Source organism: Nostoc sp. (genome assembly GCF_036917415.1).
In the GTDB taxonomy this organism is placed as follows: domain Bacteria; phylum Cyanobacteriota; class Cyanobacteriia; order Cyanobacteriales; family Nostocaceae; genus Nostoc.
The window spans coordinates 1-57671 of record NZ_JBALDJ010000002.1 but is presented as its reverse complement, the minus strand read 5'-3'; the positions used below and the strand labels follow the sequence as shown (position 1 = coordinate 57671).

Annotated in this window: 53 protein-coding genes and 1 tRNA gene (1 of these 54 running past the window's edge); 27 read left to right on the top strand and 27 right to left on the bottom strand. The window is 40.4% G+C overall.

Annotation, left to right across the window (positions count from 1 at the left end):
* The 3 genes from V7K41_RS00370 to lysA form a co-directional block, all read right to left on the bottom strand.
* Nucleotides 1–432, bottom strand: the 5' portion of a protein-coding gene (locus V7K41_RS00370; RefSeq protein WP_334845191.1) for an isoprenyl transferase. The gene continues 318 nt to the left of window position 1, outside the view; only the first 432 of its 750 coding nucleotides appear in the window; the start codon lies at nucleotides 430–432; its stop codon lies beyond the left edge, outside the window.
* The gene (cdaA, locus tag V7K41_RS00365) at nucleotides 429–1352 is read right to left on the bottom strand and encodes a diadenylate cyclase CdaA (protein ID WP_334824919.1); all 924 of its coding nucleotides are present in this window, start codon (nucleotides 1350–1352) and stop codon (nucleotides 429–431) included. Before cdaA ends, V7K41_RS00370 begins: the two co-directional genes overlap by 4 nt.
* Before the next feature lie 95 nt (nucleotides 1353–1447).
* Nucleotides 1448–2845 (bottom strand): diaminopimelate decarboxylase, encoded by a 1398-nt coding sequence (lysA, locus tag V7K41_RS00360; protein WP_334845190.1) that lies wholly within the window; start codon nucleotides 2843–2845, stop codon nucleotides 1448–1450.
* A gap of 92 nt (nucleotides 2846–2937) precedes the next feature.
* Between lysA and rimI the strand changes: the two genes are divergently transcribed.
* The 8 genes from rimI to V7K41_RS00320 all read left to right on the top strand — a co-directional run bounded on the left by rimI (nucleotide 2938) and on the right by V7K41_RS00320 (nucleotide 12048).
* Nucleotides 2938–3489: a ribosomal protein S18-alanine N-acetyltransferase gene (rimI, locus tag V7K41_RS00355; protein ID WP_334845189.1), complete on the top strand. Its 552-nt coding sequence runs from the start codon at nucleotides 2938–2940 to the stop codon at nucleotides 3487–3489.
* Nucleotides 3490–4114: 625 nt separating this feature from the next.
* Nucleotides 4115–6583 (top strand): ATP-dependent Clp protease ATP-binding subunit, encoded by a 2469-nt coding sequence (locus tag V7K41_RS00350; RefSeq protein ID WP_334845188.1) that lies wholly within the window; start codon nucleotides 4115–4117, stop codon nucleotides 6581–6583.
* An 800-nt stretch (nucleotides 6584–7383) separates the two neighbouring features.
* Nucleotides 7384–7593, top strand: coding sequence for a hypothetical protein (locus V7K41_RS00345; protein ID WP_334845187.1), 210 nt, complete (start codon nucleotides 7384–7386; stop codon nucleotides 7591–7593).
* Nucleotides 7590–8825, top strand: coding sequence for a HesA/MoeB/ThiF family protein (locus V7K41_RS00340; protein ID WP_334845186.1), 1236 nt, complete (start codon nucleotides 7590–7592; stop codon nucleotides 8823–8825). Before V7K41_RS00345 ends, V7K41_RS00340 begins: the two co-directional genes overlap by 4 nt.
* Before the next feature lie 20 nt (nucleotides 8826–8845).
* The gene (locus V7K41_RS00335; protein WP_334845185.1) at nucleotides 8846–9103 is read left to right on the top strand and encodes a hypothetical protein; all 258 of its coding nucleotides are present in this window, start codon (nucleotides 8846–8848) and stop codon (nucleotides 9101–9103) included.
* A 10-nt stretch (nucleotides 9104–9113) separates the two neighbouring features.
* A complete protein-coding gene (locus tag V7K41_RS00330) occupies nucleotides 9114–9653 on the top strand; it encodes a ubiquitin-conjugating enzyme E2 (protein ID WP_334845184.1) in 540 nt (179 codons plus the stop codon).
* Between the two features lie 115 nt (nucleotides 9654–9768).
* A complete protein-coding gene (locus V7K41_RS00325) occupies nucleotides 9769–11094 on the top strand; it encodes a Mov34/MPN/PAD-1 family protein (protein WP_334845183.1) in 1326 nt (441 codons plus the stop codon).
* 6 nt (nucleotides 11095–11100) lie between these two features.
* On the top strand, nucleotides 11101–12048 hold the full coding sequence (locus V7K41_RS00320; RefSeq protein ID WP_334845182.1) for a hypothetical protein: 948 nt from the start codon (nucleotides 11101–11103) through the stop codon (nucleotides 12046–12048).
* Nucleotides 12049–12438: 390 nt separating this feature from the next.
* Here the strand turns inward: V7K41_RS00320 and V7K41_RS00315 are convergent, their stop codons facing one another.
* Nucleotides 12439–13338 (bottom strand): transposase family protein, encoded by a 900-nt coding sequence (locus tag V7K41_RS00315; RefSeq protein ID WP_334845181.1) that lies wholly within the window; start codon nucleotides 13336–13338, stop codon nucleotides 12439–12441.
* Nucleotides 13339–13614: 276 nt separating this feature from the next.
* Here V7K41_RS00315 and V7K41_RS32740 point away from each other — a divergent pair, with 276 nt between their 5' ends.
* A complete protein-coding gene (locus V7K41_RS32740; RefSeq protein WP_442943087.1) occupies nucleotides 13615–13743 on the top strand; it encodes a DUF6888 family protein in 129 nt (42 codons plus the stop codon).
* Nucleotides 13740–14291, top strand: a complete 552-nt coding sequence (locus V7K41_RS00310; protein ID WP_334845180.1) for a DUF6887 family protein — start codon at nucleotides 13740–13742, stop codon at nucleotides 14289–14291. The genes V7K41_RS32740 and V7K41_RS00310 overlap by 4 nt, the downstream gene beginning before the upstream one ends.
* 98 nt (nucleotides 14292–14389) lie before the next feature.
* On the opposite strand, the gene V7K41_RS00305 is transcribed toward V7K41_RS00310, so the two are convergent.
* Both V7K41_RS00305 and V7K41_RS00300 read right to left on the bottom strand, forming a co-directional pair.
* Nucleotides 14390–15367 carry a Bpu10I family restriction endonuclease gene (locus V7K41_RS00305; protein ID WP_334845179.1) on the bottom strand — a complete coding sequence of 326 codons (978 nt, stop codon included), beginning with the start codon at nucleotides 15365–15367 and terminating at the stop codon, nucleotides 14390–14392.
* Nucleotides 15340–16581, bottom strand: coding sequence for a DNA cytosine methyltransferase (locus tag V7K41_RS00300; RefSeq protein ID WP_334845178.1), 1242 nt, complete (start codon nucleotides 16579–16581; stop codon nucleotides 15340–15342). Before V7K41_RS00300 ends, V7K41_RS00305 begins: the two co-directional genes overlap by 28 nt.
* Before the next feature lie 240 nt (nucleotides 16582–16821).
* Here V7K41_RS00300 and V7K41_RS00295 point away from each other — a divergent pair, with 240 nt between their 5' ends.
* On the top strand, nucleotides 16822–17373 hold the full coding sequence (locus tag V7K41_RS00295) for a Uma2 family endonuclease (protein ID WP_334845177.1): 552 nt from the start codon (nucleotides 16822–16824) through the stop codon (nucleotides 17371–17373).
* 208 nt (nucleotides 17374–17581) lie between these two features.
* Here V7K41_RS00295 and V7K41_RS00290 read toward each other — a convergent pair whose 3' ends face one another.
* The 6 genes from V7K41_RS00290 to V7K41_RS00265 all read right to left on the bottom strand — a co-directional run bounded on the left by V7K41_RS00290 (nucleotide 17582) and on the right by V7K41_RS00265 (nucleotide 22504).
* The gene (locus V7K41_RS00290) at nucleotides 17582–18328 is read right to left on the bottom strand and encodes a creatininase family protein (RefSeq protein ID WP_334845176.1); all 747 of its coding nucleotides are present in this window, start codon (nucleotides 18326–18328) and stop codon (nucleotides 17582–17584) included.
* Between the two features lie 400 nt (nucleotides 18329–18728).
* Nucleotides 18729–19001: a cupin domain-containing protein gene (locus tag V7K41_RS00285; protein ID WP_334845175.1), complete on the bottom strand. Its 273-nt coding sequence runs from the start codon at nucleotides 18999–19001 to the stop codon at nucleotides 18729–18731.
* 22 nt (nucleotides 19002–19023) lie between these two features.
* On the bottom strand, nucleotides 19024–19383 hold the full coding sequence (locus V7K41_RS00280) for a Mo-dependent nitrogenase C-terminal domain-containing protein (protein ID WP_334845174.1): 360 nt from the start codon (nucleotides 19381–19383) through the stop codon (nucleotides 19024–19026).
* Between the two features lie 661 nt (nucleotides 19384–20044).
* Nucleotides 20045–21505, bottom strand: a complete 1461-nt coding sequence (locus V7K41_RS00275; protein WP_334845173.1) for a protein kinase domain-containing protein — start codon at nucleotides 21503–21505, stop codon at nucleotides 20045–20047.
* Between the two features lie 48 nt (nucleotides 21506–21553).
* Nucleotides 21554–22102, bottom strand: a complete 549-nt coding sequence (locus V7K41_RS00270) for a GIY-YIG nuclease family protein (protein WP_334845172.1) — start codon at nucleotides 22100–22102, stop codon at nucleotides 21554–21556.
* A 72-nt stretch (nucleotides 22103–22174) separates the two neighbouring features.
* The gene (locus V7K41_RS00265; RefSeq protein WP_334845171.1) at nucleotides 22175–22504 is read right to left on the bottom strand and encodes a hypothetical protein; all 330 of its coding nucleotides are present in this window, start codon (nucleotides 22502–22504) and stop codon (nucleotides 22175–22177) included.
* 1168 nt (nucleotides 22505–23672) lie between these two features.
* On the opposite strand from V7K41_RS00265, the gene rsmA reads away from it, so the two are divergent.
* The 5 genes from rsmA to V7K41_RS00240 all read left to right on the top strand — a co-directional run bounded on the left by rsmA (nucleotide 23673) and on the right by V7K41_RS00240 (nucleotide 27331).
* A complete protein-coding gene (gene rsmA, locus V7K41_RS00260) occupies nucleotides 23673–24497 on the top strand; it encodes a 16S rRNA (adenine(1518)-N(6)/adenine(1519)-N(6))-dimethyltransferase RsmA (protein ID WP_334845170.1) in 825 nt (274 codons plus the stop codon).
* A 105-nt stretch (nucleotides 24498–24602) separates the two neighbouring features.
* Entirely contained in the window at nucleotides 24603–25556 is a 954-nt protein-coding gene (gene ispE, locus V7K41_RS00255; protein WP_334845169.1) for a 4-(cytidine 5'-diphospho)-2-C-methyl-D-erythritol kinase, read from the top strand.
* A gap of 177 nt (nucleotides 25557–25733) precedes the next feature.
* Entirely contained in the window at nucleotides 25734–26063 is a 330-nt protein-coding gene (locus V7K41_RS00250; RefSeq protein ID WP_094353499.1) for a DUF3082 domain-containing protein, read from the top strand.
* A gap of 464 nt (nucleotides 26064–26527) precedes the next feature.
* The gene (locus tag V7K41_RS00245) at nucleotides 26528–27088 is read left to right on the top strand and encodes a sporulation/spore germination protein (RefSeq protein ID WP_334845168.1); all 561 of its coding nucleotides are present in this window, start codon (nucleotides 26528–26530) and stop codon (nucleotides 27086–27088) included.
* Nucleotides 27089–27259: 171 nt separating this feature from the next.
* Nucleotides 27260–27331, top strand: a tRNA-Gly gene (locus tag V7K41_RS00240).
* Between the two features lie 738 nt (nucleotides 27332–28069).
* Here the strand turns inward: V7K41_RS00240 and V7K41_RS00235 are convergent.
* Nucleotides 28070–29815 carry a hypothetical protein gene (locus tag V7K41_RS00235; RefSeq protein ID WP_334845167.1) on the bottom strand — a complete coding sequence of 582 codons (1746 nt, stop codon included), beginning with the start codon at nucleotides 29813–29815 and terminating at the stop codon, nucleotides 28070–28072.
* A gap of 53 nt (nucleotides 29816–29868) precedes the next feature.
* On the opposite strand from V7K41_RS00235, the gene V7K41_RS00230 reads away from it, so the two are divergent.
* The 3 genes from V7K41_RS00230 (at nucleotide 29869) to V7K41_RS00220 (ending at nucleotide 33107) form a co-directional block, all read left to right on the top strand.
* Nucleotides 29869–30021, top strand: coding sequence for a hypothetical protein (locus tag V7K41_RS00230; RefSeq protein WP_334845166.1), 153 nt, complete (start codon nucleotides 29869–29871; stop codon nucleotides 30019–30021).
* 442 nt (nucleotides 30022–30463) lie between these two features.
* Nucleotides 30464–31687, top strand: coding sequence for a succinate--CoA ligase subunit beta (locus V7K41_RS00225; protein WP_334845165.1), 1224 nt, complete (start codon nucleotides 30464–30466; stop codon nucleotides 31685–31687).
* A 538-nt stretch (nucleotides 31688–32225) separates the two neighbouring features.
* The gene (locus V7K41_RS00220; RefSeq protein WP_334845164.1) at nucleotides 32226–33107 is read left to right on the top strand and encodes a succinate--CoA ligase subunit alpha; all 882 of its coding nucleotides are present in this window, start codon (nucleotides 32226–32228) and stop codon (nucleotides 33105–33107) included.
* A 298-nt stretch (nucleotides 33108–33405) separates the two neighbouring features.
* Here the strand turns inward: V7K41_RS00220 and V7K41_RS00215 are convergent, their stop codons facing one another.
* The 4 genes from V7K41_RS00215 to cysK form a co-directional block, all read right to left on the bottom strand.
* Entirely contained in the window at nucleotides 33406–34494 is a 1089-nt protein-coding gene (locus V7K41_RS00215) for a sensor histidine kinase (protein ID WP_334845163.1), read from the bottom strand.
* 5 nt (nucleotides 34495–34499) lie between these two features.
* The gene (locus V7K41_RS00210) at nucleotides 34500–35210 is read right to left on the bottom strand and encodes a response regulator transcription factor (RefSeq protein WP_334822762.1); all 711 of its coding nucleotides are present in this window, start codon (nucleotides 35208–35210) and stop codon (nucleotides 34500–34502) included.
* 100 nt (nucleotides 35211–35310) lie between these two features.
* Nucleotides 35311–36006, bottom strand: coding sequence for a LabA-like NYN domain-containing protein (locus V7K41_RS00205; protein WP_334845162.1), 696 nt, complete (start codon nucleotides 36004–36006; stop codon nucleotides 35311–35313).
* A 681-nt stretch (nucleotides 36007–36687) separates the two neighbouring features.
* Nucleotides 36688–37647, bottom strand: coding sequence for a cysteine synthase A (gene cysK / locus V7K41_RS00200; protein ID WP_334845161.1), 960 nt, complete (start codon nucleotides 37645–37647; stop codon nucleotides 36688–36690).
* A gap of 1019 nt (nucleotides 37648–38666) precedes the next feature.
* Between cysK and V7K41_RS00195 the strand changes: the two genes are divergently transcribed.
* The 6 genes from V7K41_RS00195 (at nucleotide 38667) to V7K41_RS00170 (ending at nucleotide 41953) form a co-directional block, all read left to right on the top strand.
* Nucleotides 38667–39089: a hypothetical protein gene (locus V7K41_RS00195; protein WP_334845160.1), complete on the top strand. Its 423-nt coding sequence runs from the start codon at nucleotides 38667–38669 to the stop codon at nucleotides 39087–39089.
* 35 nt (nucleotides 39090–39124) lie between these two features.
* Nucleotides 39125–39406, top strand: coding sequence for a hypothetical protein (locus tag V7K41_RS00190; protein WP_334845159.1), 282 nt, complete (start codon nucleotides 39125–39127; stop codon nucleotides 39404–39406).
* 2 nt (nucleotides 39407–39408) lie between these two features.
* Nucleotides 39409–39720, top strand: coding sequence for a hypothetical protein (locus tag V7K41_RS00185; protein ID WP_334845158.1), 312 nt, complete (start codon nucleotides 39409–39411; stop codon nucleotides 39718–39720).
* A 350-nt stretch (nucleotides 39721–40070) separates the two neighbouring features.
* A complete protein-coding gene (locus V7K41_RS00180) occupies nucleotides 40071–40433 on the top strand; it encodes a hypothetical protein (protein WP_334845157.1) in 363 nt (120 codons plus the stop codon).
* 148 nt (nucleotides 40434–40581) lie between these two features.
* Nucleotides 40582–41589, top strand: a complete 1008-nt coding sequence (locus tag V7K41_RS00175; RefSeq protein ID WP_334845156.1) for an LLM class flavin-dependent oxidoreductase — start codon at nucleotides 40582–40584, stop codon at nucleotides 41587–41589.
* Nucleotides 41579–41953, top strand: a complete 375-nt coding sequence (locus tag V7K41_RS00170; protein WP_334845155.1) for a hypothetical protein — start codon at nucleotides 41579–41581, stop codon at nucleotides 41951–41953. Before V7K41_RS00175 ends, V7K41_RS00170 begins: the two co-directional genes overlap by 11 nt.
* Before the next feature lie 128 nt (nucleotides 41954–42081).
* Here V7K41_RS00170 and V7K41_RS00165 read toward each other — a convergent pair whose 3' ends face one another.
* The 3 genes from V7K41_RS00165 to V7K41_RS00155 all read right to left on the bottom strand — a co-directional run bounded on the left by V7K41_RS00165 (nucleotide 42082) and on the right by V7K41_RS00155 (nucleotide 44408).
* Nucleotides 42082–42396: an alpha-amylase family glycosyl hydrolase gene (locus V7K41_RS00165; protein WP_334845226.1), complete on the bottom strand. Its 315-nt coding sequence runs from the start codon at nucleotides 42394–42396 to the stop codon at nucleotides 42082–42084.
* Between the two features lie 158 nt (nucleotides 42397–42554).
* Entirely contained in the window at nucleotides 42555–43526 is a 972-nt protein-coding gene (locus V7K41_RS00160; protein ID WP_334845154.1) for an adenylate/guanylate cyclase domain-containing protein, read from the bottom strand.
* 135 nt (nucleotides 43527–43661) lie between these two features.
* Complete coding sequence (locus tag V7K41_RS00155) at nucleotides 43662–44408, bottom strand: Tll0287-like domain-containing protein (RefSeq protein ID WP_334845153.1); 747 nt, start codon at nucleotides 44406–44408, stop codon at nucleotides 43662–43664.
* Between the two features lie 118 nt (nucleotides 44409–44526).
* Between V7K41_RS00155 and V7K41_RS00150 the strand changes: the two genes are divergently transcribed.
* Both V7K41_RS00150 and V7K41_RS00145 read left to right on the top strand, forming a co-directional pair.
* Nucleotides 44527–48219, top strand: coding sequence for an NB-ARC domain-containing protein (locus V7K41_RS00150; RefSeq protein WP_334845152.1), 3693 nt, complete (start codon nucleotides 44527–44529; stop codon nucleotides 48217–48219).
* Nucleotides 48220–48721: 502 nt separating this feature from the next.
* Nucleotides 48722–49543 carry a calcium-binding protein gene (locus V7K41_RS00145; protein WP_334845151.1) on the top strand — a complete coding sequence of 274 codons (822 nt, stop codon included), beginning with the start codon at nucleotides 48722–48724 and terminating at the stop codon, nucleotides 49541–49543.
* Between the two features lie 139 nt (nucleotides 49544–49682).
* Here the strand turns inward: V7K41_RS00145 and hypB are convergent, their stop codons facing one another.
* The 7 genes from hypB to V7K41_RS00110 form a co-directional block, all read right to left on the bottom strand.
* A complete protein-coding gene (hypB, locus tag V7K41_RS00140; protein WP_334845150.1) occupies nucleotides 49683–50519 on the bottom strand; it encodes a hydrogenase nickel incorporation protein HypB in 837 nt (278 codons plus the stop codon).
* Nucleotides 50510–50851: a hydrogenase maturation nickel metallochaperone HypA/HybF gene (locus tag V7K41_RS00135; RefSeq protein ID WP_334845149.1), complete on the bottom strand. Its 342-nt coding sequence runs from the start codon at nucleotides 50849–50851 to the stop codon at nucleotides 50510–50512. Before V7K41_RS00135 ends, hypB begins: the two co-directional genes overlap by 10 nt.
* Nucleotides 50852–50870: 19 nt before the next feature.
* Nucleotides 50871–51974, bottom strand: coding sequence for a hydrogenase expression/formation protein HypE (gene hypE / locus V7K41_RS00130; protein WP_334845148.1), 1104 nt, complete (start codon nucleotides 51972–51974; stop codon nucleotides 50871–50873).
* Between the two features lie 58 nt (nucleotides 51975–52032).
* Complete coding sequence (gene hypD / locus V7K41_RS00125) at nucleotides 52033–53211, bottom strand: hydrogenase formation protein HypD (RefSeq protein WP_334845147.1); 1179 nt, start codon at nucleotides 53209–53211, stop codon at nucleotides 52033–52035.
* A gap of 184 nt (nucleotides 53212–53395) precedes the next feature.
* Entirely contained in the window at nucleotides 53396–53656 is a 261-nt protein-coding gene (locus V7K41_RS00120; protein WP_334845146.1) for a HypC/HybG/HupF family hydrogenase formation chaperone, read from the bottom strand.
* Nucleotides 53657–53736: 80 nt separating this feature from the next.
* Nucleotides 53737–56085 carry a carbamoyltransferase HypF gene (gene hypF / locus V7K41_RS00115; protein ID WP_334845145.1) on the bottom strand — a complete coding sequence of 783 codons (2349 nt, stop codon included), beginning with the start codon at nucleotides 56083–56085 and terminating at the stop codon, nucleotides 53737–53739.
* A 55-nt stretch (nucleotides 56086–56140) separates the two neighbouring features.
* Nucleotides 56141–57355 carry a hypothetical protein gene (locus V7K41_RS00110; protein WP_334845144.1) on the bottom strand — a complete coding sequence of 405 codons (1215 nt, stop codon included), beginning with the start codon at nucleotides 57353–57355 and terminating at the stop codon, nucleotides 56141–56143.
* Nucleotides 57356–57671: the final 316 nt, after the last annotated feature.

Sequence of the window (57671 nt, the reverse complement as noted above, 5' to 3'; positions counted from 1 at the left end):
CACCGAAAACCGGATACCACGATTATCCTTAGTTTCTTCCATTGAACGAGAAATTTCTTGTTGGAGCGATCGCGGCAAGTCTTGCAAATTTCCCACAAACTTAATTTGAACATTTTCTTCGACCATTTCCCGCAGTTCTTGCCGCAAAACTCTTTGAAACAGAGTCATCAAAAAATCCACTTCTTCCTGCGGTCTTTTCCAGTTCTCCGTTGAAAAAGCATAAGCTGTCAGCGCCTGAATTCCCCAATCCTGACAACAGCGAAGTAAATCCTTAAGAGCATCTACTCCTCGTTTATGACCCATAATTCGGGGTAGACCCTGACGTTTAGCCCATCGACCATTACCATCCATAATCACCGCAACGTGCTGCGGCAATAGTTCTCGTTTTAGATCAGTAGGTAAATCTTGCAGTTTCGTTTGTTGTGCTGTCATTTTTTATCTCGAGAAGCGGTCGATGGTAATCTGAGTAAACGTGAAACTAGTGCTAGTGTCTTCCCACCTATCCGACGAACAAAACTCAACAGACCAGGAGCAACTGCTTCCCTATCTACGGATGGAGACAAAACAGCCTCTAATGACTCTTTCAGTTTCCTAATCGTCAGCGGTCTATTTAGGGTTCCCCGTTCCGCTAAGGAAATAGAACCCGTTTCTTCAGAGACAACGACACAAATGCAATTTTCGACCCGCTCAGTAATTCCCATTGCTGCCCGGTGGCGTGTTCCCAACTGGCGCGAGGCTGTGCGTCCCGAAAGTGGTAAAATTATACCCGATGATATGATCCGTGAACCACGAATCAATGTCGCTCCATCGTGTAACAAAGTTTTCGGCTGAAAAATTGTCTGGATTAGTTCTTTAGAAACTTCCGCATTTAGCTTTACCCCTGGCACAGAAAAATCTCGCTCATCAATTGGCCCTGTGGTTTCCACAATTAGTAAAGCTCCAATGCGGTTTTTTGACAATTCTTTAACAGCCTCAACAATTTCATCAATTACACTATCAGATTTGGGAATTGCCAGACGGTCGGGTTGAAACAGCTGGCGAAATTCGCCACGCCCTAATTGCTCCAGAAAGCGCCGAAACTCAGACTGTAAAGCAACTGCCATCGCCACAGCACAACCAATCACCAACTTTTCTAGTACAAAACTTAGCAGAGGTAGTCCGAATCTGCCACTTAGTGCTGAGGCTAGCATTAAGATAATGAATCCCCGCACCATCCATAGTGTCCGGCGCTCACTAATAATAACTAGTATCATGTACGTCAGCGCCAGCACTAAGACAATATCCAGAGTCCCAAGTAGCAAGGACTGTGACCACCCCAGGTTTGTCAGCCATTGCTTCCACCAATCTCTCATGACATCTGGATTAAACTTTTGCCTCTAATTTACAGTTGGTCATTAGTCATTTGTCCTTAGTCATTTGCAAATGACTAATGACCAAAGACAAATGACTAAATTTTTAGTCTTTCTGGTAGGCGATCTGGTCGAATTAAATCTTCATAGGTTTCACGTTGCAAAATTAAATTTGCTTCGCCATTCGCCACTACGACTGCTGCCGGTCGGGGCAAGCGGTTGTAGTTAGATGCCATACTGTAATTGTACGCACCAGTTCCCATAACTACGAGAATATCCCCTGGTTCAGTCTTTGGAAGTAGAGCATTTTTAATCAGAATATCTCCTGATTCACAATGTTTACCAGCAATTGTGACTGTTTGGGTTAACAAAGAAGACATTTTATTGGCAATGACTGCCCGATAAACTGATTGGTAAGTAATGGGGCGGGGATTGTCAGACATTCCTCCATCAATTGCCACGTAGGTACGAATTTCTGGGATGACTTTGGATGAACCAACAGTATAAGCAGTAATGCAAGCTGTGGCAATTAGCGATCGCCCCGGTTCGCTCAGTAATTTCGGCAAAGGCAGATTTTCGGCTGCACAAGCTTCTTGAATTACTTCACAAATCGCCTTCACCCACTCTTCAATGCTAGGGGGATCGTCTGATTCTACATACTTAATCCCTAAACCGCCACCAACATTTAACTCTGTAATCTTTAAATCATACTTCGCGGCATCTCGCAGCCACTGCACCATAACGGCGGCCAAATCTTGATGCGGTTGGCGCTCAAAAATTTGGGAACCAATATGAGCGTGTACACCTACGCAATTCAGGGCAGGTTGTTGACTGACAAAGGTAAAGACTTCATCTAAATTGTTGGGATCAAAGCCAAATTTACTATCTAAGTGTCCCGTGCGAATATATTCGTGGGTATGACACTCGATACCGGGAGTTAGCCGTAGCATGATGCGAATTGGTTGAGCAGGTTGGGCGGTTTCGACAAGGGTATGTAATTCATACCAGTTATCCGCCACAATGGTGACACCAGACTCGATCGCTAAAATTAATTCTTCACGAGATTTATTATTTCCATGAAGGTAGATTTTCTGGGGACTAACACCCGCTTGCAAGGCGGTGTAAAGTTCGCCCCCAGAAACTACATCGATTCCCAGCCCTTCAGAAGCGGCGATCGCACAAACTGCTAAACAATTCCAAGCTTTTGAGGCGTACAATACTTGAGATTCACCCTTGTAGTATTGCTTGAAAGCATCTCGGTATTGCTGACAAGCCGAACGTAGGGTTTCTTCATCTAAAATATATAAAGGTGAACCAAACTGCTCAACTAGGGTCGTGACATCACACCCACCAATTTCCAAGAGGTCACGATCGTGAACTCTGGCAGTCAAGGGTAAAAGTTCTTGATTAGGCGATGGATTTGCGCTGGTGTCGTGCCTTTGAGGTAAATATTGACTTCCAGAATGTTGAACCCCAGTGGGGTGAGTCGATACCATAACTATAAAAGTTTTCCTTGTTCAAATTACGGGCTTTGAGTTCGTCTCCCGATTCCCAGTTTACAAAGGGTTTGTAACGTTATTCAATAAATGTGATTTCATTAGACTTAGAAATTAAATTACTCACCCCAGAACATTTGGGTGCATTGTTGGAACTAGATCGAGCCTGTTTTGGTGGTCTATGGACAATGGAGGGCTACCAACGAGAGTTGGACAGTCCTAACAGCGATTTGCTGGGTTTATTCTCTCCTGTCTATAATTCGAGACTGCTGGGGATGGGTTGCTTTTGGTCAATTTTAGAGGAAGCTCACATTACAATTTTGGCGGTTCATCCCGAATATCACCGTCAAGGTTTAGGACAGGCTTTATTATATTCACTCATTAAGACAGCTTGCGATCGCAAAATGGAGCGAGCTACCCTCGAAGTGCGAGCTTCTAACTTGGGGGCTATATCTTTATATCAAAAATTTGGCTTCAAAACAGCGGGGCGGCGGCGGCGTTACTACCAAGATAACGATGAAGACGCTTTAATCCTTTGGCTACCAGATTTACAACACCCCAAGTTTCAAGCAACTTTAGACCAATGGTATTCCATTGTCAGCGATCGCTTAGACAAATCCTCTTGGCACTTGCTTTTTAACTAATTGGGCATTATTAATTTTGAATTAGGAACTTCCAACAAATAAATTATCCAATCTTGTGGGGGTATTTTTTTATTTGTCAGTCCTTTAGGGACTTCCAGAGAATAAATTACCCAATTTATTCAGATGATATTTTTCTTTTCCCCCTGCTCCCTGCTCCCTGCTCCCTGCTCCCTGCTCCCTGCTCCCCTGCCTACACAGCGATTGATTATTTTTTTAATTGGAAGTCCCTTATTGGGGCTGGCGATCGGCCTCAGCAAAAAAATGCAACTTTGCTACGCCAATTTTTATTTAAATATTCTATCTAAAAATTGGGTTACATAAGTAAAGTATATATTAATGATTTTTGCTTGATATTAATAAATATATATGTTAAATATAAATGTTTGGGATTGAGTCCAGAAACCCTTAATTTAAACAATCAGCTATTTATAATAAATCCCAAAAACGCTGGTGAACTAAAGCTCCTCAGTACACTAGCCAGATAAGAGTAGTCAATAGTTAACAATTAGCCCATCAACCCAAGTCATAGGTTCAGGATGTCTATAATCTGTTATACAGGCATCCAAAAGCTTTGCCTGTGCTAAAATCAGCATACCGGCACGACCGCAGATGATGGGATAAAGCCATGTTTGAGCGCTTCACAGAAAAAGCCATTAAGGTAATCATGCTGGCCCAAGAAGAGGCCCGCCGTTTAGGTCACAACTTTGTTGGAACCGAGCAGATCCTCCTGGGTCTGATTGGCGAAGGCACTGGAGTGGCTGCCAAGGTGCTGAAATCAATGGGCGTCAATCTCAAAGATGCCCGAATTGAAGTTGAAAAAATTATAGGACGGGGATCGGGCTTTGTTGCCGTGGAAATTCCGTTTACGCCACGGGCGAAGAGAGTTTTAGAACTCTCCTTGGAAGAAGCACGCCAACTGGGGCATAACTACATTGGCACCGAGCATCTGCTGTTGGGCCTAATCCGCGAAGGGGAAGGCGTCGCAGCCAGAGTGCTAGAAAACCTCGGTGTGGATCTATCTAAGGTAAGAACCCAAGTCATCCGCATGTTGGGAGAAACTGCTGAAGTTTCACCAGGCGGTTCATCTGGACGCACAAAAACCCCGACTTTGGATGAATTTGGTTCAAACCTGACCCAGATGGCGATTGACAATAAGCTCGATCCAGTGGTAGGACGCGCCAAGGAAATTGAGCGGGTGATTCAGATATTGGGTCGCCGAACCAAAAATAACCCAGTGCTGATTGGGGAACCAGGGGTTGGTAAAACAGCGATCGCTGAAGGTTTAGCTTCACGCATTGCCACTAAAGATGTCCCTGACATCCTCGAAGATAAACGCGTTGTCACGCTGGATATTGGTTTGCTCGTAGCAGGAACCAAGTATCGGGGTGAATTTGAAGAACGCTTGAAAAAAATCATGGATGAAATCCGCTCGGCGGGTAATGTCATTCTCGTGATTGATGAGGTACACACCTTAATTGGTGCGGGTGCAGCAGAAGGTGCTATTGACGCAGCGAATATCCTCAAGCCAGCTTTGGCCAGGGGTGAGTTGCAGTGCATCGGCGCTACAACCCTAGATGAATACCGGAAGCACATCGAGCGAGATGCAGCGCTAGAGCGGCGTTTCCAACCAGTGATGGTTGGCGAACCTACAGTTGATGAAACAATTGAAATTTTATATGGTCTGCGCGAACGCTACGAGCAACACCATAAATTGAAAATCTCCGACGAAGCATTGGTAGCGGCGGCAAAGTTATCAGATCGTTACATTAGCGATCGCTACCTTCCAGATAAAGCCATCGACTTAGTTGATGAAGCTGGTTCTAGGGTGCGCTTGATTAACTCCCAGCTGCCACCCGCAGCCAAAGAGTTAGACAAAGAACTGCGTCAGATATTAAAAGAAAAAGATGACGCGGTGCGCTCTCAAGACTTTGACAAAGCTGGAGAACTGCGCGATCGCGAAATGGAAATCAAAGCTGAAATCCGGGCGATCGCTCAAAGCAAGACCAATGCAACTGGCACAGAACATGAAGAACCTGTAGTTACAGAAGAAGACATTGCCCACATTGTCGCTTCTTGGACTGGGGTACCGGTGAACAAACTCACCGAATCTGAATCTGAAAAGCTGCTGCACATGGAAGATACCTTGCATCAGCGTTTAATTGGTCAGGATGAAGCTGTGAGGGCAGTTTCACGGGCAATTCGTCGCGCTCGTGTCGGTTTGAAGAATCCCAACCGACCCATAGCTAGCTTTGTCTTCTCTGGGCCTACTGGTGTAGGTAAAACCGAGTTGGCGAAATCCTTAGCTGCTTACTTCTTCGGTTCCGAAGAAGCGATGATCCGCTTAGATATGTCCGAATACATGGAGCGTCACACCGTCAGCAAGCTGATTGGTTCGCCTCCAGGTTATGTTGGTTATAACGAAGGTGGTCAGCTAACTGAAGCCGTGCGGCGGCGACCTTACACCGTGGTGTTGTTCGACGAAATCGAAAAAGCACACCCGGATGTCTTCAATATGCTGCTGCAAATTTTGGAAGACGGTCGGTTAACTGATGCCAAAGGTCGCACGGTGGACTTCAAGAACACCTTGCTGATTTTAACTTCCAATATTGGTTCTAAGGTAATTGAAAAAGGCGGTAGTGGTATCGGCTTTGAATTCTCCGAAGATGCTAGCGAGTCAACTTACAACCGGATTCGCTCTTTGGTGAACGAAGAATTAAAGCAATACTTCCGTCCAGAGTTCCTCAACCGACTTGATGAAATTATCGTCTTCCGTCAGTTGAGCAAGCCAGAAGTGACTCAAATCGCCGAAATTATGCTCAAGGAAGTATTTGGTCGTCTCACTGAAAAGGGTATCACCTTAGAAGTTAGCGATCGCTTCAAAGATCGTTTGATCACTGAAGGTTACAGTCCCAGCTACGGCGCAAGGCCATTACGTCGGGCAATTATGCGCCTGTTAGAAGATAGCCTAGCAGAAGAAATTCTGTCTGGTCGCATTAAGGATGGCGATACAGCCCTTGTTGATGTAGATGAGAATGGCGTTGTGCAAGTTAGTTCTCAACAGCGTCGGGAATTATTACCCCAAGGTGTTGAGTAAGATGTAGGGTTTGGGATTTAAATCTCAAATAAAAATTAGAAACGGTAGAGTATTTATTGCTCTACCGTTTTTTTTTAATATCTGGAGTTAACATTCTTGATTTTTCCCCTAGTTATGGAGTTTAGAGTGAGCGATAAAAGCAATCTTTTTTTTGCTCAGAAGTCAATGTGTGTTCTTGCACATTCTTTGTAATCTGTCATTTGTAAATACAAAGGACGAACATCATCAATGATTGTGCAATTTAGATATGTTTTAAGTAAGTCGGCGTAAATAATTGTCGTTGGGATAAGGCATAATGCATAATGCATAAGGGTTTTAGCTTAAGTTCATTTTTCTTCACATAGTGTGATTTTATTGTGCCTACTTAGCTTATCAATGGTGGTGATGTAGCAATCATTGATAAGTAAATTTTTATGTTTCAATCTAGTATTATCTATAACCTGTGGTATTAATTATTAATACTGGCATATTTAGGGTTTTGGCTAATTAGTGGGCATAGTTGATAGGTTAAGATTACTGTTCATTTGAAAACAAGTAATCATACTGGAAATATTGCCTAAAATCGGGGCAAAAAACAAAATTTTTACACAAAAGACGATTACTAACTACCAAATTTTACTTAAAAATAAAAAACTATGACTTAATTTACACTAGTCCAAAAAGTTTAATAGAAATGTCAATAGACCTCAAAAACTTGCAACGAAATATGGTCAGAAAATTTCAGATTTTGTATCAGTGGGCAAGAAGTTTTTTTGTAACTACTGCGACCACTGCGACTAGGCAAACGGGGTCGAAAAAATTTGACATCCTTCAACAACGACAATCAAGCATCCCGCCAAGAAACAATCGCAGTAGAGATTCAGGTAAATTTACGACTGTTACAACAACTAGACCTCAAGTTTGTCCTATATGTCGAACTAGTGAAACTTCTCAACCAGGAAATATTTTTCGTCCAAACGATCAAAAGTGGGGATGTAAGGCTTGTGGACATACATGGAGGAGCTAGATGAGTGCAAAATTCTTCATTGATAAGGTAATTGAAGCTGAAGAAAGTCCTTTTGATAGACAAACTAGGATTTCTTGGTGGGATCAAGAGAAGCTCAGAAATGCAAAAGTTTTGGTTGTCGGTGCAGGTGCTATTGGGAACGAAACACTAAAAAATTTAGCTCTTCTTGGTATTGGCAATATTTATATTGTTGATTTTGACACAGTATCTACATCCAATTTGAGTCGTACTGTGTTGTTTCGCAAGACTGATAAAGGAAAACAAAAGGCTGAAGTGGCAGCGATTCGCACAAAAGAACTTGCTTTACAGGAAGATGCGTGTGTCCACTGGTTTCATGGTGATGCTGTTTGGGAACTGGGGACTGGAGTATTTCGTGAGATGGATGTAGTTCTGGGTTGCCTAGATAATGTAGAAACGCGCTTTTTCGTGAATAGGCAATGCTGGCTTGCGAATACACCTTGGATTGATGCTGGAATTTACGAACTTGGCGGCCATGTTACTGTTTTTACACCTCCAGAACCGCCATGCTATGAGTGCGGTGTCAGCAATGAGCAACGCGCAGCAGCAAGGAAGCGATATTCCTGTGATGATTTCAAACGCACTTTATTGGAAGAAGGCAAAATGCCAACCGTTCAGGTGACATCATCACTTGTATCGGCTATTCAGGTTCAAGAAACCCTAAAATTGTTATGCGGTCAAAGGGTTGAGAGTGGCAAAAAAATCTACTTTCAAGGGAAAGTAAACGATTTTGATATTCTGAATTTACCTAAAAATCATAACTGTTTTGGTCATGTCAGTTATCCAGAAATTATCTCTCTTCCACTAACTAATTCAATTAAATTGAGAGAATTTCTAGAGTTTGTATCGAAAGAGCAGCTATCAGGTTTAGGGGCGACTCTAGATTATCGTGGTGACAGAACATTTGTCGTGTCTGTGGTGTGTAAGTCATGTGGCAAAAGTATTAAGCTTAACAAGCCCAGTTTCCGCATTTTTGATGTAGAAACTATCTGTGCAAATTGTCAAGGAGGTGTGGTAAATAATTTAGTTCAAAGTGAACAAGTGTCTGTAAAACAGACAATAGCAGAATTTAATCTGGCTCAAACGAGCGATGAACTCCTAAACATAAGCCTCTGGCAATTGGGTATCCCCTACCGTCATGTTGTGGCAGTACACGACCAAGAGCAGAACTACAAATATTATGAGCTATCTCAAGATAATTCGTTCATTCAAGTTTGACTTTTCAGGAGAAAAAGAAAATGGCAGATGTAAAAGTTAATTTTTTACACCCTACGGATGGCAGAGTACTGACAGTTAATTTGGATGACAGCATCACTGGACAAGAAGCCCTAGCAGAGTTGATCGCTAACGACTTCATCACTCCAAATCCTCAAGGTTATGGTCTTGCAATTAAGGGTGGCAATATGATCGAGCCTGGACAGTCTTTCCGCAATGCAAGCGTAGAGGATAACGTAACAATTCGTGTACTACCTGCCACAGATGCAGGTATTAAATAGGGGAAAAGTCATGGTAACTCCGCAAGAAGCACGTAGGATTAGGTTGAAAAACGACCACGCTGAAATGGTCAATATTAAGGGTGATTTAATTCAATGGAAATCCGTTAAGGGAGAACCACCCTATATTGAAGCCTACGAATTGGTTGTCAAGATACGAACTATAACTGGATCGCAACCTAGCTATCGCAACGAACATACAATTCGTCTAGAACTTCCATCGGCTTATCCAAACAGCCCTCCAGAAATCTCTATGCGAACTAGCCCACCGCCTTTTCACCCGAATTGGTATAGCAGTGGTAAATGGTGTTACGGACATTGGGAGATTTCTGAAGGTCTAGGACACCATGTAATTAGGATGATTCGCACTTTACAGTTTGACCTCGAAATTACTAATCCTAACAGTCCTGCAAATGGGAGTGCCAATGATTGGTTCTTGGGGAAACAAGGCAAAAACTTATTCCCTTGCGATCGCACTGTTCTACCCGATCCAACTAAGTCCCGATTCCAAATTCAGCCCCAAATAAAACCAAAGTTTAATATTCAAAGCTGAAACTATCGCACCGATCGGTTGATTTGGATGAGGGGGTAGAATTGTGCGTTCATAAGGAGTCGCTTCACTCCCTCAACATAAAATTTTGCTCTTTAAGCATTAGGGAAAAATAAGAATGGAAAGAGATCCTCAGAAAGAAAATGAAATACAGGGATCTATGCCCAATGTCGAGGTTCCTGCTATCAAATTTATGCAGTGTAAGAACTTATTGTATGTGCAGATGAACATAAAAAGCTATGTCTTTACTCCACCAAATAAGCTCTTTCTGTATCAAGGATTTCTGTTTGTGGTTGACCCGAAAAGGATTTCCCTGCCCAATTTTGGACTCGAAAATGATTGGGAGACTTCCCTAAGCCGACTTTTGGAATTAGATATCCCTACTAGCAGCTTTCTACCTAAGATTCGACTAGTGGGTGACTTCCCAACACTTTTCCACCCTCACTTTCAATTTGATTCCATGTTGTTTGGATACGCCAAGGGAGAGTGGGTTGACTATAAGAGAGAAGATGACAAAGACTTGGAAAAAGATTTAGGTAGTTATATTTTACGAATTGCTCGATCTCTCAAGTATGAAGAAGGATATATCAACCCAAATGCTAACCGAATCGGGAATCAAAGAGCGCTTGATAGATATTTAAATGAGCGTCAATCTGGAAAATTCCCCACCGACAATGTTCAGTTACCTAGTGGCAAAACATTCAAAATAACGTCGGATGCTGATACTGAGGTTCAAGGCTCACATCCTACCTCTATTCCGCAGGAGCAGGGGTCACCTAAATTTCAACCTTTGGCAGTGCAACAGCAACCTCAGAGAAAACCAAAATTTGAGGTCAGAGAGTCGCAACCACCATACTCTCCTACATCCTCTCCTATTGAGAAAATCCAGCGAGATGTCAGATTAATTCCCCACCTTAACTCTGATGTCAGAGACAATGAAAGGTTTTCAGCTACTCATGAATTATATGTCACTAATGCTGCATTTGACACGATTTCGCACCACATTGGATGGAATAAACATACCAATGAAAATGTTGTTGAGCAAGGAGGTATTTTGCTGGGAGCTGCTTTTGTTGACCCCAAAACAGAAATCACCTATGCAATTACCTCGCAAGCAATTCCGGGAAAACTTGCGAAAGGTACATCTAGCTATCTAGAGGTAACACACGAGACTTGGAAAGAGATGCTTGATGATGTAGATAGACTAAATACTGGGTTGCAGGTGATTGGCTGGTATCATACACACCCCAACAATCTTGATGTTTTCATGTCTGGAACCGATCGCGCGACACAATCGAGGCTATTTGGTAATTCTTGGCAGTTTGCAATTGTATTGAATCCCCACAAACGTATTTGGCGAGCATTTTATGGCTCTAACTCCTACGAGTGCGGAGGCTATGTACTGTCCATGAATCCGCCACCTTCTGCTACTTATGAACAGTAATTGGAGGTGTTTCTCCTGAGTATCCATATTTATGAAGTAGATCAAACAAAACACAGCACATTCCTCAGTGAGGAGCGAAGAGATCCATTTACAAAAGAAAGAATTAAGCATGGCGATCGCATAGTCTTTTGTACTGGATGTAAGTCTGCTTTTATATATAGCAGTTGGCAGGCAATGGGAGGTAAACACTGTAACCAGTATGACACTCTATCTGAATTTGTGAGCCTTGAGGCAATGACAATTAGATTTGGCAATGTCCCAAAATTGCAAGGAAGAATCAAGCTACTGGCATCTGCTTGTATTTTATTCGTAGTAGCCATCTCAGGGCTTGGCTATTTTGCTTACGAGCAATATCAACATATCAAATCCCTGGAATCACAAAATCGCAACTCCAATAGTGATATTTTATCTCTTGAACAGGAACGCTCTGAATCTCAGGAGAAGCTCAGTTCATTACAGGATAAGCTGATAGAAGGGATAACTAATTCTAGTTGCAAAAGTCAAGTGTCAACGACAGAACTTAAAAAGATACTTGCTGTGGTTGAAAAAAATATAAACTGCGTGCTACAAGAGAGTAAAGACTACAAACAACAGCAAGATTTATACAAAGAAATTTTGGCTGGTTATCCATACTCTCTTGGTTCAAGACAAAGTATCGAGTATAGAGGATACTTGAATTCTAGTAATGGAAGTTCAAATCCTATTCTTTACAGGCTTTACGTCCCAGAAGGCAGTCGATTTAACTTTTCTCTCTCAAATATGACAGCAGATGGTGATTTTGAAATCAGAACATCCACTGGAAGCCTTGTTAAAGGATCGAAGCGAACCAGTGGAGGAACCCAATCTGAAGAACTGAAAGGTTTTTACCTTTATAGTGATGCTTATGATATTCGGATTTGGAATTACAATAGCGATCGGTCTACATCATTTACACTGAGTATTTTTAAGTACTAAGTTTATGGATGTGTTCAATACTATTTAAAATCCGGCACAGGCTTATAAAGTTGTATTTTCTAGTAATTATTATAATGCAGGCAAGTCATGGTTACTAGAAGAACAGTTTACTGGAGGCAGTTTAGCAACAATTTATTTTAGCATAGTCTGAATTATAGAAATAGTAGAATGTATGCACATGAAACTATTTGATGTGGTTTTATTATGCCTATTAGACATCTCCGAAAACTATCAAAGCCTGTTTTTGACTAGCTTCTAAGCTTTAAATACAAGCCTCGCAGATTAGCTAACCTATACGATAAAATAAGACTTTGAGATATTTGTTGTTGCTAACAGGACAAAAAAGTATAGTGATGTGCGTTAGTTCTTGGATAAGAAGATAGGGTGTACTTATGTTGGTAATATTAGCGCTCCAATTCGTAACCTTACTAATCCACAAATGGTCAGAATTACCTCAGCATAGTTTTTAGGATTCAACCTAAATCTATCTTGGACAACTCGAAATATTTTCACTGAACGGATTCGGTGTTCAACAAATATTCGTTTAGAGGAAAACTCCTTATTCTCTTTTTTCTGTTCAGTTGTTAACTCTCTATTTTTTGGTTTCTTAATTGGAGTATCAATTAAATCTTCACCCTTGTAAGCTAAATCTCCTTTGAATTTTTGCTTTGTATCAAAGCGATCGCGATTTTCTCGAAATAAATTTATATCGCTTTTGGGGCCAGGTTCACCAGCTACAATATCAACGATATCTCTAGCATTTGGTAAGATAATCATCTGAGTTTTAAATGTATGATTACTCTTCTTGCCAGAATAATATTTTTCTTGCTCATCATTATCCCCAGGTCTTTCCCTAACCTGTTCATAGCTGTCAACAGTTAGTTCATATTCTGTGAGTATTTCTTTGACAAGTTCATAATCTAAATCGTTTTTTTTTACTTGTTCAAGTAAGCTACATGGTAACAATTCTCTGAGAAGCGGCAACCAGTAATTAAATGTGTCATTCGCTGTCGATTCACTTACTCCAAATTGGATGCCAAGAAGTTGAAACGTAGTCAGATGTCTAAGATAAACCAAGGTTAAAATTATTTGTTCTTGTATAGATAGTTTTGGTTTACGGCCACCGCCACCGGAGATAATTCTAATTTTGTTCGATTCTAATAAATTTTGTTTTTCATAGTGTAATTGTTCTGCATTTTGAATTAATTGTTGTAGCTCCGAATACCCCAAACCAATTAATCGTTGGGTTTCTTTAGGATTCTCTTTGATGTGATCCAGTACAGAACTCATATTTTTTGTGTAAAAAGACCTATGTTATATTCTTTTATCACAAAACATTACTATTTCGGAGATGTCTATTAGACATTTCCAAAAACTAAATATGCGTTATTCATAACCTTTGTAGAAAATTAGCAGTACTACGTCTCTTTTTTGGAGATGTCTATTGTAGCAATCTAAAATACTAGCTTCTATAAATGGAATAACTATCTTATGCAGAGTAAAACATTCACCGCCTTTTACAGGTGATTTCAGGTATTATTCACAGAGGGATATCTTACTAATGTCATTTACCCTGGATGGCCATACACAAACATAGAACTTGTTAGGGTAGATGAACGTACTGGAAACTTATACGTACTTGCTGGCGAAAATCTGGACTTTGAGATTAAACCAACCGGAGGGTATGAACCATGACAGTAGCTAAGTATGAAGCGATGAATCTCAATCAACTACGTCGCTATGTTCTCACTCACCGGGAAGATGTTGCAGCTTTCCATGTGTACATCGATCGCTCAAAGTCTGAAGGGCAAATGATCAGCATAGACCTGAATGATGAAAATTGGGAAGACAAAGTTAAAGAAGCAATTAAATCTAGTTCCAATGCTATTCGTTGGTACTGTAATAATACATCAAAATATAATAATGAAGCTCAGATCATTTCTGAATGGTGGAATCATTTAGATAATAAATTTGTTACCAAGCATCATCTTACTGGAATAGAAATTGACCAAGCAACTGGAATCTGGGAACCAATTCAAATTAACCCGCCAGTGCAAATACACATCAGCGAACCAAGTTTAGAAATTGGTCAATCTACTACGTTGCTCAAATATAGAGGTCAAGATAACTCTATAAAACAAATAGAAGCCGTTGCTATTGACCTGGATATTGCAAAGCAAAACCTATTTGTTTGGCCGACTCAAGCAGCAGAGGTTTTTATTTTCTCAACAGAGGCTACTTAAGACTTTGCTGTACTCAGTTATAATCTCGCTGAGATATTTTTTTACTATCAACATCTCTGTATTTTTAGGCAGTATTTTTTAGTTACTAAAATCAGTAGCTATTCGTCAATTAGCCACCCTCGCTCTATGCCGTGTTCAATTCCGCCAGTCCAGTCCATTTTCAGATGCTTCCGCACTTTATGGAATAGATGTTGAACTACAACTGGGTTAATTGAATTTTTAATATATTTTTCTTCATACCTAAATTCTCGGTCAGTGTTTTTTTGCTGACGTAGTACGTAAATTTGGTCAACCTTGTACTTCCGAAGATTGACATCACTAGTCAGCTTAATCCATTCCATAAGTACAACATATAAACTATTTGGATTTCTTGCCTTTAAGTCCTCTGCTGATCGTGATGAACCTTCGAGCATAGTTTTATCGAGATATGTTTTACATTCAATTGCAATAACTGGAATATCGAAAATGTGCGTTTCGGTGTTTCCTGTAACTGTAACTTCAGAATAGTTTTCCGGTTCCTCTTTAAGAAGTGGGAGTATTTCACCAGGATTTTCATCTTTCTCCGGTGGGATTGCTGCTTCAAATGATACTTGAATAGTCGCTCCAATTACAAAGTCATGATCTTTCTTTTCAATACGTGCATACGGACGCTTAAGCATCTCAGAGTATTTTGGCGGCACAAAGAAAATATCTTTGAACGTATGTGATTTGCCGATGAGAGCATTTTCTCCAAAGTCTCTGACTAAATCTTTAAACAGATAGTAGAGAAATTCCTCCAGCACGCTAGAGTGAAGGTTTGATCTAGAATCAAACTTCTCAGCATAGTGCTGCTGGTCTAAAAAGTCCTTATATTTTGATAGAAGTTCTACCCTAGTAGCAATAATTGCGTCATCTTGATCTGTAGGTGTTGATGTAGGCCCAACTAATTCGAGATTACCTGAACGCCACTTATCATACTCAGTTCTAATTTCAGTGAGATATTTTTTACTCTCAACATTTCTGTATTTTGTGCGGTGATTCTCTTTTTGTTCAAGATTAGAGCCGTGAACTAAAGGATTCCTATCGCTTTTGGGCATAGCTCTAATTTCTCTTGAAGATGAAGTGCGATCGCTTTAGCAAGAATAGGTGGTACAGCATTACCTACCTGATTGTACTGGCAAAGAAACTTCTCGTCGAATCTCTCTTCTCGATGTAATAACTTGTGAGATACAACAGTCTTCTTCCCTAGAAAACGATAAGTGTCAGGAAAAGATTGAACACGCGCCCCTTCACGGGCTGTCAAATTGCGATGCTGGAAAGGATGAAGAAAATTGGCGTAAAACGAAGCGGCTATTGTATGTGATGGTTTATACGGATTTAAACGTCGGTTATTCTGGTCATAACTTATCTCAGATAACTCACCATTTCCACTACGGCGTCTAGCCCCATGTTCTTTTGGTGCGTCTGAACTTGATTCACCCCATTTAATATGTTTGAAGCGTTCTACAAGTCTCTGGGAATGATCCATTGCAACATGATTGTAAAGTGTTTTACTGCCATTCCTGATCCAGCTTTGATAGTTATTCAGAGGTTCTGAAATATAAGGTTGTTCCTCATCACCCTCACGTGCATTTAGTGGTGGTAAATCTGATATAGCATCCCATAAGCTTATGGCAGGAAGTAAACCCATACAGGCAAATATTGATAATTGAGGACTATTGATATGTAATAAATCTAAGGAATGTGTTTTTGGAGGAATACCTAATTTTTTTCCTGTTTTATTTCCAACAATAAAAATACGTTCCCTAATTTGTGGCACACCATATTCGACAGCATTTAATGACCATACTTCTACAAAATATCCTAAATTTTCAAAAGTTTCTTTAATAATATCTATTACCTTTCTGCCTTCAATATTTTGGCGTGAAAGTAAACCTTTAACATTCTCCATTACAAAAGCTTTAGGTTCAAGGAAACATATCGACTCAGCAAAGTTAATAAATAAACTATTTCTAGGGTCTTTAGGATCTTTTTGTGCTGGGCCGGCAATACTAAAGCCTTGACATGGAGGCCCACCAATAACAATATCCGGCTTGAAGAGACAGATATCCTTAACGCTACTTGCAGTGTTTAAATCACGGATATCCTGTTGAATAACTGTCATATTAGGACGGTTGTAGCGCAGTGTATCACAAGCCCAGGCATCAATCTCAACGGATAAAGGAACAGAGAAACCTGCCATCTCGAAACCTAGACCAAAGCCGCCAGCCCCAGCAAACAAATCAATAGTGATAGGTTGTGCTGTTAGCATAGACTCTTAATGTGGTTACTCATCTGGTTTACCTTCTAAACACTCTAGGATGATACGCTTGTAGCGCTTTGTCAACCTGCTACACAGTTATTCTAGTCGAGGTATCTTGGCTATAAGTAATTTTTAGTATTCTTAAGGATAAATTGTCTGTATCTTCAATCAATCGACTGATTCTGAATCAGACCTGAAGTCCATTTAAAATGGGAGAATATAAAGAATCATTAGGAGGAATCAATCGTCATGAGTGTGATAGTTGCTAAGTGGACGATTGACGAATATCACCGCATGATTGACGCTGGCATTTTGAGCGATCGCAAAGTTGAACTACTCAAAGGAGAAATTGTCGAAATGTCACCAGAAGGAGAACCTCACGCTTATAGTAGTGGTGAAGCTGGTGACTATCTAGCAAAGTTATTAGCTGGACGCGCCAAAATTCGTCATGCTAAACCAATTACTCTACCCAACAACTCGGAACCCGAACCAGATATTGCTATTGTCCAACCTTTAGGACGCGAGTATCGACAGCATCATCCCTATCTAGAAAATATTTTCTGGTTGATTGAGTACGCTAACTCTAGTTTAGAAAAGGATTTAGAGACAAAAAGCAAAATCTATGCAGAAGCAGGTATTTTGGAATATTGGGTTGTCAATCTAAAAAAGTTACACTTGGTGGTGTATCGAGAAATCTTAGATGGAGAGTATGCGGCAAAACTGACATTGACTGGGGGAATAATTCAACCGCTTGCATTCCCAGATGTCTCTGTTGCAGTGGAACAAATTATTAACAGTTAAGATAATTTACAGCTTTTTTATCTTTTTGAACCACAAGAATATAAAGACACGAAATTTGACTGAGCTTTGCCCCACTACGTTAACATATCTTTACAAGGATTCTGGATAACGCATATTTCATTTCACCAGATGTCTAATAATCATTATCAAGATATTTTATGCAGAGACACGATTTTACTCGCATCTCTACAATGTCTTTTCATGAGTTTTATTCTGCGTTCACAAATTCCAAATATCCATTGCTAAGTTCTTTAACTGCCAAATCATAAAATTGCTTACCATGTTCTGGCGTTGCTAAAGCTGGATTTGATCCCATGCGTCCATCTGGATAACGCACTCGAAAGTCAGCAGCGTTATAAATCCTATGTCCGCTTGTAACTTCTGGTGAAAGGGGTGCTTGCTTAATCGCCTCTGGATAAACGTACTGGGTGAGGGCTACTTCACTTGGCGTTGCATGAGAACCTTCTTGATCCCCATATAATTCTTTAGCTAGCTTATATACAGAACCGCACATAAACCAGTTTGCTACTTGACATTGCACCTGTTGAGCATTGGCAATCTGCAAATCTTCTAAATGAGCATAAGTTTCTGAGAAAGCAGCTTTGAGCGTGGCAATATTACCGCCGTGTCCGTTAATAAAGTAGAATTTGCTAAAACCAGCTTTGGCTAAACAAGTTACATAATCTCGCACTACTTGAATTAAAGTGCTGGGACGCAGACTGATTGACCCAGGAAAAGCAGTATGGTGCAGTGCCATCCCCACATTGATTGTAGGCCCAACGATCGCTTGGGTTGCATCACCCACACCGGCTGCGATCGCTTCTGCACAAATAGCATCAGTACCAATTAACCCTGTTGGCCCGTGTTGTTCTGTAGAACCAATAGGGAAAATAATCCCCTTTGATTGCTGTAAATAAGCTTCGACTTCTTGCCAAGTACTTAAATGCAGTAACATTGTTAATCATTTTCCTCAATAAAATTGCGGTGGGATGAAACCTTTTGCTGCTAAATAGCATCTTCTGTAACTAAACTCCCACTAACACGATTATGAACTCTCTGGATTTTCTCTGCTAGCGATCGCACAAGATCCCCGACTTCGCAAAAGTTGTCGGGGATCTTTGTTTACTGCCAAACTTGCAGAGAATTAGAGTATCTATTTCTATGAATACTGTTTAGGGGATGAAGTTGCAACTAGTTTCGACAGAGATGGATATAAGCAATTTACTGATTCAGCCACTTTATCCTACGATACTCGCTGCGAACTTCCCCCTCATATAAATAAATCAAAATTGAGTTATGAGATGTTGGTTTTCTGGATGGTCAATAAAACCAAGGGGATCAATTTTAAATTTTGACTAATCAAAGTAATAATGCTTCTTTACGTGCTTTGTTATTTCCCATGTGCAGGACATACCAGCGGGAAAAATCACTAAATCGCCTTTACCCATTTGCACTGGTTGTCCACCATCAGGAGTAACAAGTACGTCACCTTCCAAAAAATAACAAGTTTCTTGAGAATCATAAGTCCAAGGAAATTTTGAAACTTCCTTTTTCCAAATTTCCCATTTAAATACACCTAATTCATTGAGATATTCTTGTCTGGGTTGATGCTCAATTTTAATTTCCATATTGTGTTTTATCTAGTTATATTCAGCAGTAAGATTGAATATCCTCTCCACACTGATCTACTAGATAACACAAAGCACGAAAACGCAAGTAGACAAGTTCGTTATAAAGTGGATTCAGCTTGCACATTGGCGGAATATGGCCTATTTTGTGACCAAAAAGCATGATATCACGCTCGAATGGACACTGGGCGGGAATTAGTTTAGCAATAAATTTAGCTAATTTCCGATTTTGAATCTCAATTTTGTCGAGCCATTGACGTAATGGTTGCAGTAAATCTAATTTGGGTTTAGCAAATTGCTTTTTACTAACTATTTGATTCTTTTCTTCTAAAGGTTTAATAAAAGCAGGCAGAAAAATACGCCGATTCTGTGTTTTAAGCATAGTTGTGGGCAAGGTTTTCCTTGTGAATATGAACTATTTGCCGATTGAGAATATCACCATGTAATATGTTTAGTCAATTTGCACTGCGCTTGTAGATGAAGAAGCAAAGTAAGCATAATGCAAACAATTTACATGCATCTTTGGGAAGAGAAATGGTTTAACTAATTGTTATTTAAACCCACCAAATCATGAAGAACTGTCCCGTTAAATACAAAATAACAAAGAAAATATAAAAATGGCATTTCTTTAACTTATGGATTTTTAATATTGAAGATAGCTATCTTATATATTAAATATAAATGCCTGGTTCGGAAACTGACTAGTATCTAAAGATGTAGTTTATGGCAGACAAACACAGTCTTGTTCTGACCCCATATACATTTCCCTCGGATTATCCCCTAATATCTCTCGATTTTAGGGTATTGAATATCCATAAAATTGTCTAATATACTACACAAGCTAACCTAGATATTATCTAATAAGTAGCAATAAATCGATTGATAAGTCAAAACTAATATAAGGATTTACACAAGAGCAAGGGGCACTTGTACTGGGTAATTCTACAGGTTTTACAGTAAACTTTGTCCAACTACTCACTGTGAGATTTTGCCGTTAGCGCAGCCTCTTGTAGAGAAGTATTTCCCCGATTATGAAAAACTTATTATTGAAAATATTTTAACCCAGTACTAAGCTGATATTTGCTGATATAATCTACATTCTGTTGCTCTAATTTTGACAGCAATTTAAGTGGAAATGTCTTTGGTGAATATCTAGGACGATACCAAGGTTGGTTATTAAAGTAATTTTGCAATTCAGTATTATCAAAACGGCGGCCATGAATAGCAAAAATCGAATTTCGCATAATATCGAGTTCAAAACCGCTTTTACCATCCAAATCTGCATCGGTTAGAAGTCTTTGAGAAAGCCAGAAATAATTGTTGAGAGTCGTGGTATCAACTGGCGGTATTGATGTAGTTGAGGAAGGTGTAGATTGAGTTGGAACAGATGGGGTAGTTGGTGTAAATGTGGGAGTTTCTCTCACGGGACTTGTAACAATTGATGGTGCTGTTGAAGGTAATGCTGTTTTGTCTGCTGTAGGTTGAGAAGATTTTGGTAACACTTGACTAATCACAGATGCACCAATTAACCCACCTGCAATCAAACTACCCATGAGAATATTATTCTGACTACTATTACTTTGAGGGCTAGGCTGTGGTTTGACAGGCACTGTCTGAGGTGGCGGTGCAGAGACTACAATCGGTTGAGTCAACAGGGGTTGTGTCGGTGGAATTGGATTTGCTATGCTCTGCAAAGCATCCAGCATTGTTCTGGCTGTGGGGTAGCGATCGCGTGGATGATAAGCGATCGCCCGATCAATTATTCTTGCCATAATTGGGCTAACATGACTGGTATATTGCCGCCAGACAATTTCACCCGTTTGGGAATCGGTTTCTAGTTGTTGCGCCTGTTTACCAGTCAGCAAATAAATTACCGTCATTCCTAAACTGTATAAATCACTAGAATAAACTGGTCTACCTGCGGCTTGTTCGCTTGGCATATAGCCAGGTGTGCCAATCACAATGGAACTAGTAGGATTGCCTTGAGAATTTACTATTGTTCCCATTGACTCCCGCACAGCACCAAAATCAATTAGTACTGGCTTACCATCCCGATGACGCACAATAATGTTATCCGGTTTAATATCGCGGTGAACGATATGTCTAGAGTGAACGTAATCCAGGACAGGTAATAAATTCATGAATAATTCCTGGACAGCGCCTTCACTAAATAGCCCCTGCTTCTGGACTTTTCCAGTTAAAGTATCGCCTTCAACCCATTCTTGAACTAAGTAAAATTGTCCACCTGAAGAGAAGTAGGCATATAATGCCGGAATTTGGTCATTTGTCCCACCAAGTTCTTCTAAAATAGCTGCTTCGCGTTGAAACCTCTCTTGCACTAACTGGTAAATTTGGGGATTGTTGTGAATCGGTCTTAGCTGTTTAACCACACAACAACGCTTTGAAGGCATATAGGTGTCTTCAGCTAGATAGGTTTCACCAAACCCACCAGCACCCAGTGTGCGGATAACTTGATAGCGATCGTTCAGCAGCTGTATTGTCATGGGAGATTACAAGCGATATTCATAAGCTAGTTTTCCCCAAAACTACTTTCATTTCAAATCTAGTAAACCTTCTTCTTTCAATTTAGGATTGAAGCGAATTTGCATTTGCAAACCACGCACTTCTAATAATTGCGTTGAAATTTCTGCTTCTACTCTCCGTGCCACATTTTTAAGAACTTTTATTTGTGCTAATTCATCATTAGCTGGATTTTGATAATTTGCTTGTTCTTGAGGTGTCATTACAACTTTGACATCAATGGGATGAGTCCATTTTTCCTTTTGATCCCCATTACCCCAGGGCACACTGCCATTTTCAGCAATCCAAGCATTTTCAATATTTTCTAAAATTGTGCGACTAGGGCGTTCAATAGTTTGAACTTTTACCCAATAGCATTGCTGTGGCTGACGGACTAAATGCTGCTTGAGACTAAGATAAACATCACGGGAGTATCCTACAAATTGAAGTGTTTTTTCTTGGTCAAAGATAGCATATACACCGATTTTACCCTGAAATTGTTCGGGTAGTTGGCCGCGATCGTCAATGTAAGGAATGTATTCCAGAGTTGCCAAAGAAGAAAGATTTGTTTCAGAAGCCATACATCAAATATCAAACTTACTATTTGCCTTCAGAATGGAAAATTACGAATTAGAAAAAAATTATCTTGAAAATTATTCATTACCCAATTTTTGGTAAATTGCACAAAGGCGACTGGGTTTAAAAATCTTAGCACTAAACATGAAGTTTGGAGGTACATTGATAATGACATACTCATCAGATTCATGATACTTTTCAAATTCTGCTGGCATTCCTTTAGTAGTAGTTAAGCTATAAGGAACTGGCTGGAAAAGTAATTCTGTAAATTTAAGTTGCTCGCATCCCAACTGTTGACAAATTTGGTTCAAGAAGGCAACGCTTATCAATAAATTGAATAGAGTTTCTTGAGCCTGTGCTTCAAGAGTGAAACTACCGTCAAAGTTCTGAATGATTTTAAGGGACATTTTATGTATTAATAGCTAGTTATTAACGACTAACTGATGATAGAGAATAGGCAACATTTACACATGGACCATCGGATCATCCAAAAAGGCTAGGCAACTAAGTCTACCTTTTTGTGCAGATGTGTTTGGTGAAAAATCACCACTTTAAAGCTTATTGGATTGTGAGACTTGTGTCATGCCATTTCACGAAATGAAAGATACAAATATTTTCTCCTCTGCTCCTCTGCTCCTCTGCTTACCTAAATGTATCAACTTTAAAGTGAAATGGTATCAGCTATGCGAACAAGCTGGTATGGTTAAGAATCGTGAAGTTTAGAAGATTTTCAAACATACGTGATTTCTGCGTAACCCTGTGCTGATGAGCAAGCCTAATTCTCTGAAAAATAATTAAGTTTTGTCGAAATGGTTCATTTTGACCAAAGAAGGCAGAGGGCAGGAGGCAGGAGGAAAGAATTTATTTTCCCTCTGCAAGCGAGGGTTTAAAGCCCCTAAATTTATTTATGAACAGGACTTACGCACAGGTCACGGAAAATCAAACCACAGAGAACGCAGAGAACACAGAGGAATAAGAGTTAGAGAGGTTTTTTGCGTAAGTCCTAATGAAAAAAGGTAAAAAATGTATTTCAGCGAGTAGGCGCAAAAAAATACAGCGCTCAATTGTTAAATCCCCTAAATTTATTTATGGGGATTCCCTCCTGCCCATTGGTGTCAACTTAAGAAAAAATCCGCTTTAAGAGGACGTTTTGCCCTCATCCCCTAACCCCTTCTCCCAACTTGGGATTCGGGGAACTAGAGAATTTGCTCCCCTCTCCCAAAATTGGGAGAGGGGTTGGGGGTGAGGGTCAAACCTGGAAAGTTCGCTAAATCTAGCTTATACGTTAAGTTGACACCAATGCCCTCCAGCAAGAACTGCCTTCTCTTCGAGACGCTACGCGAACGTCTTCCTGCCTCCTTAAACTTTATTGCGATCTAGTCTAGTTGCTATGGGTAAATCCAAGAGCCTTCCTCCCTCACGCGGTATTGCTTTGTCAGGCTTTCGCCCATTGCAGAAAATTCCTCACTGCTGCCTAGATAGGCGTTACAGTGAATCTAGCGCTGTAGAGGGACTTCAAAATTTATAATGAGTTTTTGAGAAAAAGCTAAAAACTAGACTAGGCAAGAAATACAGATGATCCGACCTCGTAAGGTCTTTGCTCAACATTGGCTCAAAAGTGAAAAGGCACTCGACGCAATTATTAAAGCAGCAGAGTGTACAGAAAGCGATCGCGTCCTGGAAATTGGGCCTGGAACTGGCATTCTGACTCGTCGTTTATTACCCTTAGTGCAATCTCTGGTTGCAGTTGAAATAGACCGCGACTTATGCCAACTGTTGTCAAAGCAGCTTGGTAAGACTGAAAATTTTTTACTGCTGCAAGGCGATTTTCTCACTCTAGATTTACCATCTTATCTGGCAGCCTTTCCCAATTTCCAACAGCCAAATAAGGTAGTAGCCAATATTCCCTACAACATTACAGGGCCAATCATTGAGAAACTACTGGGTACGATCGCTAACCCTAACCCCGAACCATTTGACTCAATAGTGTTGCTGGTACAAAAAGAAGTAGCAGAAAGGTTATATGCTAAACCAGGATCAAAAGCCTTTGGGGCGTTGAGTGTGCGGGTACAGTATTTGGCTGAGTGTGAGTTAATCTGCACAGTCCCAGCCGCCGCATTCCATCCACCGCCAAAAGTCGATTCAGCAGTGGTGCGATTGCGCCACCGAAAAATAGAGATACCAGCACTTAATCCCCGACAGTTAGAAAATTTCTTAAAGTTGGGGTTTGGTGCCAAACGCAAAATGTTACGAAATAATTTGCAATCAGTTATAGAACGCGATCGCTTGAGCCACTTACTGGAACAATTAAAAATAAATCCCCAAGCTAGAGCTGAAGACCTCAGCTTTCAGCAATGGGTAATTCTAGCAAATCAATTGGGAGTGGGGAGTAGGGAGTAAGGAACAAGGCAGATTTTTTTCCATTTCCCATACTTCATTCCCCATTCTCCATTCCCCATTACCCCTTATCCCCAGAGGGGACCCAACCTTCCCCACTCCCAGAAAATGCGTTCTTACAGCCTAATTGCCCCTGCTAAAATCAACTTGTATCTGGAAATCATTGGCGATCGCCTCGATGGCTATCACGAGTTAGCCATGATACTTCAAAGTATCGGGCTTGCAGACCAAATTGATGTGCGTTCCATTAGTACTGATACCATTAGGGTTCACTGCAACCACCCACAAGTACCGACAGATAAAAGTAATCTGGCATACCGAGCAGCAGAATTAATGGTGAGGCAATTTCCCGAAGCCTTTGCTAAATATGGAGGCGTGGAGATTACCGTCAACAAGCAGATTCCTGTAGCTGCTGGGTTGGCTGGAGGTTCGACGAATGCAGCAGCTGTGTTGGTGGGGATAGATTTACTATGGAAGTTGGGATTAACTCAGTCAGAATTAGAGGAGTTGGGAGGTACACTCGGTTCAGATGTACCGTTTTGTGTGGCGGGTGGAACTGCGATCGCAACAGGTAGAGGTGAGCAACTTTCTCCGCTGCCAAGTTTGGATAGTATTTATATAGTATTAGCAAAATACCGCAGTTTGGAAGTTTCCACCGCTTGGGCATACAAAACCTATCGACAACAGTTTGGTCATTCTTATATTAGAGATAACAACAACTTGACAGCGCGTGCTAATGCAGTTCATTCAGGAGCAATAGTAAAAGCTGTCCTAGATAAAGATGGGGGAGAAATTGCCCAAAAACTGCACAATGATTTAGAGCGCGTGGTATTGCCAGCCTATCCCCAAGTCTTGCAGTTGCGAGAAGTGTTTGCAAATCAAGAAGGTGTTTTAGGAACAATGATGTCTGGTTCTGGCCCAACAGTATTTGCTCTTTTTGAGTCTCAACAGCAGGCAGAACAAGTGAAGTTAGAAGTTAGGGAAGCAATTCTTGATGAAGACTTAGAATTGTTTGTGACTCGGACAATTACACATGGTATTCAGGTGGCATCTTCAATTTAAATAAATCTTTATTGTTAATGGAGTGTAGGGAATAAGTTGATGAGCTTTTAAGTTGCATAGTTCAAATCGCTAAAAAAACACAAAGACGCAGAGATGCAATTTGAATGACGATTAGTTGAAGACAATAATTATTCCTAATGCTCCAATCCAAAATCTAACATCTAAAATCTAAATATTATGAATGACCAAAATCTAACGCCGCAAACAGATGCTAAAGAACAGGTGACAGCTAGTCCGTTACGCTGTTTTACTGGGGCGGTGATTTCTGGAGGGATGGGATTTGCAGCGTATTCGCTGATGATTGCGATCGCGACAAATTTTGCTAGTAAACCGATCCATTCAATCAATCCATTGGTGGTGAAGATTTCTTCTGCTGTCCGCACTCTGGTTGTTGGTGTAGTTGCTTTAGGTAGCGGGATTTTTGCTATAGTAGCAATTGGTTTGTTGGCTTTGGGAGTGCAATTATTAGTCCAGCAATTGACGAAACAAAAAAGTAGTGAAAACTAGTAATTTGCTTTGCAATTTGCTTTTAATCAATAACCTAAAAGCACAAGTTTTTGCTGTTTTTTTAAAACAGCACGATTTACCTCTACTGTGCAAGGAGTTGATTTTACTGTTGCCAAATTTATTTAACACGAGCAGTAAGTGCAGATGCAGTACTACTGGTTGTAGCAATTCTCTGGTTTACTGCATCCCTACTTGTTTTAATCAAGCTTTTTGGGATTGACGTAGACACAAAACCGCTTGTTGTCAGACATCGCTCCTTGAATAGCAGATGTTGTAATTTTGGTGTATAGTATAGAATTTGACTTTAACAGAGTTTGGTTTGACACTTTATAGACTGGCTCAATATTCACGAATTTATGCGGAATTGATACCAGTGATACTGAAATTGATAACAGCAACATCATTTATAAGCAAAATTTATGAACACAATCAAGAGATATTGTTTACCCGTTATTTTTGTAACAATGGTTGTGAGCCTCGGTAGTTGTAGTTCTAACCCCAGCGCGAGTAATATTGACAGTGCAACGTCCTACCCTACCACAGCACCGACAAATAACGTATCTTCTCAAGCTCCCACCCAAATTCCTAGCGTAGCTCAGTTGAGAGAAAAATCTCCTAATCAAGAATCTTCTAAGGAAAATACGCCTTCTCCATCAACTTCTAAAGTTGCCATTAGCAAAACTACTAGCGTAACACTATACACAAGTGATACTCAATGTCAAAAACTAATTCCAGAAAAGGTTTCAGTACCAGCCGATGAACCAGTGACAAATGTCGTGAGTAAAATCTTAGAAAAACGAGATACAAGCGACTTTAGCTTGTCTGGGTATCGTGTCAACATCAAAAATGGCATTGCTACAGTTGATTTACGCATATCTCCTGAGTCAAAGCGGCAAATAACTTCTCTTTCTAGTTGTGAACAGTTTGCTCTGTTTGGCAGTCTCCGCAAAACTCTAACGAGTAATGCTCAATGGAATATTAAAGAGGTTCGCTTCACCGAGCGAGGCGAGGACATTGTTCTTTAGTTAAATATTGTAGTAAGTGCTATCATCAGCTAGCTAAAAAAATTTCCTAGTCTGAACAGCCACAGGACTCATGCATCAGCAGTTGTCAAAATGGTGTATGTTCTAGCCAATTGAAAACAGCTGTAAATAGTGGTATGCTTAATTTTAGCCATAAGTCTATGGTAGCAATTCGCGGGTGTAATTCAGTGGTAGAATGTCACCTTCCCATGGTGAACGTCGTGGGTTCGAGTCCCATCGCCCGCTTGAAAACTTGTACATTCGCTAATTAAATGTCGCGATTCGCAAATTTTAAAAAGCGTTGAAAGTACTGCAAATGAAGCTTATCACAGTAAATCTCAAAGGTCAGTTTTCCCAAGCCATTGAACCGAACAAAGAGACGACCTTTGTCATTTTTTAACCATGTCATATCTTCGTTAGATTCATAAGCCACAGGATAGGGGACATCAGCAGTTTTTCATATATTCAGCCAAGTTTAGTTGACTTTTCAGGTGTGTTTGATAGAATTCCGGTAGTATTATCATTAGATAGGTCTTATTGAGAAACTTCGACCGATCTTTTTTTACCATAAATTGCTGCACCCTTCATTTTCTAAGCTTTTTAGGCTATTTCGTCGCCCCGTCAGGTTACAGCAGTTTTCATGTATTTGAACCACATCTGTCGTAAGGGCACAGCATTGCTCATACGTGTTAACTTAAGCCGAAAACTATATCAGACAGGCGTTTTGTAAATCCCTCACGCCCTCATCCCCTAACCCCTTCTCCCTTGGGAGAAGGGGAATTGAATGTCTAGCTCCCCTCTCTCTTGGGAGAGGGGCTGGGGGTGAGGGCAAAATGTTTTCACCAAGCGGGTTTAGCGTTAAGTTGACACCAATAAGCATTGCTGTGCCCCTACCGCGTGGTTTATTTACCTGAAAATAGCTGTAAATTGACAAATAATTAGTTAATGTATAATTCATCCTTTATACTTCAATGGGTATTCTACTTACCCGCCTAAAGTCCGCGTATAAATTACCTGACCTTGGGAATCATAAAGAAAAAGGGACAGATTAGCATTATCACCAATTACGGCTAGGGCTTCTCGCAAGATTTGCAAGTGATTGGTAACGTCAACAGCAGTATCCGAATTCTTAGAATAAGGATTAGCCAAGTTATTTTGCCTTATTTGGTCATACTCTGGGGTTAGCCGGACAATAATTCCTGCATTGTCCATGCTAAAGGTGCAAATCAGAATTCCATTAATACAGGTCTTATTCAAGTCAGTGCGGGTTTGTTGCAAACTACTAACAACTTGTAGTTTTTCTTGTGCTTGTTTGAGCGCAGCTGAATAGGGTTCGATGAGAGACTGAGCTTGAGTGTAGTACAAGCTATCTTGGGGAACTTTTTTAGAAGTTTGCAAAGCCTGATCCCAATATATCGCTGCTGCTTGCCATTGGTTTTGTTGTTGATAAACTTTGGCTTGCTTGGCAGTGCTAAGGGCCTGTTGGTAGGTTTTAACAGCTAATTGTTCTTTAGTAGCGCGATCGCGTACTAGTACTAATTTAGGTTTATAATCTATCAACAGCTTTTGGGCTTCTTGGTATCCAACGCTATTCCGGGGAATGGTATTCAAGGCATTAATTACCACCAGCCAAGTAGACTGCGCCTTTTGCCAGTCATTCAAGGATTTAGCAATAGCTTCCTGCTTCTCGGCTGCAACAGCTACAACTTTTGCTGCGGTTAGTTTTTTCAGCCATTTTTCCTCAATAAATATCTGTTGATTTACAGCGTGCAAACGGACACGATAATTCAGTAATTTACCCTGCACCAACCCATAGAGTTCACTACTGGAACTTATACTTTCTAGTGGCGCTATAGCCTGTCGCCATAAGTGTTGCCTAGTTTGTAATTCCTCTAAGCTAGATGCAGGAGTTTGAACTTTTTGTGTCGCCAAAGATGCCGTTTGCAAAGCTTTGACCACCTGATTGATTTTTTCTGCTCGCCCAGACAAACTTGCTTTTAGTTCCTGTGACAGCTGGTAACGAGGCGACCAACTAGGAATTACATTCAGGTTTGTACTGGCTGTTGCAAGTTGCTGTTGTACAGCAACTAATTCTTTTTCAGACTTGGCGCGGCGCATCAGTTGTGGAGATTTTGTTTTTAATTGCTTGGCGTTTTGTATTTCTTTACACTCAGACATCACACAAGGGCGAGTCAATAAGTAAGCACCACCACCTAAAACTATAATTCCCACCAACGCCGCACCCAGTAGGATAGGTTTGACCTGGAATCCTGGCTTTGAAGCCGACAAATTCGGCACATCTGCAAACGGGTCAAACAGTTCTTCTTCACTCTCATTGGTTGATGGTGAATATGTCAGAGATGATAAGGGGGATATTACTTCCTTATCTTCTTGTGCTTCGTCATCTCCCTCTGCTACCCATCCCTCAGTCGGCTTCAACGCCAAGAAACATTTAGTATAAGGGAATTGTTCGCCAAAAACTCTGAGGAAACATTGCACCCGCTGCTCTTTGTGGGGTGCTAGAGATTGAAGTACTTCCTCAATGACTGCAAAAATTAGTTGAGCGTCAACTATTACATCTGACGCGTGTTGCGTTAAAATCATTAGTTCGCCTTTATTGACGACGCACTTAACCTCGAAGACTTCAGCGGTTGAGACTTCTACAAGTAATTGTTCTTGCAAAGTTTTGGCTAAAAGCTGTAAATCTTCCTGCTGGACTGCTACTTTCATACAGCTTTCCCGCTGAACTTCTATATTGTTTTGATTATCTGTAAGGGGATGAAATGAACTTTTTAGGTTTGTTGAATGCAAATGCACAGTTTAATCAACCACAGCCTGAGAATCTGAACGACCAACTTTCTAACACAAATTCTGACTTTTCACCAAAAGTTAAAAAAGTAATTATTGTTCGTGACGATACATTTTTACAGCGCTAGATGCAAAATTAAATAATCTGTCTTCAGATATAAATTACAAATAAAAAATGGGAATAATAAACGATTTGGGTATTTTCACTGCATTACTTTGCGACAATTAAATTCACAAAAGCTACTGCTCTGCGAAATGCTAGTTGCAAGCAATTGTTGCCAAATTATCTAGAGGTTAAGAAAACCATGCTATGTCAGAGGGTTTTGACAGAAATGCTAGTTATCTTCTATGCTGGGAAACTTGCTGAGAAAATTAATTACCTGTTGTGGCTCTGCTACAAACAGATTGGCTATCGAAATTAATATGCTGAATTTGCTGAATTCGATAAAATTGATCCGTAAAAAATAAGTTTTTATAGCTGCAAAAAGGTTAATTCTGCAATAAAGGTGCTGCAAAATATTAAGACAGGACTAACCAAAAGCTTGGAAAGTGTCAATACAAGGTGTATCAATGGATTTATTAGAGTACCAAGTTAAAGAATGGTTTGCGAAGATAGGCATTCCGGTATTGCCTTCCCAACGAATTGACCATCCTACAGATTTGAAACGGTTAAAAATTCGCTTTCCAATTGTACTGAAATCTCAAGTCCACGGAGCGGAACGGGCAAAAGCGGGTGGAGTCAGGTTTGCCCAAACAACTATCGATGCGATCGCAGCAGCTCAAAATATCTTTAGTTTACCAATATGGGGCGAATTGCCGGAAGTTGTACTGGCAGAATCTAAATACGACGCCAACCAGGAATTTTATCTAGCAGTAGTTTTAGATACTGCTGCCTGCCGACCAGTACTTTTAGGTTGCAAAGAAGCAGACATCGAATGGGAATCGGCTGGGGAAAGAATGCACTACGTTGTTGTGGAGCAGGAGTTCTCGCCATTTTATGCTCGACGATTGGCTTTGAAAATGGGTTTGCAAGGGACGCTGATGCAGTCGGTAAGCAGCGTTGTGGAGAAGATGTACCACTTATTTGTCCAAAAAGACCTGGATTTAGTCGAAATTAATCCCTTGGCAGTCAGTACTACTAGTCAAGTTATGGCTCTTAATGGTAAAGTCAGGGTCAACGAACGGGCGATCAAGCGTCATCCCGATCTGGCCGAAATGGCAGCAAAAATTATCAGTCGTCATACCAGTACTGAAATCAACGGTATTTTGGGCGATTGGGATGGTGTGCAAATGCATGGAAAAATCGGTATTTTAGGTAATGGTACTGGTTCAGTGATGGCAACTTTAGATTTAGTTGCAAATGCTGGTGGCAATCCAGGTGTTTGTTTGAATCTACGTCATGCTTTCCTTACAGATACTACACCAACTACCTTCCGCGATCGCCTAGAAATAGGTTTGAAAATGCTGGAGGCTGATAAAAGCATTCAAGTAATACTAATTAACTTTCTGGGTAGCATTCCGCAAACTGAGGAAGTGGCTGAAGTGATAGCCAGAGTTGTGCAGCTAGACAACAGCGAACTTCAATCACAGGTTGTACGTTCTAATGGTAGTAAACGCCGACAGCTTAATTTTCCATCCTTAGTTGTCCGTCTTGCTGGTTCTGAATTTAACACTGCGAGAAAATATTTGACGACACTAAAAACCCACACCGATGCGCTTGTCGTGGTAGAAAATTTAGATGAGGCAGTGGCAGCAGCAATTCTCCTTGCTAAACCAACGGCTAATAAAAGATAGTGAATGTCATTTTGTTCCAATTCAAAAATCAAAAATTATTAATTTTTACCGTCGGGTATAAATTTTTGAATTTGATATTCAAATCAAGTACAGCTTTGCTTTATGGGACTAAATTATATAGTGTATTCAAACTGAATATTCCTAGCTAAGTAAGTGGGCAGAATAAAACCGAACTATGTGAAGAAAAGTAAATAAGGCTCAAACCCTTTTTCCCCCTGCTCCCTGCCCCCTGCCCCCTGCTCCCTGCTCCCTGCCCCCTGCCCCCTGCTCCCTGCCCCCTGCCCCCTGCTCCCTGCTCCCTGCTCCCTGCTCCCTGCCCCCTGCCCCCTGCCCCCTGCCCCCTGCCCCCTCCCTTATCCTAACGATAATTATTTACGCCCACCTACTTAGAGGCTGGTTTTCTGAGTTTTGGAACACTCAGCTTCTAGACTAATTTTTGGAATTTAAGTAAAAATTGAATCAATACGACACTGTAAATGTGTTGTTTTTATGCCCAGTGGTTCAAGGCGCTGGGTTGCCAAACTTACGGTAATTTTTTATGAACCTAACGCCAGAAAGTAAAGTCTTAATTCAAGGCTTTTGTGAATTTATATCAAGCACTCATGTCGATCAAATGAAAGCTTATGGCACAAATTTAGTAGCTGGTGTCAATCCTGGATGCGGCGGACAGGAACTGCATGGACTGCCAGTATTGGATTTAGTAGAGGAGGTAATAGAACAATTTGGGGCAATTGACACAACAATTATTTGTGTAGATCCTTACGACGTGTTAGATGCAGCATTAGAAGCGATCGCATCTAATATTCGCCAGATCATTATTATTACTGCTGGCGTGCCGCCTTTGGATATGGTGCAATTACTCCGCAAAGCCGAAGCTTGTGAAACTTTGGTAATCGGGCCAAATAGTCCGGGGATCATTGTACCGGGAAAAATTCTCTTAGGAACTCAACCCAGCGAATTTTATACCCCTGGAACAGTGGGGATCGTTAGTCGTAGCAGTACCCTCACCTACGAAATTGCCTACGAATTGACAAAAGCAGGTTTAGGGCAGTCGATTAGTGTCAGTATTGGTAGTGATGCGATCGTCGGTTCCTCATTTTTGCAATGGCTGCAAATTCTCGATGAGGATGAAACCACACAAGCGATCGTTTTAGTTGGTCAACCTGGTGGTGGTAGTGAAGAAGCAGCAGCGCGGTACATTGCTGAGGCAATTGATAAACCAGTAATTGCCTACATTGCAGGTAGACAAGCACCACCAGGAAAAAGTTGGCGTCAAACCGGGACTTTAGCAACAGTTATCGGACGCGATCCGAACTTTGGTACAGCCCAAAGTAAATTAGCTGCTTTAAAAGAAGCGGAAGTGACAGTAGCTGAACGCCCTTCACAAATTCCAGAATTATTGAGAAAGGAAATTAACTAATTACCAATTCGTAATTCAATTCTTAACTACGAATTACGAATTATTTTAATTGGTCAGTCTTGGGAACGATTTTGAGGGAACAGGTAGGCGATCGCAGCGTAACCCGAAAAGCTCAGTAAACTAACCAAAAAAGCAGCCAGAACAAAAGTAGACATAATGTTATACTCTATGCAATTCCAAAATCTCGGCATCCATCAACGAACCAAGATTTGGGATACTTTCAAATTAGCAATTGGGTATGACACAGCCATGACTACCTTGTGTCAATCTCTGGGATTTCAAGGTTTTATGGCTCAACTCAAGCCAAAGGCAGAAAAAAGCGAAACGTACTACCAACTCCCAATTCGCTTTCTAACTGAATTTGACCGCCTTGTAATTCAATCAAACGGCGGGAAATAGTTAAACCAATACCAGTACCTCCCGAATGGCGATCGCGCGATTGGTCGGCTCTCCAGAAGCGTTCAAACACATGGGGCAAATTTTCTGGAGCGATACCAATGCCTGTATCACTAACCGCAATCCAGAGTTGAGATGCTTCAATCCCAACACCAATGGTAATTGAACCTTCGTTAGTATAACGTACTGCATTACCTAGCAAATTAACCAATACCTGTTCCGTGCGATCGATATCTGCCAATACAGGAGGTAGAACAGATGGACATTGCAAGAGCAGAACTGGCCCATCTTCTAATAGTTGGTCGGTAAATTTCTCCACTAATGACTCTAACAACGGACGCAAATTTACCCGTTGGATATTAATTGGTAGATAACCGGCTTCTGCCTTAGATAGTTCTTGTAAATCGTTCACCAACCGCTCTAAGCGTCGAGTTTCTTTAGCTAAACGTCGATAGATTTCAGGAGACGCTTCAATTTCCCCATCAGCCAGTTCTTCCAAGTAACCGCGCACCACAGTTAATGGTGTTCGGAGTTCATGGGTCATATCTCCAATCACTTCTCGCCGTCGCGCTTCTACGCCTTCTAAACTGGCTGCCATTCGGTTGAAACTAGTGCTCAGTCCACTGAGTTCTGGAATGTCAGACACAGGTAATCGTGCATCCATCTGACCAGCAGCAAATTTTTGGGTGATTTGTTCCATCTCGGTCAATCGCTGCATAATCCGTCTGGATACCCAGTAACTCAATCCTCCGGCGGCGGTAGTGCCGACTAAGACTGACCAAAGAGTGCTTCGCTGCCAAGCAAGTTCAAATCCTGTAACCAATTCAGCACGGACATCGATTAAGTCGAACCCCTGATTTTCTAATCCTTCCAAATGTAAGACAAATAAGCGGGGGGAAGAGATTTTGCTGATGCTCACCAGACTAGCTACCCCCACGATCATTACTACTAAGTGGGAGAAAAATAGGCGTCCTCTCAGCCCCATCTTCATAATATTTACGCTACCAGAGGATCTTCAAATTTATAGCCCACCCCAACAACAGTTTTAATAAAAGTAGGATTTGCTGGATCGGGTTCAATCTTTTTTCGCAACCGAGCTACATGAGTATCTACCACTCGTTCATCGCCAAAAAAATTATCTCCCCAAAGTTTATCAATTAGTTGAGTGCGGTTCCAAACTCGACCAGGATTACTGACAAAGGTGGTTAGCAAGTTAAATTCTAGGGTAGTTAAGTCCAAAATTTCAACTTCTTGAGAATTCATCTGGCGACTGGCAGTGCGCTGGTCTACATCGACAATAAAGTGTTGGGTACGATTGACTTGATGTTGTCCCCCTTGGCGGAGGCTACGCCGTAATAGTGCCCGCACCCTAGCTACCAACTCTCTGGGGCTAAAGGGTTTGACCATATAATCATCAGCACCAGTAGATAGACCGATGACGCGATCGATTTCCTCACCCTTAGCCGTGAGCATCAAAATGTAAGGATCTTTTGCACCTGGTTTCTGGCGAATTCGGGCACAAACTTCCAACCCATCCAAACCAGGAATCATTAAATCTAGAATGATTAAATCAGGTGGTTGCTCTTGAAACATCCGCAAAGCATTCATCCCATCACGGCTAGTGCGACAAAAAAATCCTTCTTTTTCTAAAGAGAGTTCGATTAAACGAGCAATTTCTGGTTCATCTTCAACTATTAAAATATCCATCTGAAATATAGGATCGAGCAAAATGGGCAAAGCAAAGACACGGAGACACAGAGATATCTTTTATGCGTCTCTGTGTTTCCCACTCTTTGCCTCTTTTTAATTAGAGGTTTGAATTTGACGCTGTGCGATAACTATAGCCAAGATTAGAATCTTTTTGAATGTGTGCTTTAATACTATCGAGGTCAATGAAACAGTCAGCAACATCAATCAAACTTTCACTAGTCGTTGTTTGCAGACTGACTACTTCCACTCGAACCCCCATTCTGCTGACAGCGTTCACAGCATAAGCTAAATCTCCATCGCCACTGACTAAAACCGCTGTATCGTAGTAAGGAGCTAAAGTTATCATATCTACAGCAATTTCTACGTTCAGATTTGATTTTTTGAAATTCTCTGTTGGTACAACGAGTTCCTTTGCCACTACGCGATAGCCATTACGACGCATCCACAATAGAAAACCCTGTTGCTTTTCATTACTGATATCAACTCCAGTATAGAAAAAAGCACGCAACAGTCTGGAACCGCTGGTTAAATGACAAAGCAATTTAACGTAGTCAATTTCTATGCCGAGTTGCAGAGCTGTATGGAACAGGCTTAAGCCATCAATAAAAATAGCAACTCGACCGCGATTTAAGTTATTCAAAATCAAACTATCAGGTGCAGGATCTCGCATCTTGGTATCTTTACCTTTGACAGCAGTATCGCTCAAATTTTGCCCTTGCCAATGTGGTTTAGTTTTGAGTACTTTAGATTCCTTAAATTCATTTCTTTGTTTGCTAAAATTAGTTATAATCATTGATACCTCTGAATTTTAAAGCTGAAAAGAGTTTTGAGTAAATTGTCTATAGTATAGTCTGTACTGATTTATAACCTAGCAGGTAATGGTCTTAAGTCACTATATGCAGATAAGCTTAACTGGTGCTAAACAAGTTTTAAAATAGACAGACCAAGGTTTTCACTGTTGTTAGGGTTAATTTAAGAAGATATTGCTTCTGCCCACAGATATGTTAATCTTTACCCACCGAGACAGCAAGAGTTTCGAGAAAATAATCTGTTTTGTAAGGTTAGGGACTGTTCTTATTAGGTCTGTATTGCACTCAACCCAGAAGCGCTATATCTATAGTTCGGGCAAGCATAAACTGTAAAACCTGTAATCGGGGCAACCCAACATAGGCAAGTTCCGCATAAGAATACCACGGCTTTTAAGGGGAATGAGCGTAGCAATATTTACGCAGCCGTGGGAATGTCAAGGAGTTAGCAGCACTAATACTGCAAGCCGGAATTCCAAATTTAAAATTCAAAACGAATGCAGTATAACCGTTTGGTTGATTTTGAATGGATGGTTTATTTACGCCGTGCTGTACTAGTAATGTAATATGAGATGCGATCGCACCTCAAAAGGTAAGTTGCCTTAATTTATATAAGAGCCAAATGAGAAGGACAGAGAGGTTCATTACTCTCTTGTCCCCCTGTCTTTTTAACGAACGCCAGCGGTTTCTAAAGACAAATCTTGAAACATGGGTGTGCTGAGATAACGTTCGCCAAAGGAAGGCTGAATCATCACAATTAAACGTCCGGCATTTTCTGGACGTTTACCTACTTGAATTGCAGCACACAAAGCTGCACCAGAGGATATGCCAGACAATAAGCCTTCTTCTTTTGCCAAACGTCGCCCATAGGCGATCGCTTGTTCATCGCTGACTCTAATTACTTCATTAACCAATTCTAGGCAAAGAACATCTGGGATAAATCCGGCCCCAATACCTTGAATTTTATGTGGCCCGGCTTCACCACCAGAGAGGACTGGGCTATTGCTGGGTTCAACTGCGATCGCCTTAAAAGTCGGCTTGCGCTGTTTGAGTACTTCTGCAATCCCAGTAATCGTTCCACCAGTACCTACCCCAGCAATGAGAATATCTACTTCCCCATCTGTATCTGCCCAAATTTCTTCGGCGGTGGTTTCTCGGTGAACTTTGGGATTAGCAGGGTTGCGGAACTGTTGCAGCATGAAAGCATTGGGAGTATTAGCCACAATTTCTTCGGCTTTGCGAATTGCTCCTCGCATACCCTCAGTGCCTGGTGTCAATTCTAAAGCTGCACCATAAGCTCTAAGCATAGCCCGTCGTTCTTGGCTCATAGTCTCTGGCATCGTCAAAATCAAACGGTAGCCACGCGCTGCTGCTACCATCGCTAGAGCAATTCCTGTATTACCTGAAGTAGGCTCTACTAAAATGGTCTTTCCTGGAGAAATTGAGCCAGCGGCTTCTGCCGAGAGTACCATACTTAACCCGATGCGGTCTTTCACCGAAGCCGCTGGGTTCATCCCTTCTAATTTAACAACTATCCTTGCTACTACTCCTTCAGCTTGAGGAATCTTGTTCAGTTGAACTAAAGGTGTTCGTCCAATCAGTTCTGTTACGTCTTGAGCAATCCGCATTATTTAACTCCTAAAATCCTAAATCTTAGTACAGAATATTTACTTATAACAATAAGCGTTGATGTATTTCTTTTGCCGTTTCATGCCAATGAGTGCATATAGTATGTATTCTAACTAAACTACAGAATATGAAAGCTTAGGAAGAACTTTTATTAGATATTCCCATTGATTCTCACTTGAGAAGAGGCTAGCTTATCATTCTTCTATTTTACCATTTGGAATTGCTGACTATTGTCTCTTGGGCTAAGATTCAATTTTTGTAATTCTGTATATATAAATATTTTTTCTTTATTTTCTATTTGTTAGGAAAATATAATAATTGATTTTCAAAATACTTAATTGCTTTTCCTGATTTATTAGTCTATCTTTATCAAGAGCATTGATATTTTCTTTTGAGTACAGATTTTCTCAGTCCAAAATTACATCGGAAAGAGTCTTTAACCATTGCCTACATTGCTTTAAAGTTGAGTGCAAAAACACCAGAACCCCACCTCGGAAATACTAGAACCCCGCCCGAAAAACACTAGCACCCATACCCCAATGAATTTTTAAAATACTTATTAGGTGAGGCTTATAGGCTTTGAGTACTATTCTAATGAATTTAATAATCTTAACAGGGCTGGGATAAACTGTTTTGTGGAGAGCGGCTGATATAAATCGTATAGGATTTACGCAGAGATTCCCCTCTACCCCCCAACATTCCTGAGCGCAAGCTTAGTGAACTAGGGGGGACTTCTTAATCTCTCTTTTGAGAGTAAGATGAAACCAGATTACCGAATTTAAGTGCGTTACTTCTGACTGAATAATCCTACGTTTTGTGAAAAGGTTGGTAACTTTTTATGAGTTAAGGATCAGTGGCGATCAGAAAAATAACTGAAAACTAACGATTGTGAAAATTACCAATTACACATATTTTAATATCAAAACTGTTTGATAGGTAGAAATATACAACTACTTTAGATAAACAGCAAAAGATATTTTCTTACTGGGTGCATACTACCTAGCGAGGGAGAGCCAAGATGAAAGCCAAACTTTTAAATGTTCTCACAGTTTGCGTCGTTACTTTAGCAGTGCTTTCACCAGAAATAGTAGTATTTGGCATCGTTTGGGAGCGACATCTGGAGTTAGTAAAATCTCAGAATTTAGCTTGCAAAGTTAACAACACGACTACAGATGCTCCCGCCTTGGCTCCCTACACAGAGGGTACACATTCCCCTCAGACTAACATTCAATCCTCCGATCGTAATGTGGTTCATCAAATGCTTACTGTTGCTGAACAATATAAATTTGCTACTATCCTGCAATGGTTCTTCTTGTTAACCCCGATTTGTGTTGGGTTAGGAATTCTTTTTTACGACAGATATCTTGTTCATCGTGCTGCTGTCTTAAAAGAACAAGTTGAAATGTTGGAAAGACTGTGGCGCCAAAGTATCGAACAGTAACTTATTCACAATTTACTAAAATCAAGAAAATTACCATGACAGAACAACGCGAACAGCTGTATTTTAATCTGATTGATGAGTTACTTAAATGCCCTAATGGTCAAGAACCAGAAATTTTGGAATCTAAACCCGAATTGATTGATTCCGGTTTAGTAGAAACAATGTTACAAGTAGCAACTATGTTTGCCCATGAAGGCAATCAAGATGGTGCCCAATTTTTATTTTTTGTGGCGCGTGAGCTAGCTAAGGAATTAGGTTTATACCCTGAAGTTCCCAATACTGAAGTTGTAAATCCTGAAGTTGCAAATAAGGAGTAAAAATGTTGTTGACTTCAACGGATGCGGGACAAATAGCCTTAGAACTGCTCATGGCAGACTGGAATATTTCAGAAGAGAACAGAGAGTGGTTTACAATCTTTAACTCTCGTCTGATTGGGGAGAGTTGGTACACTGTGGAACTAGGTATAGAAGGATTTCCCGATCGGTGGTTTATTCAAGTATATGACAATGGAGTGTGCGATCCAAACTATACATTTATTTCACCAATCCTTGGTTCTGAAAGATTTATAGACTTTGTAAATGTGCCGGATATCATCGCAGAGGTCTTAGTTTGCGAACGCAATGCTCGGTAATAATAATTAAAAATTCAAAAGTTAGAATTCAACAATAATTCGTAATTCGTAATTAAATTAAGACTTAGAGTCAGTGACCTTCTAAAAGTCGTAGTATTTATTATGGATAGGGTTTCAATCCCAATCTATATATAATATAATTACGTTGGCAATTTTGCGAATTTTATTACGAATTACGAATTACGAATTAGAAATTACGAATTTTTAATATCAAAGTGCTTTACACAAATCTGAGGCAATCCCGAATGAGGTACACCTCTTTTTTTATGCAATATTTAATATTTTATTCCAGCTTGTTACACTATTTTGTCATGTTTAACTGATAAAACTATGTTATATTAAATAGCGTGATGGACGCTACAGAAATATCAGTTCTAATGATTGCTGAAGATATCTTAGCCAAAGAATTCACAAGAGTCGTCAACCATTACTACCCGCAAGTTGGAGAATTGCTGGATGGGTGTTATGTGAAAGTCATCACCTGTTTTTGGGGACGACCTGCCAGACGTTTGCAATATATAGGAATTTATTGCTCTGACGAGATGATTTCCTGCGTGCAAGCTCAAAAAGAAATACTTAGAGAAGTAGCAGACAATATGGGTCTAATCCAGGTTGTTTGCATGAATGCCAAGCGATTGTTGCGCGATCCGATGTCGAAGATCAAAGAGAACAACCCACGGTTATGGTTGGAGTTGCAGTGGGTTGCAACTTAGTGATTCATCGCATTAATTGAGAGGAGTAAATGCTTTTGTAGAGAGGACTTTATTCCTCAAATATTTAAGCACTTTAGTGCTTACTACAAACCCATCAACCACTAGAATAATCAGCACCTACGGTGAATATAAAGTATCAACGCAAGTAATGAAAACTGGAATTTTCTGCAATTACGATAATTTTCACCAAGATGCTCGTCGTGCCATCTTTGAGCAAGTTGCACTGGTAAAACAGGCAGAAAGCTTAGGTTTTGAGGAAGCGTGGGTGAGCGAACATCATTTTAGTGAATCTAATCTCAGCCCGTCTATGTTGGTATTAATGGCACATTTGGCGGGATTGACTTCAACTATCCAATTAGGCACTGCGGCGGTATTGCTGCCATTCCATAATCCCATTAGGGTGGCGGAAGATATTGCCACTTTGGATAACTTGTGCAATGGACGATTATTATTTGGAGTTGCCAAAGGCGGCCCCTTTCCTCAACAAAACAAGCATTTTGCGACACTCCCAAGTGAATCCCGTCCCAAGATGCTAGAGGCGATCGCACTGATTCACAAGCTCTTATATGAAACTGATGTATCATTTAATGGGCGATATTATCAATGCGATCGCCTGACAATTTACCCCAAACCATTGCAAAGTCAAATCCCAGTCTATGTTGCGACTGGTGGTGATGACGGTATCGAGTTGGCTGCTAAACATTCCTTCAGCTTGATGGGTGGGCCGCCATTTTCCCTAAAGAGATTGAAGGATACTGTTACTAAATATCGAGCCTTAAATTCTAGTGGTGCGGAAAACTTTGTGCTGGCACGCTTCTTTTTTGTTGGCAAAACATTTGACGAGGCGGTGAGTGAAGCGTTACCTTTCGTTCGCAAATTTAGCCAGAAAATGAAAGCTAATTCGGCTGAATTATTGCTCAATAGTGCGAATCCCAACCAAAAACCATTCGATCGCACAAATATTTGTTTCGATGAAGACTATTTGATTGAGAACTCAATTATCGGTGATGTGGGGACTTGTCGAGACAAAATCAAGAAATTTCAGGACGAATTAAATTTAGGTACGCTAGCACTCAAACCCTCGTCTGCGAATTTGCAAAAAAACCTGGAGAGTTTGACGCGCTACAACCAAGAGGTGCGAAATTATGTCTTCTAAACTATACTTGCTTCCTCCCGATGATTTACCTCCCGCTGAGGTAACAAAACAGGATGGAATGCTGCAAATGGAGCTAGAGCAATCTACTGGCAGATGCTTTTATCAAGCTTGCGATCGCATTACGCGAGTACTGTTGTCTAATTGTCAGTGGTATCTCACAACAAATGCTAGCATCCTAACATTAATTATTGACTGCCCTGACATATTATCTTACTGGCATATAGTCAGCAATATTCCCCAGTTGGGTAATAGGTTAGAGAGGTTTGCTAGCAATGGCAAAATTCGCGTTTATCCGCCATTTGGCAAGGGGATGCCGTTTGAAATTAGCGTAAATGAAATATCAGCTTATCGAGATTGGCTTTGAGGTAAATAGAAACTGGGAATCACACAAAATATAGCTTATTCACTCTTATCGCTGTCTTTCACCCTGTATTTTTAAAGTGCAGGGTGTTGCAATTGTTATCAAAGTTGTAACTTCTTAAAATACCAGTGTTATGGAATCATTTCCCCAGTGAGTAAAAAGTTGTCTTTACCGATAGATTCAGCGTATTCACGAATTGCAGTGCAGAATTTGCGGGAATCTTCTGGAAAAACGTGCTTGAGGCTATTTACCCTAAAGCCATCGCAGTCAGAAAGAGCAATCCAATATTGATAAACTCTTGCTAAAGCTGCGATCGCATCATTTTTGTAAAACCAGTTATCATCACTCTGGTTGTATACTACATCTAGGATGACATACATCCTGCGCTCGTGGGCAGCATCAATTAAATCTCTTAGATATTGACGGCTTCCAAAGTGGGGGTCAATATCTAAATTAGTGGGTTAATTTTGTGATGATAGGTTTTAGTTTAAACGCAAAGGTACGCAAAGTAAAGCGCAGAGGGACGCAGAGTTTTTAATATAATGCAACTTGTATCTTTGTTAAAGGGAGGCAAAGTTATGCTACGGTGTACTTTGTCTTCTGCTTAATTAGGTTTTTGAGAAATCATTTTATAGAGGTTATCAAACTGAGCTACGAGTGCTGGAGGAACAGCCGTAAAATGAATATAAAAGCTTCCTGTGGTTGCTACTTTTTCTAATACTTTGGCATAGATATCTTCACTTACTTGTGTTGGGTTTTGAGATATGAAAAGATTAATTTTAATATTAGTTAAGTTATAAGGTATTTCATTAGGGATATCTACTTGTAATTCGGCTCCTTTTGTTGATAGTTTAATTAAATGTCCTGAAAAAACCGGATTACCCATTTGCTTGTCATGCAGAATAGTGTATAAAAGCGGAATTTCTTGAGGAACAGGGAAAAATATTTCTTCGTCTTTGGGTAAATAAAGATTGTATCGTCCACCCACACCATATACTTCGTAAATGGTAATTGGTTGGCTCATACCTTTCGGCTGAACTTGCTTTTGTCCAAGAATTTTGACGCTCGATCTAACTTCTTTGAAAGTCTGCTCTGAAATGAGAATTTGACCGCCACTAGTATATGACTCAATTCGATATGTGAGATTTACTTGACTACCTACAATTCCATATTTAGTCCGCTTCTCGGAACCAATATTGCCGACTATAACTTCACCTGTGTTAATACCAATCCCCATTTCTAATGGTGGCCAGCCGAGGGTTTTCATCTTTTCATTAACGCCACCCATTGCTAATTGCATGGCACAGGCGCAAGTAACGGCTCTGAGGGCATCATCTTCTTTAGCGATCGGGGCACCAAATAATACCAGAATACCATCCCCCATAAACTCATCAATAGTACCTTGGTAATGATTAATCACATCCGCCATGTATTCTAAATAGAGGTTAAGAATATGAATTACTTCTTCTGGCAAAAAGCGTTCTGAGAGAGCAGTGAAGCCTCGTAAGTCAGAGGTGAGGATAGTAATTTTGCGTCGTTCACCACCGAGTTTTAATCTTTCAGGGCTTTCTAACAAGTTAGCGACAACCGTATCACTTAAATATCGTCCGAAAACTTGGCGAATTAATTGGTTTCTTTTTTCTAATTCAGTATTGGTTTCTGCTAAATCTGTGGTTCGTTCTCTAATTCGATGTTCTAAATTTCTCCCGTTTTATCGAAGTTTCCCAACAACAAGTGTCAATCCTGAGAGTCCTAAGACTGACATACCGCCTAACATGGCGAAGGTTCCTTGGAGACTTTGGTTGGTTTTGGTGATTAAATTATCGAGAGATTGAGAAATTTGCCACGCTCCAGCAACATCTCCTACTTCCCAGTTTTTCTTTGGACTGGTGGGATCTGTGTTATGGCAAGTTACGCAACTTGATTTCATAAGGCTGGCTTGTGCATAACGCAAGGTGGTATATCCATTTTGCTTCTCAAGACGATAAAATTTTTGACGAGGATTTTCTTTCAAGAAGTTGAGTGCGTCCCGCTCAAATGCGTCTCTTGCTCCCCCTTTCGTTTTACGCCAAGGATATGGATAGTTACTGTACAGCCGTACAGACATTTCGGCATTTTTTTCACTAATTTGCTCACCAAGTTCGATCGCAAAAGTTGAGGGTAAGGGGATTGCGCCCTTGGTATTGAGGTAAGCGTGGGTGACGGTAATTCCAGGTACGGGTTTAGCTCGCTCTGCGGCTGCAACACTGTAGAGGTCAAATGCTTGAGTCAATGATTGGATATTCAAGGCAGCATTTTGAAGCGCTTGGGATTCAATTAAGCTCGATGAAAGCGCAGACATATTATAAATTGCTATAGCGATCGCTCCACATAACATCAGTGTGAGTACAAGAGTAATCCTCTGCAACAGTAAGCGTAAAAGCGAGTCCCAAATTCGATTAATTAATGACTGAACCATAAGCCTTATGTAAAGAATTTGTAAAATATTGCATATTTTTTTGCTATTCTCTGATAAATGAATTATGCCATTCTATAAGTAGAATTTAAAGTGTCTTTAATTTTTGTCGATCGCAGCAATGGATATTGAGCAAGCACTCGCATTTACAGACGCTCTCGTTTTTGCCAAGTCAAGAATTCATTTGAGCGATCTCCAACAAGCTATGTTGCGTGAGTCTTGGTCTTTGGAACGCCAAAGTTACGATCGCATTGCCGATATTTATGGCTATTCTCCAGCTTACTTAAAACATGATGTTGGCCCCAAACTATGGAAGCTACTTTCAGAAGTTTTAGCAGAAAAAGTTAATAAAACTAGTTTTAGAACAGCAATCGATCGCCGATTTCAAATAGAGAATACGACTGTACAATCAAATCAAGTTAAAGAGAATGTCTTTGAGAATATTGAAGAAAAAACGCGAACAAAATTAGCTGATAATCTGCTAATTGCAGAAGCGAATACTTCGCATCAAGATTGGGGAGATGCAATCGATGTTGATTTTTTCTACGGAAGACAAGCAGAATTAGCTCAGTTGCAGCAGTGGATTTTGGTTGATCGGTGTCGGGTTGTAGCTTTGTTAGGAATGGGTGGAATGGGAAAGACTTCTCTTTCTATAAAGCTGGCACAACAATTACAGAGCGAGTTTAAATGGGTAATTTGGCGAAGTCTGCGAAATGCGCCACCAGTACAAGAGATATTAACAGAGTTATTAAAATTATTATCTAATCAGCAAGAAATTGATTATCCAGAAACCGTTGAAGGCAAAATTTCGCGTCTGCTGAATTATTTGCGATCGCAGCGTTGTTTAGTAATTTTCGATAATGTTGAAACCATCTTACAACACAACGATAAATCTAAATCATCTTATATTGAAGGCTATGAAGCTTATGGCGAAATATTTAGACAAATTGGAGAAATTCGCCATCAAAGCTGTTTAGTTATAACAAGTCGAGATCAGCCTCCAGAAATTCGCCTTTTAGAAGGAGCAAGCTTACCCGTTCGAGCTTTTCAATTGGGTGGATTACAGAAAACAGAAGCACAACAACTTTTGCAGTTAAAAGGTAATTTCCAAGGTTCAAAAGAAGAATGGAATCGGTTAGTTGAAGGTTATGCAGCAAATCCCTTAGCATTGAAAATTATTGCAACAACGATTCAAAAATTATTTGATGGTAGTATTTCTGATTTTCTTAAACAGGAAACGTTAGTTATTGGGAATATTCGCAATCTAATTTTTCAACAATTTGAATGGCTTTCTGAATCTGAAAAAACAGTTATTTATTGGCTTGCTATCTATCGTGATTCTGCTTCATTTGCAGAACTGCGCTCGGATATCTTTCCACCTATATCACCACAGAATTTAATTGAAGTTCTAGAATCCTTAGAGCAGCGCTCTCTAATTGAGAAAAACAAGCTGACACTGATTGCAAAACATCGGGCATTTTCACTTCAGCCGATGGTAATGGAATATGTCACCGAGAAATTAGTTGCTCAAGTTTGTCAAGAAATCTTGGCAGGTTTAGAAGCGAATACCGATCAAAAAAATTTGCTGTTCAAAACTCATGCGTTACTCAGAGCTACTGCACAAGACTATGTGCGAGAAACACAAGTTCGTTTCATCCTGAAGCCTATTCTTGAACGCTTATTACTAGATCGCTTATTAATAGAAGTTAGTGAACAATTCACAATTGAGAACCTACTCACTCAATGTTTGAACAAGCTACGAGGTATATCGTCACTCAAAACTGGATATGCAGGCGGTAATATTTTAAATTTAATTTGTCAACTGCAATCAACTTTAACTAACTACGATTTTTCAAATTTAACGATTTGGCAAGCCTATTTACAAGATGTGAATTTGCATAATGTTAATTTTGAATCTTCTGATTTGAGTCAGTGTGTTTTTGCTGAAACCTTTGGTATGGTGTTTGCTGGTATTGCTTTTAGCCCGGATGGAACATTATTAGCTACGGGAGATGCAGAAGGTGAGCTTCGTCTTTGGGAAGTTGCAACTGGGAAACTTGTTGTCAATTTTGCCGGACATTTAGGTTGGGTTTGGTCAGTTGCTTTTAGTCCAGATGGGCAATTATTAGCAAGTTGTAGTAGCGACAAAACGATTCGGCTGTGGGATGTCAATACTAGTAAATGTCTGAGAACGTTGTCAGGACACAGGAGTTCAATTTGGTCAGTAGCCTTTAGTAGTGACGGTCAAATCCTCGCTAGTGGAGGCGATGAACCAACGGTAAGATTATGGAATGTCAACACTGGGGACTGTCACAAAATTTTGTCGGGTCATACTGATCGAATTATCTCAGTATCATGGAGTCCAGATGGTCAAACCCTAGCAAGTGGCAGTGCCGATTTCACAATTCGACTTTGGAAAATTAATGGAGAATGCGATCGCATTTTAGAAGGACATAGCGATCGCATTTGGTCACTTTCCTTTAGTCCAGATGGGCAAACCCTAGCAAGTGGCAGTGCCGATTTCACAATTCGACTCTGGGAAGTTAGTACTGGAAAATGCTTCAATATATTACAAGAACATAGCGATCGCGTCCGCTCAGTGGTCTTTAGCCCCGATGCCCAAATGCTGGTCAGCGCCAGCGACGATCAAACTGTGAGAATTTGGGAAACTAATACAGGGCAATGTCTGAATATTTTATCAGGACACACCAATTCTGTATTTTCAGTTGCTTTTAATGCAGATGGTCAAACTATTGCCAGTGGTAGCACAGACCAAACTGTAAAGCTATGGGATGTTAGTACAGGTAGATGCTTTAAAACTTTAAAAGGCTATAGTAACTCTGTATTTTCAGTTGCTTTTAATGCAGATGGTCAAATTGCCAGTGGCAGCACAGACCAAACTGTAAGACTATGGGATGTCAGTACCGGGATTTGCCTGAAAAAATTCACCGGACATAGTGGCTGGGTAACTTCCGTAGCGTTTCACCCAGATGGAGATTTGCTGGCCAGTAGCAGCGCCGATCGCACCGTTCGGATTTGGTCAGTTAGCACCGGGCAATGTCTGCAAACCTTGAAAGGTCATGTAAATTGGGTGCAATCAGTTGCCTTTAGTCCTGATAGACAAATCTTAGCAAGCGGCAGTGACGACCAAACCATTCGCTTATGGTCTGTCAGTACAGGAAAATGCCTCAACATATTGCAAGGTCACTCCAGTTGGATTTGGTGTGTTACCTTTAGCCCCAATGGTGAAATACTCGCTAGCAGTAGTGAAGACCAAACCATTCGCCTGTGGTCGATTTCCACTGGTGAATGTCTCCAAATTTTAGAAGGACACACTAGTAGAGTGCAGGCGATCGCTTTTAGTCCAGATGGGCAAATCCTCAGTAGCGCTAGTGAAGATGAAACAGTTCGTCTGTGGTCAGTTGATACAGGTGAATGTCTCAATATATTTCAGGGACACAGTAACAGTGTTTGGTCAGTTGCTTTTAGTCCAGAAGGTGATATTTTGGCAAGTAGCAGCTTAGATCAAACAGTGAGAATTTGGGATAGGCATACAGGGGTTTGCCTGAAAGTACTGCCTGTCCTGACTCATGCGATGCGATCGCATATCGCATTTGGTAACTCTACAAAACATTATGCGATCGCTAGCGGCAGCCAAAACGGAACTATTCAGATTTGGGATGCCCAAACGGGTGAATCTTTAAAAACACTCAATCCTGACAGACCCTATCAAGGAACCAACATTACAGGCGTAACAGGAATCACGACAGCTCAAAAAGATGTCCTCAAAGCCTTAGGTGCTTTCGATATTTGAGTCAGAAATTATATAAACAATAGCTGATGCAATCAATGTGCAGGTCGATGCAATCAATGTGCAGGTCGATGCAATCAATGTGCAAGTCGATGCAATCAATGTGCAGGTCAAAAGAGTTATATGTCAATACAGTTCAGAATGAGCAACAAAACCCTCATGTAGAGACGCGATTTATCGCGTCTTCAAAAACTAATCATCTACACCAATAACTTTTAACTTAAGCGTATTGGTTACAAGTACACCGTAGAGAGAGATAGAGAGAGGTTTTCCAGATACCGTACTTGTCCTCTTCTTCGACCTTAATTTTTTAGAAGAATTCGACTTAATTGTCTCCTCAATTTTCCATAACTTATCTCCATCGACGCGATCGAACTACAAACCTAAAGTAAAGGAGTCCTGAAAAACGAAAGGGTAAAGCACCCAAAAACAGGATATTTCCCGGCTTACAACGAGGCTTATCGCCTCATCGAAAACATTATTCAAGAATTAAGGAGAAATTCAAATGCAAACATACATTGGTGATAATTCTAACAACAATTTTACAGCTAACGATGATGGACAACCTTGGTTACTCTCTGGAAAAGGAGGCAATGACTACCTAACTGGTAAATCTCAGAACGACACAATTTATGGCGATGAAGGTAATGACACCCTAGATGGTGGAGCTGGTAACGACACCCTAAATGGCGGAACTGGTAACGATAACCTATATGGTGGAATCGGCTTTGATACCCTCAATGGCGGCGATGGCAATGACAGAATATTTGACACAGATGGTATTGTCGATGGTGGTGCTGGCACTGATACTCTAATTGCAGACTACAGCCAGTTTGACAACGGTTCTGGTGTTGAAGTGGCATACCTACGTCAAAATGCCATCTTCAGCCGCTTGACTGGGAATCCCGTACTCAACTACAGCAATATTGAGCGATTTGAAATTACAGGCACACAATACGCCGATGTACTGCGTGGTGCTCCTGGCAATGACATCCTCAATGGTGGTGCTGGTAATGACGCGCTGTTTGGTGGTGCTGGCAATGATACCCTCAATGGTGGCGCTGGCAATGATATTCTTACTGGTGGTACTGGCGCAGATAAGTTTGTCTTCAATTTTAACCTTGAAGGACTTGACGTTATCAAAAACTTCAGTAGGCTGGAAGGTGACAAGATTCAGATTTCTAAAATTGGATTTGGTGTTACTGACTTCAGTGGTTTCAGCTACAATGACGCAACTGGTGGGTTGTTATTCCAAGGAAGTCAATTTGCGACTCTTGAGAATAAGCCTGCTAATTTCGCAGTTAATTTAGACATCCAGCTTATCTAGAATTTTGGAGAAATTAGTCTGACAAGTTCATAATTTGAACCCGACAAACTTACACCCGGAAATTATTTTTAACTTCCGGGTGTAATTTTTTTATTGTCAAGTCATTCATGACTGTATGGTAGGGTATGCTGCGATCGCTTTAGCATTTAGACAGCAAACTTTCAGTTATCCATTTATACCAGTTCTCTAACCCAGCACCAGTAGTTGCAGAAACCTGAAAAATCTGAATTTGGGGATTCACTTGTACAGCATATTCTATGCACTTTTGCACATCAAAATCTACATAAGGCAGTAAATCAATTTTAGTGATAATCATTACATTGCTAGCACGGAATATATGCGGGTATTTTATCGGCTTATCTTCTCCCTCTGTGACTGAGAGAATCACGACTTTTGTATTTTCTCCTAAATCAAATAAGGCTGGACAAACCAAATTTCCCACATTTTCAATCATCACAACTGAGTTCAGTGGCGGATTTAGTTGTTGTAAACCCCTGTCTATCATTGATGCATCTAAATGACAGCCTGTTCCGGTATTGATTTGTATGACTTTAGAACCTGTTTCTTTAATTTTTTTGGCATCGTTAGCAGTTTCTTGGTCGCCTTCAATGACACTGATAGATAATTGATGTTTTAAATCATTAATAGTTCGTGTTAAAAAAGTTGTTTTCCCTGCACCGGGAGAACTCATTAAATTTAAGGCGAGAATATTTCGACCTTTAAACCATCCCCGATTTTGGGCAGCTAGCAGGTTATTTTTTGCTAATATATCCTGTTCTAAGGATATTGTTGTGTTGTGTATTTTGGCATGAATTTGAGGTGCTTCTATATGAGTGTCATGACTGTGAGAATGAGTGATAACAGTACCATCAGGTAGAGTGTGAGTATGATGATGGTGATTATGTTCAGTTTCACCTGTTTCTAAATTGGTAATTTTGGTTTCACCATCATCAGAACAACCGCAGGTTACACACATAATTCCTCTATTTCTATTTCTTTAATTTTTAGTTGTTCACCAGTAAGTAAATCTAATTGCACGCTACCGCAGTTACAGATTCCAAATGGTTTATCTAAAGCAATTTCTGCACCACATTGGCGACATCGCCCTAATCCTGGAATTTCTAAAATTTCTAATATTGCCCCTTCTAAAAGTGTGCCTTGAGTGCAAATATCAAAACAAAATCGGATAGCGTCGGGCATAATGGCTGAAAGTTTGCCAATTTCTAATAAAACTCGCTGTACTTTTGCGCCTTTGGCGTGTTCAGTCACAATTGCCACAATATTTTGGGTAATTCCAAATTCGTGCATATTATAAATCTATTAAAGATTAACAAATTCGTGGCAATTGGTCGCCTACTAACATATCAACAATCCTTTCAGCACCAAAAACTGTTTTTAACAATACGATACCTGGGGGTGAGGTAATAACTTCGCCAATAATACAAGCATCTTTTCCTGCTGGATGTAATTTCATAGCGGATAAAACAGTTTCTGCATATTTACCCGCTACTACGACAACCAATTTTCCTTCATTAGCTAGATACAATGGGTCTAAACCGAGAATTTCGCAAACTCCGTTGACTTCTTCACGCACTGGGATAGATTCTTCGTAGAGACGAATTCCTACATTAGAATTGAGGGCAAATTCATTTAATACTGTAGCTAAACCACCGCGTGTAGCATCTCGCATAGCATGAACTTGGGGACATACATGGAGAATAGTTTCTACTAAACTATGCAACGGCTGACAGTCACTTTCAATATTAGTTTCTAAAGCTAATTCTCCACGTGCAATTAAAATTGCTGTCCCATGATTACCTATTTCACCATTAATTATTATTGTATCTCCAGGTTTAATATTGTGGGTGGAAATACTAACTCCTCGCGGGATGATACCAATGCCAGCAGTATTAATAAAGAGTTTATCAGCAGCACCACGATGTACAACTTTTGTATCACCAGTGACAATTTGTATACCAGCTTTTTCTGCGGCTGCTTTCATACTGGCTGCGACACGCCGTAAGGTTTCTACAGGTAATCCTTCTTCTAAAATAACGCTACAAGTTAGATATAAAGGTTTAGCACCACTGACAGCTAAATCATTAACTGTGCCGTTGACGGCTAATTCTCCTATATTGCTTCCGGGAAAAAATAACGGGTCTACAACATAGGAATCTGTTGTAAATGCGAGTCTGTCTCCTTGTTGGAGGAGAGGGGCTAAGTTGAAGCTGGCTTGGTCTTCTAGTTGTGAGAGAATTGGGTTATTAAAATTGCTGACAAAGATATCATCTATTAAATCACGCATGGCTTTACCACCGCTACCATGTGCGAGAGTTATATGAGTGTCTTGCACTTTACTTTGGCGACGGCGGGCTTGTTCTATTTTTTGGAATAGGGGATTTTGTATTGAGTTTGTGGGGGAAATATTCATATTAAAATTTTTTTAAACGCAAAGGGACGCGGAGGGAAGCGCGGAGGTACGCAGAGTATTAGTCTGAGGAGAAGCCGCAGGCGGGGAGGGGTTCTTGAGTTATTTTTGGTTTTTGGGCGATTGTTCTTTTGGCAATTGTGGAGAGTCGCCCGTATTTGTAATAGGCTGCACAAGCACCTTCGGAAGATACCATGCAAGTACCGATTGGTGTTTCTGGTGTGCAAGCTGTACCAAATACTTTGCACTCCCAAGGTTTTAAGACTCCTTTAAGAATTTCTCCACATTTACAAGCTTTATGGTCGGCTATTTTGAGGTTAGGAATGGTAAATTTAAGTTCGGCATCAAATTGGGCATATTCAGGTTGAATTTGTAATCCTGAATAGGGAATGTCACCTAAGCCGCGCCAATCGAAATTCTCTCGCACAGCGAAAACTTTGTTTATGGCTTGTAGGGCTACTGTATTCCCGCTTTTTTCTACAATTCGGTTATATTGGTTTTCAACTTCACAGCGATTTTCTACTAGCTGTTGTAATAGCATCCAAATTGATTGGAGAATATCTAAAGGTTCAAATCCTGAGACAACTATTGGCTTATTATATTGTTGAGAAATAAATTGATAAGGGTCAGTACCAATTACCATGCTGACATGGCCGGGCCCAACAAATCCATCTAGCTGTAAGTCGGGATTATCTAATAGTGCTTTCAGGGCGGGAATCACAAGAACGTGATTGCTAAACATACTAAAGTTATGAATTTTTTCGGTTGCTGCTTGCAGGATGGTGAAGGCGGTGCTGGGGGCTGTGGTTTCAAAGCCTAATGCGAAAAAAACTACTTCTTTGTCGGGGTTATCTTTGGCAATTTGTAGGCTATCTAGGGGAGAGTACACCATACGGATGTCTGCACCTTGTGCCCTGGCTTGTAGTAAACTCGTTTTGGAGCCAGGAACTCGCATTGCGTCGCCAAAGGTGGCAAAGATGACGTTATGATTTTGGGAGATTGCGATCGCATCATCTAATCTCCCTTTTGGCATAACGCATACTGGACAACCAGGCCCATGAATTAGCTCAATGGTTTGGGGTAAAATTTCTTCGATGCCATATTTAAATATGGAATGGGTATGTCCGCCGCATACTTCCATGATTTTGATAGGTTTTTCTAGTCGATGGCATAATTTGGCGATTTCGCAGTATAACGCTTCAGCTTTTTCCGGTTCGCGGAATTCGTCAACATATTTCATAGGAAGTGAGGAGTAGTGAGTTTTATGTATCTGTTAATTTCGCTTTTGTGGTAGAGAGTTTTTTTTACGTAGACGCAAAGCGGCTTGCCGCAGGCTACCGCAAAGGACGCAAAGGGCGCGAAGGAAGAAAGAAATTTTAGACTTTTTCTCTGCGCCTCTGCGTGAGGCAAAAACGGTCTATTATTTAAGTATTAATTCCTGCTTCTGCTGCTGTTAATTCTTGGAATAGTTGTAATGTTTCTGCCGCTTCTTGTTCGTTAATTCGATTCATGGCAAAGCCAACATGCACTAATACCCAATCTCCAATACAAGCTTCGGGGGGATGTTGTTCATCTACGATACAAGCAATATTTACTTCGCGCTTAACACCACCAATGTTAACTGTGGCTAATTTATGGTTAACATCGGTAATTTCTATAATTTGTCCGGGAATTCCTAAGCACATTTTTGTTTTTTAAGATAAATTAACCACAGAGGCGCAGAGAACGCAGAGAGAATTATTTGTAAGAACAATTTTGTCAAATATCAAGACTCATGTATTAATTGTGCGGCTGCAATCACTGCTTGTCCTAAAGATAATCCACCGTCATTAGCTGGAACTAAGCTGTGAGTAAGTACTTTTATTCCCAATGTTTGTAATCTTTTGGTAACTTGCTCTAACAATATACAATTTTGAAATACTCCTCCTGTTAGGGCTACCTGAGAAATCAGATTTTCTTGACTAAGATGCTTAACCATTTCCACAATCGTATTAGCTAAACCTTTGTGAAATTTGGCAGCCATAACTGGTTGTGGAATCTGCTGCTGTAAGTCATCGAGCAAAGCTTGCCACATTGGGCGTGGGTCTATACAATAAATACTATCTGAAAAGCTAAAACTAAAAGGATATATTAGCGTTTCTTTATTATTATTTAAGCTGCTAACATCTACTATAGCTTCCATTGCGATCGCAGCCTGTCCTTCATAGATACATTCGTCTCTATAAATACCGATAGCTGCTGCCACTGCATCGAACAATCGTCCCACTGAGGAAGCTGGAGGAGAGTTAATTCCTTTATCTAGAAGTTGATTGAGTAGCTTAATTGGCTTGTTTATCAAAAACTTAAATATTTCTAAATCAGCATACTTTTGTTCGCAATCATTCCAAAGGTTAACAGCTACTAATTGCGCATAAGTATTACGCCAAGGCTGATAAATTGCTTGTTCGCCACCAATCATTGCTACTGATTTAAATGTTGCTAGTCGCTGAAATTTTCGGTAATCTGCTAAAAGAAATTCTCCACCCCAGAGTGTACCATCATCGCCGTAACCTAAACCATCTAAAGCAATACCTAATATTGGAGATGAATCTAGAGGAATCCCATTTTCTGCCATACAAGCGGCAATATGAGCGTGATGATGTTGAATGGGATAAATTTTGATTTGATTTGTGTCTGCAAGTTCTTTACCAAGTTTGCTTGAGAGATATTCAGGATGTTTATCAATGGCGATTACTTCTGGTTGATGCTCAAATAAATTTAAGTATAAATTTAAAGTTTCTTGGTAAGCGTTGAAAGCGGCAGCATTTTCTAAATCTCCTAGATGTTGAGAGAGAATCGCTTCTCCTTCACGCAATAAACAAAAGGTATTTTTTAACTCACTGCCCATTGCTAAAATTTGCGGTACTTTGTGAAATCCCAGTGGTAAACTAATTGATGCTGGTGCATATCCTCTGGCACGGCGAATTGTTTGAGCTTTCTCACCCATAACACGCACAACCGAATCATCTACCCGATTAATAATCTCTCGATTATGCAAGAGAAAATAATCAGCGATTGTGCCTAATTTTTCCCTTACTTCGTCATTATCAATACATTGTGGTTCATCAGCAAAATTGCCACTTGTTAAAACAATTGGGCGATTCATCCGCCGCAGAATTAAATGATGTAAGGGCGTATAAGGTAGCATGAAACCAAGAGTATTTTGCCCTGATGCTACTGACGATGCTAATTGTTTTTTATCTGAAGCCTGTAATAAAACAATTGGTGCAGCAGAACTTGTTAATAATTCTTTTTCTTTGGCATTGACAATACAATATTGTTCAATTACTTCAATATCCCGCGCCATTAAAGCAAAGGGTTTATGATAGCGCTTTTTTCGCTGACGTAGTTTTTGTACAACGGTTTCCTGTGTTGCATCGCAAGCTAGATGAATACCACCTAACCCCTTAATCGCCACAATCTCACCTTTTTGCAACAAGGTACAAACAGCATCGACATCATCCAACATCGAAAACATGGAAGCAGTAACAGATTTCCCATCGGCGCGTTCTAACCAAGCTGCGGGGCCACAAACATGACAAGCTACAGGTTGGGCGTGAAAACGGCGGTTTTCGACATCGTGGTATTCCTTTCCACATTCTGAACACATCGCAAACGCAGACATACTGGTATTGTATCTGTCATAAGGAATGGCACGAATAATACTCAGGCGGGGGCCGCAATGAGTACAGTTAGTAAAGGGGTAGCGATAAAAGCGGCTAAAGGGGTCGAATATTTCTTGTTGACACTGTGGACAAGTGGCTGCATCAGGGGTAATTTCTGTTGTAATGGCATTACTGACACTACTAGAAATCACGAAACTATCAAATTTCAATTCACCTTCATAAGGAGTTCTAGTTAGTTGATTAATTCTTGCCAACGGTGGACATTCTGTTTGCAATCTGGCAACAAATTCTGTGATTGCTTCCTCACTACCAGATACCCTAATTAATACACCTTGACCATCATTACAAACATCTCCAGTCAAACCACAGGCTTTAGCAAAACGATAGACAGTAGGGCGAAATCCTACTCCTTGAACAGTACCGCCAACTCTAATTTCTTCAGTCGCCATATAAATCTGACTTTCCAAAATTACGAATTACGTTAGCGTAGCGGGGCGTAGCCCATTACGAATTATTAAACTGCCACAGCAATATTCGGTTATTTCCAGAATCAGCTATTACCGCCGTATCACCACAAATTTTTATCCCGTAACACCAATTTAAGCTATCACGTTTAGGTAGTCCGAAATTACGATTTTCACCTTTACTTTGAAAATTTATTTGTCCTGCCAACCCATCTGCCATTACACCTTGCAGTGAAAAAATTGATTCTGGCTTTCTCCATCCTAACAAACGAGAATTAGCAGTATCTGCAACTACTAACCAATCCCCAGCCACTCCGACACCATAAGGCATACTTAAACTAGTAGCACTAGGATAATAAATTCCTTGATTCATTTCCACAAAATCAAAGCTTTTTTGTCCTAAAACTACTGCACAAGGAGTATTATTTTCTGTTGGTATTCCCTGCCAAATCATCACCCGGTGATTACCTGCATCGCTGATAACCAGATTTTCTCCCCAAAAGGTGATGTCGTGACACCAACGCATACTCGCTGCGGTTGGATAATCACCGCCGTTTTCATTGCGAGATATCATATCTGGTTGTCCCAAAACTAAATCAGCAGGTTGACCATTTTCTGTTGGTAATTGATGCCAACTTAATACCCTGCGATTACCTGTATCAGCAATAAATAGCCGTCCTTGATGATAAAAAACACCATAAGGCCAATGCATTGTATTAGCAGATGCTTGTTGACTTCCTCGATTTGGTTCATTATCAATAAAATTAGCTTGTCCTAACACCAAATCTGCTGGAACATTGTTATCTTGTGGTAAATTTTTCCAAATTAAAACTCGATGATTCCAAGCATCTGCAACAGCTAACCCTTCACCACAAGCACAAATTCCAGTTGGTACACTTAAGGTTGCGCTTCCCGGTATACTTTTAGCATTTTGTCCTTCATGATAAAAGTCAGGTTGTCCAATTATCCAATCAGCAGGTTGACTATCTCTTGTGGGTAATTTTTTCCATCCTAATAATCGATGATGTCCTGTGTCTGATACCCATAAAGGGCCAGTTTTTGATAACAAACAAGCACCACGAGGCCCAAACATTGTTATGGGACTAGGTGCTACAGGTATCACTAATTGTTGTGGTTCAATAATATTACCTAAAATTACCTCTGCACCTTGAGGTGATAGAGGTAAATCTTGAGAAATTTCTGTTGCTTCTAGCGGTAATTGTGATTTGGGATTAATTATGATTGGGATATCCATGAACCGCAGATAGACGCTAATAATTATTTAAAAACATTAATATTAATCGGCGTGTAACAACAGTAACGATTTTTCATTATGTTTTTAAATTAAGTGAAAAATTAAGTGAAAAACTTTAAGAGACTTCCCTATTAATCAGTATTGAAAAATTATATCTCCCCTTTAGTAGCTTTTAATACACAGGAATATTTGGCAAGAGTACGCGATGTACTGAAAAAAGAAAGTCAAAGCTTATTTTGAGTAAGTCAAAGTTAGTTTTGCTTGCGGAAAACACCAAAATGAGTAAGTCAAAGCTTATTTTGAGTAAGTCAAAGTT

Excerpts from the sequence above, each read along its gene's own strand:
- cdaA (WP_334824919.1), bottom strand. The coding sequence starts at position 1,352 with ATGAGAGATTGGTGGAAGCAATGGCTGACAAACCTGGGGTGGTCACAG.
- lysA (WP_334845190.1), bottom strand. The coding sequence starts at position 2,845 with ATGGTATCGACTCACCCCACTGGGGTTCAACATTCTGGAAGTCAATAT.
- V7K41_RS00350 (WP_334845188.1), top strand. The coding sequence starts at position 4,115 with ATGTTTGAGCGCTTCACAGAAAAAGCCATTAAGGTAATCATGCTGGCC.
- V7K41_RS00340 (WP_334845186.1), top strand. The coding sequence starts at position 7,590 with ATGAGTGCAAAATTCTTCATTGATAAGGTAATTGAAGCTGAAGAAAGT.
- V7K41_RS00335 (WP_334845185.1), top strand. The coding sequence starts at position 8,846 with ATGGCAGATGTAAAAGTTAATTTTTTACACCCTACGGATGGCAGAGTA.
- V7K41_RS00330 (WP_334845184.1), top strand. The coding sequence starts at position 9,114 with ATGGTAACTCCGCAAGAAGCACGTAGGATTAGGTTGAAAAACGACCAC.
- V7K41_RS00325 (WP_334845183.1), top strand. The coding sequence starts at position 9,769 with ATGGAAAGAGATCCTCAGAAAGAAAATGAAATACAGGGATCTATGCCC.
- V7K41_RS00315 (WP_334845181.1), bottom strand. The coding sequence starts at position 13,338 with ATGAGTTCTGTACTGGATCACATCAAAGAGAATCCTAAAGAAACCCAA.
- V7K41_RS00310 (WP_334845180.1), top strand. The coding sequence starts at position 13,740 with ATGACAGTAGCTAAGTATGAAGCGATGAATCTCAATCAACTACGTCGC.
- V7K41_RS00305 (WP_334845179.1), bottom strand. The coding sequence starts at position 15,367 with ATGCCCAAAAGCGATAGGAATCCTTTAGTTCACGGCTCTAATCTTGAA.
- V7K41_RS00300 (WP_334845178.1), bottom strand. The coding sequence starts at position 16,581 with ATGCTAACAGCACAACCTATCACTATTGATTTGTTTGCTGGGGCTGGC.
- V7K41_RS00295 (WP_334845177.1), top strand. The coding sequence starts at position 16,822 with ATGAGTGTGATAGTTGCTAAGTGGACGATTGACGAATATCACCGCATG.
- V7K41_RS00290 (WP_334845176.1), bottom strand. The coding sequence starts at position 18,328 with ATGTTACTGCATTTAAGTACTTGGCAAGAAGTCGAAGCTTATTTACAG.
- V7K41_RS00285 (WP_334845175.1), bottom strand. The coding sequence starts at position 19,001 with ATGGAAATTAAAATTGAGCATCAACCCAGACAAGAATATCTCAATGAA.
- V7K41_RS00280 (WP_334845174.1), bottom strand. The coding sequence starts at position 19,383 with ATGCTTAAAACACAGAATCGGCGTATTTTTCTGCCTGCTTTTATTAAA.
- V7K41_RS00275 (WP_334845173.1), bottom strand. The coding sequence starts at position 21,505 with ATGACAATACAGCTGCTGAACGATCGCTATCAAGTTATCCGCACACTG.
- V7K41_RS00270 (WP_334845172.1), bottom strand. The coding sequence starts at position 22,102 with ATGGCTTCTGAAACAAATCTTTCTTCTTTGGCAACTCTGGAATACATT.
- V7K41_RS00265 (WP_334845171.1), bottom strand. The coding sequence starts at position 22,504 with ATGTCCCTTAAAATCATTCAGAACTTTGACGGTAGTTTCACTCTTGAA.
- rsmA (WP_334845170.1), top strand. The coding sequence starts at position 23,673 with ATGATCCGACCTCGTAAGGTCTTTGCTCAACATTGGCTCAAAAGTGAA.
- ispE (WP_334845169.1), top strand. The coding sequence starts at position 24,603 with ATGCGTTCTTACAGCCTAATTGCCCCTGCTAAAATCAACTTGTATCTG.
- V7K41_RS00250 (WP_094353499.1), top strand. The coding sequence starts at position 25,734 with ATGAATGACCAAAATCTAACGCCGCAAACAGATGCTAAAGAACAGGTG.
- V7K41_RS00245 (WP_334845168.1), top strand. The coding sequence starts at position 26,528 with ATGGTTGTGAGCCTCGGTAGTTGTAGTTCTAACCCCAGCGCGAGTAAT.
- V7K41_RS00235 (WP_334845167.1), bottom strand. The coding sequence starts at position 29,815 with ATGAAAGTAGCAGTCCAGCAGGAAGATTTACAGCTTTTAGCCAAAACT.
- V7K41_RS00230 (WP_334845166.1), top strand. The coding sequence starts at position 29,869 with ATGAACTTTTTAGGTTTGTTGAATGCAAATGCACAGTTTAATCAACCA.
- V7K41_RS00225 (WP_334845165.1), top strand. The coding sequence starts at position 30,464 with ATGGATTTATTAGAGTACCAAGTTAAAGAATGGTTTGCGAAGATAGGC.
- V7K41_RS00220 (WP_334845164.1), top strand. The coding sequence starts at position 32,226 with ATGAACCTAACGCCAGAAAGTAAAGTCTTAATTCAAGGCTTTTGTGAA.
- V7K41_RS00215 (WP_334845163.1), bottom strand. The coding sequence starts at position 34,494 with ATGAAGATGGGGCTGAGAGGACGCCTATTTTTCTCCCACTTAGTAGTA.
- V7K41_RS00210 (WP_334822762.1), bottom strand. The coding sequence starts at position 35,210 with ATGGATATTTTAATAGTTGAAGATGAACCAGAAATTGCTCGTTTAATC.
- V7K41_RS00205 (WP_334845162.1), bottom strand. The coding sequence starts at position 36,006 with ATGATTATAACTAATTTTAGCAAACAAAGAAATGAATTTAAGGAATCT.
- cysK (WP_334845161.1), bottom strand. The coding sequence starts at position 37,647 with ATGCGGATTGCTCAAGACGTAACAGAACTGATTGGACGAACACCTTTA.
- V7K41_RS00195 (WP_334845160.1), top strand. The coding sequence starts at position 38,667 with ATGAAAGCCAAACTTTTAAATGTTCTCACAGTTTGCGTCGTTACTTTA.
- V7K41_RS00190 (WP_334845159.1), top strand. The coding sequence starts at position 39,125 with ATGACAGAACAACGCGAACAGCTGTATTTTAATCTGATTGATGAGTTA.
- V7K41_RS00185 (WP_334845158.1), top strand. The coding sequence starts at position 39,409 with ATGTTGTTGACTTCAACGGATGCGGGACAAATAGCCTTAGAACTGCTC.
- V7K41_RS00180 (WP_334845157.1), top strand. The coding sequence starts at position 40,071 with ATGGACGCTACAGAAATATCAGTTCTAATGATTGCTGAAGATATCTTA.
- V7K41_RS00175 (WP_334845156.1), top strand. The coding sequence starts at position 40,582 with ATGAAAACTGGAATTTTCTGCAATTACGATAATTTTCACCAAGATGCT.
- V7K41_RS00170 (WP_334845155.1), top strand. The coding sequence starts at position 41,579 with ATGTCTTCTAAACTATACTTGCTTCCTCCCGATGATTTACCTCCCGCT.
- V7K41_RS00155 (WP_334845153.1), bottom strand. The coding sequence starts at position 44,408 with ATGGTTCAGTCATTAATTAATCGAATTTGGGACTCGCTTTTACGCTTA.
- V7K41_RS00150 (WP_334845152.1), top strand. The coding sequence starts at position 44,527 with ATGGATATTGAGCAAGCACTCGCATTTACAGACGCTCTCGTTTTTGCC.
- V7K41_RS00145 (WP_334845151.1), top strand. The coding sequence starts at position 48,722 with ATGCAAACATACATTGGTGATAATTCTAACAACAATTTTACAGCTAAC.
- hypB (WP_334845150.1), bottom strand. The coding sequence starts at position 50,519 with ATGTGTGTAACCTGCGGTTGTTCTGATGATGGTGAAACCAAAATTACC.
- V7K41_RS00135 (WP_334845149.1), bottom strand. The coding sequence starts at position 50,851 with ATGCACGAATTTGGAATTACCCAAAATATTGTGGCAATTGTGACTGAA.
- hypE (WP_334845148.1), bottom strand. The coding sequence starts at position 51,974 with ATGAATATTTCCCCCACAAACTCAATACAAAATCCCCTATTCCAAAAA.
- hypD (WP_334845147.1), bottom strand. The coding sequence starts at position 53,211 with ATGAAATATGTTGACGAATTCCGCGAACCGGAAAAAGCTGAAGCGTTA.
- V7K41_RS00120 (WP_334845146.1), bottom strand. The coding sequence starts at position 53,656 with ATGTGCTTAGGAATTCCCGGACAAATTATAGAAATTACCGATGTTAAC.
- hypF (WP_334845145.1), bottom strand. The coding sequence starts at position 56,085 with ATGGCGACTGAAGAAATTAGAGTTGGCGGTACTGTTCAAGGAGTAGGA.
- V7K41_RS00110 (WP_334845144.1), bottom strand. The coding sequence starts at position 57,355 with ATGGATATCCCAATCATAATTAATCCCAAATCACAATTACCGCTAGAA.